The sequence below is a fragment of the Microthrixaceae bacterium genome, from assembly GCA_016702505.1.
Taxonomy (GTDB): Bacteria; Actinomycetota; Acidimicrobiia; order Acidimicrobiales; family Iamiaceae; genus Aquihabitans.
On the sequence record JADJDU010000007.1, the window covers coordinates 173015 to 230685 of the forward strand.

The window sequence follows — 57671 nt, forward strand, 5'->3', positions numbered from 1 at the left end:
CCTTTCTCTGCGATCAACTCGCGGGCGTGGTGGGAGACCGGGTGGTAGGGGTCGTCGTTGATCTCGGTTCCGGCCACGATGGGAAGCCACTCGTCGAGCAGACCGGTGAGGGAGCGGATCATGCGGGTCTTGGCCTGCCCGCGCTCCCCCAAGAAGATCACGTCGTGGCCAGCCAGGATGGCGTTCTCCAACTGGGGCATGACCGTGTGTTCGTAGCCGAGCACGGCATCCACCAGCGGCTCGCCGGCGCGGATCCGGGCCACGGCGTTGCGGCGGATCTCCTCTTTGACCGGGACCGACTCCCATCCGGAATCACGGAGCTGACCGAGGTTGGCGGGGCGACTCGACATGGCGTGGACGCTACCGCTGCCACATCGGATCCGGCCGCGCCAACCGCCCCGGAGCGGTAGGTCACCCTGAAACGAGGTTCGTTCGAGCTCCTTTGATGCGATGCTGGGGGGAGTGCAACTGACGGTGACCATCAGGGATGACCTGTACCAACAGATCCAGCGTCGAGCATGCGAGGAGCGCCGCCCGGTGGCGGATGTCGTTAACGATGTGGTCGAGGCCGGGATCGCCTCCTACACCAGACGCTGGCAGCGAACGCTCGGCGCTTTCCAAGGTCAGATCACGGTGAGCAACGATTTCGACAATGAGCTAGCCGATTTCGGCGATGCGACGGCCGAACAGGTCAGCCCTTGAGCCGGGAGGTTCGCGGCCCAAGCGAACGGTTGCTGCCCGAGTTGGCGGTATCGCAGTGGTTCAACGTGGCCAATCCACCCACGACTGCCGCCCTGCGCGGGCAGGTGGTTGTCATCGAGGCGTTCCAGATGCTGTGTCCGGGCTGTGTCACCAACGGGCTCCCCAAGCCCAGCGGGTGGCCGCCACCTTCGGCTCAGATGTCGTGGTGCTCGGCCTTCACACGGTCTTCGAGCACCACGAGCAATGACCCCGGTGTCGCTCGAAGCGTTCCTTCACGAGTACCGGATCACGTTCCCCGTCGGGTGGACCTACCCGCTACCGAGGGACAGATCCCGGTCACGATGCGCCGCCTGGGGCTGAGAGGCACACCCACCATGTTGCTCGTGGACCGGGCCGGACGTATTCGGGCCGAAGTATTCGGCCACGCCGATGACCTGGCTCTGGGAGCCCAGATCGCTCGCCTGATCGACGAACCCGTTCTGACGGACGGCGAGAAGCGGTAGCCGCCACCGGCGAGGTTCCGGTGGACGGGCAGACGCCAGACCCTGGGTCTAGGTTTCGGCTCCGTCCCCCAACGATCGCGAGGAGAGACCATGTCCGGCAAGGTTGTTCATTTCGAGGTTCCCTACGACGACGCTGATCGGGCCCGCTTCTTCTATCGAGACGTGTTCGGGTGGGACATTCAGCCCGTCCCCGAGTTTGACTACAACTTCGTCCAGACCGGACCGGTAGGCGGGGACGGGATGCCAACCGACCGCGGCTACATCGGCGGCGGCATGTTCAGCCGCCAGGAACCGGTCGGGCGACCCGTCATCACCATCGAGGTCGACGACATGAGCGCGGCGCTGGAGTCGGTCGCCGCCCATGGCGGAAGCGCCGTAGGCGTGCCAAACCAGGTGGGAGAGAAGGGAATCGCCGCCTACTTCTTGGACTCGGAAGGCAATCTCATGGGTCTCTGGCAGACACTCCGCTAACTGCTGCCGAACCCGAAACGTGCTCGACCGACCGAAGAGAATCAGCAAATGCCGACGCAACCCGACCAGGAGCGAGTGGCCGATCTCGTCCGGTTGCGCCGGGTACGTGATCGAATGGATCGGGAGTACGCCAAGCCGCTGAACGTCGAGTCGCTCGCCCGTGACGCCCTGATGTCTCCGGGGCATTTCAGTCGCCAGTTCAAGGCCGCCTATGGCGAATCGCCCTACAGCTACCTCATGACCCGTCGAATCGAGCGGGCGATGGACCTGCTCCGTCGAGATGAGATGAGCGTGACCGAAGTGTGCTTCGCCGTCGGGTGTTCATCGCTAGGCACGTTCAGTACCCGCTTCACCGAACTCGTCGGAATGACACCCAGCATCTACCGGAAGACGGCGACAACTGCGACCGAGGGGATGGTGCCCTGCGTCGCCAAGCAGGTCACCCGACCGATCAGGAATCGAGAAGCCAACGGCGACTAGTCCTCTTAGGGTCGAACCCATGGACATCACCATTCACTCCAGCATCCTCCAACACAACGACGCCGACGCGGCCCTGGCCTTCTACCGGGACGCACTCGGGTTCGAGCTTCGCAACGACGTCGGATACAACGGCATGCGCTGGCTGACCGTCGGTCCGCCCGATCAGCCCGAGACCTCGGTCGTCCTCAGCCCGGTCGACGCGTACCCCGGCCTCACCGAGGACGAGCGCCGCACCGTGGTGGAAATGATGGCCAAGGGGACCCACGGCATGCTGCTCCTGGCCACCGATGATCTCGAGGCCACCTTCGACCGCATCCAGGCCGCCGACGTCGAGATCATCGAGGAGCCGACCGACCAGCCCTACGGCATCCGGGACTGCTCGGTGCGCGACCCCGCCGGCAACATGATCAAGATCCAACAGCGGTCCTGACCACTCCGCGCCGAGGTCTCGCCGCAAGGCATCAGGCGGCATCCACCTGGGCGTGGACGACCGCTTCCCACAGGTGGGTACGAACCCGGGTGGCCTCGGCACCGGTCAGGTCGTTGGCGATCACGATGCCCTCGATCAGGTCGGCCACCACTGCCTGATGGGGCCGCCCCTTGACGACCACCGCCACCGTGGCCGAGCCATCAGCGGCGTGACGGACCGTGCGTTCCGCCCCGGGGACCCGGGGCGGAGTCCGAAACCCTGGGACCACGAGGCGGCGAGACCGGGCGGCTTGGGCGAGGGTGCGGACCGTGGTGGCGAACCGGAGTGAGGACGACTGCTCCATGCCGTCATCATCCCGATGCCCAGTGACAACAAGGCCGATCAGGTCCCGCCGCAACCAGATCACCGCCACGACGTCCCGACGTCAGGATGAGGCCGGGCCGAGGTCCTCCAACTCGTCACCGACCTGAACCGACCCGGGCGAGACCACCAGGGAGCCGACGGCCAAGGTCAGGTCCCGATCTCGACGCAGGGTTCGCAGCACCTCGAGGTCGCGGTCGATGCCATCTGGCTGATCCCGGGTGATCATCACGCATCGCCCGATCTTCTTGACCACGTCGACCTCGGCGCCACCGATCCTCAACCGTCGACCCACCAGTCCATCGGCGGTGTCCCCGCTCACCACCAGGTTTGGGCGGAAGCGGCGGACGTCCCAATCGCGCAGGTCCCCAACGGCCACGATGCTCACCTGGGTTCGGGTCGAGTCGTGGTACGACCACGTCGGACCTTCCCACGCCACCGGGTCGCTGTCGTCGTGTTCGGGGTCGCTCAGGTTCTCATAGGTCTGGGCCTCACCGGTCGGGCCCAGCAGCCGCACCGGCCGACCGATCCAAGCCGAGATAACGGCGTCGTCGGTTGTGGGACCGTGACCGGGCACATCCACGGCCGCCTCCTCGCCGTTCAGCACCCCCCAGCCATAGAGCAGCTTCGGGTCCCGTCGAGCTGTCAGCACCACTCCGGTCTCGGGATCACGAAGAGCATGGGTCCGGTCTCCCACCAACCCGAACGGGCCCACCGTTGCTGCGGTCAGGCTCTCGCCTTGGAGCGACTTCACCGGATAGCGCCATATCTGTTCCACGTGCACCCGCTCATGGTGCCAGCTCGGCCCTTAACCTCGCCTTCATGCCCCGTGCCGATGCCCCACCCCTCAGCCCGGTGCAACGCGAAACCCTGGACGTTCTCGGTTCGAGCGGTTCCCGCCCGACCTTCCCCGATGACCTGAGGGCCCGCCTGCGCTCCGATCTGGAGGACGGGCTGACCCCGCTGGTCGAGAACCTGGCCGACGACGAGGGCTTGGTCGTGTCCAAGCACCTGTTGAGCCAGGTCCACGGCTGCCAGGTTCGTCTGCTGGCCGAGGACGACGGAGACTTCACCCCGTCGGTACCGATCGCCCGAGGCACCATCTCCCACAAGGCCATCGAGTTGGGAATCCACTGGCCCCACGAGCCTTACCCGCTCGACCTGGTCGACGAGGCCATGGCCCGCGTCAGCCACGGCGACCATTGGCTAACGGACTTCCTCCAGACCTGCACCGAATCCGAACGGGCCGAACTGCGGGCCAGTGCTGGCGACCGGGTGGCCAAGTTCTTCGAGTGCTTCCCCCCGCTCCTGCCCAAGTGGCGACCGGTCACCGAGAGCAGCCAGTGGATCGACCTGGTGGCCAAGCGGGTCACCCTCAAGGGCAAGGTCGACCTGACCCTGGGAACAGCCAGGGGCAACGAGGCCGGCAAGGTCATCATCGACCTGAAGACCGGGTCCCCCCGCGTCGGACACCGTGACGACCTGCGCTTCTACGCCCTGCTCGACACGCTCCGCATCGGGGTACCGCCCCGACTGATCGCGTCCTTCTACCTGGACACCGGCATCGCCGAGGTCGAGCCCGTCACCGAGGGGTTGCTCGACGCCACGGTGGCCCGCACGGTGGACGGGGCGGTGCAGATCGCCGAGCTACGGGCCGGAACCCGCGCCCCGATCCACCGCCCCGCCCACCAGTGCCGGTGGTGTCCGGTCCTGGTCACCTGCGACATCGGCAGGCGGTGGCTGGCCGACGAGGACATCCCCGTCCCCCAACCCGACGAGGGCTGACTGCCATCAGCTCTTGTTCCTCTCCCCCGGACCGTTGGTCCAGGACCCGTGAAGGTCAGCACCCACAACGCCATGAGGGTCGCACCCATCGGCGGGCGACCAAGGCGGCGGAGCGGGACTACCGGTACTGTGTCCATCCATGGCCAGTGATGCCTCCGAGCCTTCTGACCGGCCCCCAGCAGCCGGAGCCGAGGACGCCGGCTCAATGGTGAAGACCGCCGAGCTGGTTCCGCTGCACCTGCCGCCGGTGGCCGAGGAACCTGAGCCGCTGACCGATCCCCGTACCGGCGATGTGGACGAGTGGGGTCGCTCCGAGCACATGCGCCAGATGGTGCGCAAGCTCTACGACCCGATGTACCGGCACTGGTTCCGAGCCGAGTGGGAAGGTCTGGACAAGATCCCCACCGAAGGTGGAGCCCTGTTGGTGGCCAACCACGCCGGGGCCATCCCCTCTGACGCACCGGCCATCATGCACGGCGTCGAGACCGAGCTGGGCCGCCCGGTGTACGGGTTGGCCGACCACTTCTTCAAGGCCGCTCCCGTCATCGGCACCCTGTGGGCCCGGGCCGGTGGCGTGGTGGCCCACCCCGACAACGCCTACCGACTCCTACGCCACCAACAGCAGCTGGTCTTGGTGTTCCCCGAAGGTTCCAAAGGGCCAGCCAAGACCTACAACGAGCGCTACCGGCTCCGCCGTTTCGGACGGGGCGGTTTCGTGGAGATCGCCATGCGGGCCGGGGTGCCGATCATCCCCATCGCCGTGGTCGGTGCCGAAGAGTCGATGCCCATCTTGTTCAAGCTGCCCAGCGTCGCCCGGGCCCTGGGTGCGCCGTACTTCCCGATCACCGCCAACATGGCGTTGGGTCCGCTCGGTGCCGCCGTCCACTTCCCGGCCAAGTTCAAGCTGCAGGTTCTCGACCCGGTGAGCTTCCCCGACATAGAACCGGCCCAACCTCGCTACTCGCGCAGTCGGATCATGGACGAGTCCGAGGCCATCCGCCAGAAGATCCAAGAGGCCCTGTTCGACATGTTGCGCCAACGGCGCTCGGTCTGGTTCGGCTAAGGCCATGGGACGACGGATCCTCATCACCGGTCTGGCCACCTACTGGGGTGGCCGCCTAGCCCAGGCCCTGGAGGCAGACCCCGACGTCGAGGTGATCATCGGGCTCGACACCCGTCGCCCGACCGTCCAACTCGAGCGAACCGAGTACGTCCGCAGCGACGAGAACTACTCGATCCTGTCCCGCATCGTGCGAGCCACCGGGATCGACACCATCGCCCACACGTTCCTGGTGGTCGACTCAACGCAGATGTCATCTCGGACCATGCACGAGATCAACGTCATCGGCACCATGAACCTGTTCGCGGCCGCGTCGGCCGCCGGCAGCACGGTGAGGACGGTGGCGGTGAAGAGCTCGGCCCACGTGTACGGCTCATCTCCGTCTGACCCGTACCTGTTTCGAGAGACCGACCGCCGGGCCGGCGGACCGCGCACCAAGGTGGAACGCAGCCTGCTGGAGGTCGAGACCTACGTGCGCGACTTCGCCCGGGACAACCCACATGTGTCGTTGTCTCTCCTGCGGTGCTGCAACGTGATCGGACCCGACCTGGCCACCCCGATCACCAAGGCGCTGTCCCTGCCGTTGGTGCCGAAGATGGCCGGGTTCGATCCTCGACTCCAACTCATCCACGAGGACGACGTGGTGGCGGCGATCATGTTCGCCCTCGATCATCGCTTGGCCGGCATCTTCAACGTAGCCGCCGACGGCATGATCCCGTGGAGCGAGGTGTGCGCCATCGCCGGCAAGCACGGCCTGCCCATCCCGCCGGTTGCCACGGCGCTGAGCACCGAGGTCCTGCGCCGACTCGGCCTGGTCGACCTGCCACCCGAGCTGATGCAGGTCCTGCGCTACGGGCGAGGCCTGGACAACCGCCGCCTCAAAGAAGCTGGGTTCCGGTACCAGTACACAACCGCCGGGGCGGTGGAGGCGTTCATGGAAGCAGTTCGCCTCCGATCCACCATCGGGACCAAAGACGTCGGTTACCAATACCAAGACGACGTCGAACAGTTCTTCCGCCACTCCCCCGCCGTCAACCGGACCCCGGCCAACCCGGGCGACGAGAGCCGGACGCACATCGCCCGATGACCGACATAGACGTCCAGATCGTCGACGGTGTCGCCGTGCTCACCCTCGACGCTCCTGGTCGACGCAACGCGTTCGACCTGGCCATGTGCCAGGACGTCTCCGCCGCCTTCGACGATCTGGAGGCCAACCCCGAGGTGGGCGCACTGGTGGTCACCGGTCGCGGGACTGCGTTCTGTGCTGGGGCTGACCTGTCCCACCTGGGTGCCTCCGAACGAGAGGGCCTGTTGGCCATCTACGAGGGCTTCCTCCGGGTCGCCCGATCACCACTTCCCACCATCGCCGCGGTCAACGGCGCCGCGGTGGGAGCGGGCATGAACCTGGCGTTGGCCGCCGACGTACGGCTGGCCGGTGCCTCGGCCCGATTCGACACCCGGTTCCTTCAACTGGGCATCCACCCCGGCGGGGGCCACACCTGGATGCTGCGCCGCTTGGCTGGACCTCAGGTTGCCGCGGCAATGGTGCTGTTCGGCGAGGTGCTGAACGGGCAAGAGGCGGTGGAATGCGGCCTGGCGTGGCGCTGCGTGCCCGACGACGAACTGCTCGACGTCGCCCTGGAGATGGCCGGCCGCGCCGCGGCCGCGCCCGGTGAGTTGGTGCGCCGGACCAAGGCCACTATCGCCGCTGTCGCCAACATCGACGACCACCCGAGCGCGGTCGAGCGAGAGCTCGTCGACCAGGCCTGGTCGGTGTCCCAACCCGAGTTCCAAGAGCGGCTGGCCGCCATGCGGTCGAGGATCTCGGGAACTAGCTGACGGTTGCGACCGGGGTTTCCAGCCGCGGATACGGTGCCAACCATGGCAACCAACGCTGAGCAGGCATACGAGAAGTTCCAGGCCGCCCTCGGTCAAACCGAGGGAACCGGCGAGTGGTTCGAGGTCACCCAGGACCAGATCGACCAGTTCGCCGAGCTGACCCACGACCACCAGTTCATCCACGTCGACCCCGAGATGGCGGCGCAGCTCTCACCGTGGGGGGTCACGATCGCCCACGGCTTCCTCACCTTGTCGATGCTCACCCACCTCTCGGGCTCGATACCCCAGGACATGACCCGCCTCGCCGGCATCGCCATGGGCGTCAACTACGGGTTCGACAAGATCCGATTCATCAACCCGGTGAAGGTGAACTCCAAGATCCGCGCCACCAGCGTGCTCAAGGCCGTCGAGCTGCGTGACCCCAACACCATCCAGACCACCAAGACGGTGACGGTGGAGATCGAGGGTGAGGAGAAGCCGGCCTGCGTGGCCGACTGGATCACCAGGCTCACCTACATCTGAACCCACCCCAACACCCGGCCGCCACGGCGGACGCGGCCGTCGTGGTGCGCGTCTACATTCTGACGGTCCGTCAGGACACCCCATGTTCGAACCCGACCGCCAGGGGGCAGCCGTGACCGAAACCTTCGCCGACGCCGCAACACTGTGGGACCTGGTGGAGAGGCGGGCCGCCGCCTCTCCCGACACCACCCTGCTCATCGACGAGGCCGGCCGGACCCTGACCTGTCGTGAGTTCCGGGACCGGGCCGAACGGGTGGCGGCCGGGTTCGCCGCCATCGGCATCGGCGCCGGCACCCGGGTCACCTGGCAGGCCCCCAACCGCTTCGAGACCATCCTGGCCAGCTTCGCCCTGGCTCGCCTCGGTGCCGTGCAGAACCCGATCCTGCACCTGTACCGCCACAAGGAGGTCGGCTACGCCATCAAGGCCACCGACGCCGAGGTGGTGCTGGTGGCCGGCGAGTGGAACGGCTTCGACTTCGGGGCCATGGTGCACGAGCTGACCGCAGACCTGGCCACCAAACCCCAGGTCATCGACATCTTCGCCGACCTTCCCGAAGCTGACGCCGCCACGCTCGGCCCTGCTCCCTCCAGCGGTGACGAGGTCCGGTGGATCTACTTCACGTCCGGCACCACCTCGGACCCCAAGGGCGTGCGCCACACCGACCGCACCCTCATCACCGGGGCCTGGGGCATGGCCGCGGCGTTGGACATGCAGCCCGATGACGTCGGTTCGATCGCCTTCCCCTTCGCCCACATCGCCGGGCCGGACTACTTCGGGACCATGTTGTTGAGCGGATTCGGCGCCGTGCTGATCGAGGCCTTCAACCCGGTGTCGGCGGTGGCCACCTTCGCCGCCAACGGCGCCACCATGGTCGGGGGCAGCACCGCCTTCTACCAGATGTACCTGACCGAGCAACGCAAGGACCCGGCCACCCCCATCATCCCGACGCTGCGCAAGCTGTCGGGTGGCGGCGCGCCCATGCCACCCGAGATCTACGACGAGGTGAAGCGGGAACTGGGCGTCCCGATCTGTCACGGCTACGGCATGACCGAGTGCCCGATGATCTGCCTGGGCTCTCCTCACGACACCGATGAACAACGGGCAAACACGGTGGGCAAGCCTGTCCCGGGGTTGGAACTGCGCACCGTCGATGGCGACGAGCAGGCCACCGGTGCCGGCCAGGACGGTGAGGTCCGGGTCAAGGGACCGATGGTGTTCGCCGGCTACACCGACACGGCGGCGACGGCCGAAGCCTTCGACGGCGAGGGCTGGTTCCGCACCGGCGACGTGGGCCATCTGCGAGCCGACGGTCATCTGGTGCTGACCGGTCGCCTCAAGGACATCATCATCCGCAAGGGCGAGAACATCTCGGCCAAGGAGATCGAGGACCTGCTCTACGCCCACCCCAAGGTGGCCGACGTGGCCGTGGTGGGCCTACCCGACCGTGAGCGCGGCGAACGGGTGTGCGCGGTGGTGGTGACCGCCGAAGGTCAGGAGCCGATCAGCTTCGACGAGATGGTGTCCACCCTCAAGGACGCCCAGTTGATGACCCAGAAGATCCCCGAGCAGCTCGAGGTCGTGGACGAACTACCCCGCAACCAGACCCTCGGCAAGATCCTCAAGTACAAGCTGCGAGACGACCTGGCCACCAAGCCCTGGCCGTCCTGAGCTTGGCGGCAATGATCACCATGGCTATCCGGCCCCTGCCACATTCATCGTTGTCTGATCGGTGGATCCGCGGGTGAACACCGTCTGTTTCGGGGTTCCGGCCGGAGGATGTAGGAGTTCGAATGGCGCTGGGCGAGGCGACACGGTTAGGTCAGGTTGGCACGATGTTGTCGACCGCTCCCACATCAACAGTAAGGACTCGCTCGGATAGGCGCTTGAGAACTACGAGCCGGTGACTGACAGATCCAGGTCTTGTCCGGCCACGTTGACGAAGAGGCGCGAGCCATCGCGGTCCTTGAGTTGGCCGTTCAGAGGAGCGGCTCGGGTAGCTGACCATCCACCTGCCGTTGGCGTGGCCCGGTTCTGATGGCTGGTGCGTCCCACGAACCGACGACAAGGTGGAAGTCTCCTACCTCATGAGCGCGCTCGACCCCGAGGTGTTCGATCCCGTCTGGACAGCGGTCGAGCCGGTGCTTCCACGTCCGGATCGGTCCGACCCGCTCGGCTGCGACCGGCCGCGTGTGAGTGACCGGCTGTACCTGGGGGGTATGTTCATCCGGCTCGTGACCGGGCTCGGTTGTGGGGGCCGCAGAGGCGTTGGAGGTTGGCGACGACGGTGGGACCACCTTGGGCGTAGGGCTGGATGTGGTCGTATTGGAGGAAGGTCCGGGCCCGACAGCCGGGGTGGCCGCACTCGGGGTTCGTTTCGTCGATGACCCGTTTCTGGCGGCGGGTCGGGGTGCGGCGGCGGGGGCTGGCATCGATCGGTTGCCGGTCGGTGTCGACCAGCAGCAACGAAACGAACGCCTGAGGCAACAGTTGGGCTACGACGTGGTCGTTGAGCGGGGTGCCGTCGGCCAGGGTGGTGCCGTCTCCTCGAACGTGGATCACCACTTCGACGTCGACGTTTCTGCCGCCGTTGGTGGCGATCTCGGCCAGTGCGTCGGCGCGTTGTTGGGGCAGTGACGCGCCCGCGGGCGCGGCCGATCGAGTCACGTGAGCGTCGATCACCGCGCACACCGCCCCGGCGACGGCGGGGGCGAGACGGGCGGTGATGGTCACCATCCCGTCGGGTTCGGTACGCCAGGACACGCTTCGTTCTTCGTGTTGGCGGCGGGCGATCGTTTCGGGGTCTTCGTTGCGTTGGGACCATGCCGCGATCGCAGCCCCCAGCCGCCCAGCCGGGTTGGTGACCGCCAGGTGCAACAAGACGTCAACGTTGGTTTCGGTGAGGTGAGGGACCAGCACCCTGGCTTTGGCATAGGAGACGTCACCATTAGCCATGGCCTCCGCCAAGGCCGGGTAGGTGCGTAGGGCTCGGGCTACCCGGACCTGGGTGCGGGCCGTGCACACCTCGATGTCACACACCTCGGCCAGCCACGCCGCACACGACAGGGCACCCCAACGGGCCCACAACCCCCGGGCGTCTAGCTCACCGACCAGTACCAACAGTTCGAAGGTTCCCGCCGACAGCCGCCCAGCCAGATCGACCAGCTCGGCCTCCAACCGCTCCGCCGGCACATCTGCCAGCTCCGTGGTGAACCTGTTGGTCGTGTTGTTCTCCGCCGTGGTCATCGCAACGCCTCCTCGGTCGAGCTCCGCTCGACCAGCGTAAGAAGGAGGAGTGACAACGAAGCCCGAACTGAAGGCGATCGACCGGAATGACCGACCGCCTTGCGCGGCCACGCCCGGTTCGCAACAACCTGTCAATGCGATCAGGGATGCCAGGGGACGCGCCCGCAGGCGCGCCCGACCGGGCACCGCCAACTGCTCGAGAACACCAGATGCTGAGAAGGAAGGGTGACCGGGGTGAGACGATCGCGGCACCGAAGCTGAAGAGCCGGACCGGGCCGACGTGATCCTCACAAGCCATCGGCGCCCTAGCCTCGATCCACCGATCGGACTTGGCTTGTACTCAGTTCACCCTGGTCACCCAAGCGAATTCGGCTATCTGTGTGGCCACCGATGGTGTGCGGCCTACTAACGATCTGGAGCAGGAGGACAGGGCGGGGGTTCGGGGGCAGAGCCCCCTAGTGGCGAAGCCCCTGAACTAGCGGAGATCGACTTGCCGGTCGCACCAAAGAGGTCCTGAACCCGTCAGGCCAAACCCAGGTCGGCCATGGTTGCCATGTCTCGAAGAACGGCGGCCGCGGCTCTCACCACCGGGTAGGCCAGGGCTGCGCCTGTTCCCTCGCCCAGTCGCAACTCCAGATCCAGGACCGGTTCCAAACCCAGATGGGCCAGCACCGCCGACGCGGCCGGCTCGGTCGAGCGGTGACCGGCGATCCACCAGCCCCGGGCCTGGGGACACAGGGCGTGAGCCACGGTGGCGGCCGCCAGGGCGATCACTCCGTCCACGACCACCGGCACCCGGTTGGCGGCACCTCCGAGGAAGAACCCGGCCAGCGCCGCTATCTCCAATCCACCGCACTCCGCCAACACCTCCAGGGGCGACTTCCCCGCGGTGCGAGCCACCGCATCGGCGACGATCGTGGCCTTGCGTTCCAAGGTGGCGTCGTCGATGCCGGTGCCCCGACCGGTGAGCAGTCGAGGGTCCCCACCGGTCAACGAGGCGATGAGAGCGGCGGACGGCGTGGTGTTGCCGATGCCCATGTCTCCCCCGATCAGGCACCGGTTCCCTTCCCTCACCAGTCTGGATGCCATCTCGGCACCCACATCCAATGCGGCCAGGGTCTGCGCCCTGGTCATGGCCGGTCCGACCGACAGGTCGGCACTGGCGGCAGTGACCCGACGGTTCATGACCCGGGGGTGAAGGACGGGATCGAGGGCCACACCCACATCGACGACCACCACATCCATCCCCCCCGAGGAGGCGATGGTGTTGACCGCGGCCCGACCTTGGGCAAAGGTCGCCACCATCGCCGTGGTCACCTCCCGCGGCCATGGCGATACGCCGGCGTCGAGCACGCCGTGGTCACCGGCGAACACCGCCACACACGCCGGGAACGGATCGGGCGGTAGGACCTCACCGGCCATGGCGGCCAGCTCGATCCCGATCCCTTCGAGACGACCGAGCGACCCCTGCGGCTTGGTCAGCTCGTCGTGTCGCGCCCGGGCCTCGACCCGAACGCTGGCGTCGGGGTCGGTCACGGCGGCGACCACGCCGTGGAAGGACCGGCCCACCTGTTCGGAGATCCACCGCTCAACCACCGCCCCGGGTCCTTCCAGTTCACCGGCGGGGACAGCCACGTAGTGGCAGCCAGCGGCCGCGGCCGCCTCGGCATCACAGTCGGCGTTTCCGACGAACAAGACCCGCGTCCCGTCGGTGACGCCACACCTGCCCATCGCCTCGCGTAGCGATGTCGGATCGGGCTTCGCTGCTCCCACATCGGTCGAGGTGACGATCACCGCCAGCAGATCACCGAGGCCTACCGGGTCGAGCAGGCGGCGCACGTCGGCCTCGGTCATCACCGACGTGTCGGTGGCAGCAGCCAACCTCACCTGGGTGGCGAGCAGGCCCAACTCGGCCACGGCGTCACCGATCGGCTGGGCCACCAGGTCACCCACCGCGGTGACGGCCGAAGCCTCATGCACCAGGGTCCCACCGATGTCGAAGACGATCAGGTCCAGATAGGCCGAAGCGAAGGGGTTCACGTTGCTCCCAAGGTTGGATGGACAGCCGATGCCGCCAGCAGGGCACCGACCTGTGAGGTGACGATGACCGCGCCCAGCACGTCCCCGGTGAAGCCGCCGAGTCGTCGCCGGGCCAGGGCGGTCACGGCTGTCGAACCGATCACCGCCGCCGCCACCGTGACCAGACCTCGAGGTCCTTCCGCGACCATCGCCGCCACCGTCACCGCTGCACCCACTGTCAAGGCGGCCACCACCGCCACCTGGTCCCCGCGTTCGGTTGTGAACGAACTGGCCAACCCTTCGGGTCGAGCGTATGGGACCCAGATCATGACCAGGGCCGCTGCGGAACGGGACAGCGCATACAGACCAGGCAGCAGCCACCACCGGAACTCGACCCCCGCCAGCCCGGCGATGTTCAGGGCCAGAGCCAGCACCACCGCCACCAGTCCGAAGGCGCCGACAGCAGGGTCACGCATGACGACCAGACGGCGGTCTCGGTCCATCGGTGCCAGCAAGCCGTCGCCACAGTCGGCCAGACCATCGAGATGGAGGATCCCCGTCAGCCCGGCGTCGACGGCGACCACCACGACCGCGGCTGTCAGTGGGTTCCACCACTGCGACGCCACCCACCACGTCACCGCCATGATCGTCCCGAGAACCGCTCCCACCGCACCGAACCACCGGACTGCACCCGGGTCGGGGTCGCGACCCCGGCCGATGCAGGTGAGCAGCGCCAAAGCCGAGATCATCGCGATGGAAGTTCCATGACCCGACCGGCCACCACCAACAAGACCCGGTCGGCAATCCGAGCCACCGCCTGGTTGACCGACCCGAGCGCGTCAGCGAAGCGACCCCCCATGTCGGTGGCCGGATAGCCACCCAAGCCCACCTCGTCCGACACCACCACCACGGCACCGACATGGGCCCTCAGGGCATCGACCAGGGAGTCGACCGCCGGCTGGAAGGTGGCGTGGGCGCTCACCCAGGTGGTGAGGGAATCGACCAGGACGGGGCCCGAGCTCGCCGCCACCACGACGGCCAGGTCGTCGCCGGCTTCTACGGTCACCCAATGCTGCGGGCGCCGGTGCCGGTGGGAGGCGATGCGAGCGGCGAACCCGACGTCGGCCAGGTCACGGCGACCGGTAGCCACGTAGGTGACCGCTGCGCCTTTGGCCAGGTCGGTCACCAGAGCCTCGGCGACCTCGGACTTTCCCGACCGGACACCGCCCAACACCAGCACCACGGGACCGGCGACATCGGGTTCGAGCGCAAGACCAGCGCCGGGAGCCAGACCTGGACCCGGGTCAGGAGCGGACATCTGATACCCCCGGAAGGTGGGCGACCAGGTCCCGCCCGGGGTCGAGTGCGTCGAGGTCCCCCAGCGGAACCAGTCGTGCTCGCGCGGCCCCGGCCAACGACCCCGCCAAGCCCAGGCGGGGGTAGCCGGACTCGGTATCCACGATGACCACGTCGTCGGCCACCTTGGCGAGCTGGGTCGCTGCCGTCATCGCCGCGGCCAGCGGGTCCGGACCACCCGAGGTGGCCCGGCCGTCGGTCAGGACAACCACGATGGACCGATCACCGGAACGTGCCGCGGCGCCGACCAGGTCTCGGCAGACGTCGAGCCCGGCGGCGATCGGGGTCGTGCCACCGCTCGCCATCTCCCCCAGCCGAGATGACGCGATCTCGGTGGAGGAGGTCGGGCGCAACACCACGTCGGCCTGGTCGTGGTGGAAGGCCACCAGGGAGACCCGGGCACGGCGGCGGTAGGCGTCCCCCAGAAGATGCCTGACCGCCCCCTGGGCCACGGCCAAACGACCGTCTCGACCCATCGACGACGAAGTGTCCACCGCGAACACCACCAGAGCCCGGGCGGTGTGCTCGCGGTCGACGACCCTCAGGTCACCGGGGACCGCTACGGCCTGGGGTACACCGTCCACGCTGCGTCTGGTGGCCAGGGCCAGAGCACTGGCCGGTCCGTCGGGGCGTTGGCCGGGGCGATCACCCGATTCCACCGTGCGCACCGGGCGCCCGACCGCCATGGTCGACCGCCCGGAACGACCTCTCGCTGGTGGGGTGCGGGGAGGTTGTCCGCCTCGACCCAACCCCAAGTCGACCGCCACCGACACCGACCCCCGAGGACCCGGGTCGGGGTCCTGTTCGGGCTCGGGACCGCGCTCTGACCGGGGGCGAGGTTGCGCGTCGGCGTCTACCCCGCTGCTCTTGGTCTGGTCGGCAGGGGGATGAAGCGGATCGGGATCCGGGCTCTCCGATGAGGTCGGAGGTCGGTCAGGCAGAGTCGGGGGGCGCAGCTCGTCGAACAGGTCGTCCAACTCGCCTTGGTCTATTCCGGGGGAATCAGCCGGGCCACGTCGTCGACGGTGGGCCAGCACCAACGCGGCCACCGCCTCCACGTCAGCGGTGGTGACATGGCGACGGCCGTCGAGCCGGGCCCGAGCCAGCGCGGCTCGCACCAAGGCCAGGTCGGCCCGCAGCGCCTCGGCGCCAGCCCCGACCGCCACCGAGCAGGCGAAGTTCACCACCTCGTCGGGCAGCGATGCGCTGGCGGACCTGGCCGCGGTGACCCGCCGCCGCAGCTCGGAATCAGCCTCGCTCACATGGTCTGGTTCGACCAAGCTGACGGGTCCGGCTCCCTCCTCACCCGCGGCGGCAAATGGCTGGTCGCGGTCCAGTTGGCGGCGGACGGCCTCCACGCGGTCTCTGACCTCGACCGGGCCCGCACCTCGGTGGTGAGCCCGAACCGATCGAGAAGTTGAGGGCGCAGCTCACCTTCCTCGGGGTTCATGGACGCCACCAGCACGAACCGGGCTGGGTGCTGGGCCGACAGGCCCTCGCGCTCCACCCGGTTCACACCCGAGACAGCCACGTCGAGCAAGGCATCGACCAGGTGATCGGCCAACAGGTTGATCTCGTCGACGTAGAGCACCCCGCCGTGGGCTTCGGCCAGGAGCCCCGGACGCAACCTTGGTCGACCTCGTTCCAACAGGTCGGCCAGGTCGAGGGCGCCCAGGACCCGGTCTTCGCCAGCCCCGAGGGGAAGCTCCACGAACGGAGCGTCACCGGGCATCACCGCGGCCAGTCCTCGAGCCAAGGTGGTCTTGGCCGAACCCTTGTCTCCGCGTAGGAGAACCCCTCCCAGGCGGGGCTCAACCGCGGCCAGGAGCAAAGCCTCCTTGGCCTCCTCCAAGCCCACCACCTCGGAGAAGGACAGCCGGCTCACCGTCGTTCCTCCCAGGTCTCGGCCTCGAGCACGGCGCGGGCCAACAGCGTCCGCGTTTCCGCGCCGGCGTCCCACATCCCTCGCTCGATCGCTTCCAGCAGTCGCTCGGCGATCGACGACAACGCCCCCGGGTTGGACGTCTCGAAGAACTTCCGGATGGCCGGGTCGGCCACGTAGGCCTCGACCACACGTTCGTACATCCAGTCGTCGACGACCCGGGCGGTGGCGTCGTAGCCGAACAGGAAGTCCACCGTGGCCGCCAACTCGAAGGCGCCCTTGTAACCGTGACGGGTCATGGCGTCGATCCAGCGAGGGTTGACCACCCGGGTGCGAACCACCCGTGCGGCCTCCTCCGCCAACGAGCGGACCATCGGCCGGTCGGGGTCGGCCGAGTCGCCGAACCATCCCTTGGGGTCGGCCCCGGTCAGCGCACGGACGGTGGCGATCATGCCACCGTGCTCGGACAGGTATTCGCCGTTGTCGAAGATGTCGTGCTCGCGGTTGTCCTGGTTCTTGACCGCCACCTCGATGGCGGCGAACCGGCGCCGCATGGCGTCCTCGGCGGGCATGCCGTAGCCCGCCCGGCCGTAGCTGTGCCCCGACCACGCCACATAGATCGCGGCCAAGTCGTCGTCGCTCCGCCACGAACGCTGCTCCAATGCGGCCGCCACCCCGACCCCGTAGGAACCAGGCGGCGGCCCGAAGATCCGAGGGTCATCGGCACGCGACGCTCGCAGCGGGTTCTGCTCTGGCGGTTCATCCAGCGCCGCGACCAGGGCCACCGCGTCGTCGATCAACTGAACCAGGTTGGGGAAGGCATCACGGAAGAACCCCGAGATGCGCACCGTGACGTCCACCCGTGGACGGCCCAGTTCAGACAACGAGATGACCTCGAGCCCGACCACTCGGCGGGACTCCTGCTCCCACACCGGACGGACGCCGAGCAGGGCAAGGGCTTCAGCCACATCATCGCCCTGGGTGCGCATGAGGGCGGTCCCCCACAACACCAGGCCCACCGTGGTCGGCGGTCGGCCTTCCTCGTCCATGTGGCGTGCCACCACCCCATCAGCGAGTCGAACCCCAACATCCCAGGCCAGCCGGGTAGGAAGGGACTTGGGGTCGACCGAATAGAAGTTCCGTCCGGTGGGCAAGACGTGGGCACCGCCGCGGGTCAAGGTTCCGCTGGGACCGGCAGGGACGTGGCCCCCGGCGAGGCCCACCAGGAGGTTGTCGATCTCGTCGGTGGTGCGTGCCAGGTTGGGGACCAGCCAGTCACATATCCATGCCACGGTGGGCGAATCGGCTGGTACCACCGCCCAGTCCCGACCTGCCGCCGCCTCGACCAACTCTCGGGCCCGGGCTTCGACCGCGGCCAGCGAGCGCGGTTCGTCCAGGTCCAACCCCATCTCATCGGCCACCTCCTGGCGCAGTGACGCAACCTGACCGTTGGGTAGGCGGGTGATGGCCAGCAATGCCCGAGACGGCTGATTCGTCGGCTCCCGCCCAGTGGGTGCACGTGTCCGCGGACCCCAGCGCCTCCTGGCACGATCACCGGGTCCACTGGATGGGGAACACCGATCCAGCGGCAGTCCAGACTTCACCCCATGAGCACCACACCATCATCGATGGTTGGGAACTGGGGCTGCACGTCGACGGCCGGCAACGGACCGTGACCGGCCAGACCAGGTGGGTTCCACCACCGCCGGTGGCCCCGTGGCTGGTGGTGGCCGTCGTCGCCGCTGGGATCTCCTTCCTGTCGTCGTTCGGGGTCCGCCTGTTCCCGGCGGTGGCGATCGGCGTGTGCCTGCTCGGAGCCACGACGGTGGTGGGCGTCGCGCTCACAATGTCCGATCCACCGGGCGGGGCGGCCATCGCGCTGATGCTGCCGGTCTGCCTAACGCTGTTCGGGCTGGTTAGAGCCCACTTCGGAGACCACGACTGGGCGGTGTCGTCGTGGGGGCTGGCTGGAATCGTCGCGGTGGTGAGCATCGCCTACGGCTCGTTCTTCACGCACTCCCAGTTGCCGACCGCGCTGGCCGCACCGGTTGCTCGACTGGTGCTCAGCCTGACCGTCGGGGCCGGGATCGGGGCCGCGGCCGGGATCTGGGCAACCGCGATCACGGCCCGTCGCGGCGCTGGGACCACGGCGTAACCTGCGACCATGAGCGAGTCCGAGGGGTTCGATCTCGACTTGGAGGTGGCCCGGGCCTGGACCCGGTTCCAGGGTGAGGTGGCCACGCGCCTGGCCAACATCGAAGACCTCCAGTCCTTCGTGATCGATGTGGAGACAGGGCTCAACGGCGAGGACCAGGTGACGCCCTACGTGCAGTTCGCCCTTCAAGAGCCGATGGTCCGTCTGGAGGTCTCCAGCAACGCCTACCTCGACGATGGCTTCCGACTCACCGCCGACGCCGAAGCCGAACTGGTCGCGCTCGGCCTCACACCCCCCACCTACACCCTGGACGAAGTCCCCGATGAGGGTTCGTCCAACTACTTCGCCGACGGAGCACTCGACGACGCCGACCGCTTGTCGGTGATGGCGGTGCGGGTGCTGCGCCGGGTCTTTGGCGTTCCCCACCCTGCGTTCCTGGTCGGTCACCGGCTCCAGAACCGCTCCGAGAAGGGTGACGACGCCGACGTGGTGATCCCCGGCGACCCCGACGAGCTCCGGCGTCTCGTCGATGAGGCCATCGAGGAAGCGGTGGGCCATCCACCGATCCACGACGAGGACGACGACATACCCATCGCCTGCGGCTCTGCGCTGGTGTGGGTGACGGTGCGCCAGGACATGCCTGCCGTCGAGATGGTGTCGTGGGTGGTGGTCGACGTGGCCCAGCCCGGTGATGCTCTGTTCGAGGTCAATCGCCTCAACGAGCAGACCGCCTTTGTCCGCTTCGCCCTGGTGGGCGACCGCATCTCGGCCCGGACCACCCTGTTGGCCCACCCGTTCTCGGCCACCCAGCTCCATCTTCTGCTGGTCCACCTGGCCGAGGCCGTCGACGAACTGGACGAAGGTCTGGCCCAACGAGTCGGCGGCCGGACCTGGACCAGCACCGGCCCCACCGTCGACCTCCGCGACGTCGACGGCGAAGACGACGACCTCCATCCGGCGTTGGCCACCATCATCGAACTCGACACCGACGAGGACGGTTCGGTCAGCCGTGACCTTGCCGCCCGGATCTGTGGGTGGAATCGAGACCTGGTCTTGGAACTGATCGCCGACAGCTCCCGTCAGGAGATCTCGTGGCGTGAAAGCCACGAGGAAGCCGTGTTCGAAGGCAACTCAGACGAGGCTGAAGCCTGCGCCGGGGAGCTGGAGGCGTGGGAAGCCACCACCCGGTTGTTGCGCCGCGCTCTGAGGCTCATCGTCGAGTCACCCGACCAGCCCGAAGGCCCCGATGGTTCCTAGCGAGCAGGTCCGGTCGTCCTCGCTGCGAGTTTGATCAGACCGATACCGCAGGTTCCGCCACGGGAGAAGGCTCTCGGCCCGGTTGGGCCCGGGCTCCCCCGGTGGACCAGTGCGCCGCCACCACTGCAACCACCAACGTCAGGGCACCCACCGCCTGGTGGGCGATCCCCAGACCCACCGGAACGGCATTGACGAGCGTGATGATGCCGAGCACGAACTGGGCCAGGACCACCATCTCCAAGGCGAAGGCGATTCCCCGGGCCCCGGCGAAGAACAGTCTGGCCGCCACGGCCATGGCCGACGCCGCCACCACCACCGCCAACCACCGGTGCAAGAACTGGACGGTGACCGGGTTGTCCACCGCGTTGGACCACACCGGCGAGAGCCGATCGACCTCCCTGGGAACCCATTGGCCGTTCATGGCCGGCCAGGTGTTGTAGATGCGCCCGGCATCGAGTCCGGCCACGAACGCTCCGAGCACGATCTGCACGCTGAGCAGAACGAAGAACGGCGCCACCCACCGCGACGGGCGTCCCTCGACCTTGGTGCGCCCTTGGGCCAATGCCCTCAGGTCCAGGGCCGTCCAAACCAGAGCGGCCAACAAGAGCAGGGCGGTGACCAGGTGAAGGGCAAGTCGCTCGTGGGCCACATCGGGACGATCGACCAGGCCGCTGGTCACCATCCACCAGCCGATGAAGCCTTGAAGACCTACCAGCGCCACCAACAACGCGATGCGGGGGCCGTAACCGGGAGGAATGGCCCGCCGGAACAGGTACCAGAAGAACGGGAGGGCTAGGGCCATGCCCACGATGCGACCCAGAACCCGGTGGGAGTACTCCCACCAGAAGATCCCCTTGAACTCCGAGAGGTCCATTTCCCGGTTCACGAGGCGGAACTCAGGCGTCTGGCGGTAGGCATCGAACTCGGCCTGCCAGTCGCCTTCGGACAGCGGCGGAACAGAGCCGCTCACCGGTTCCCAATGAACCATCGACAGCCCGGACTGGGTGAGGCGGGTGGCTCCACCGATCACAACCATGGCGAACACCAGCACCGCCACTCCGAACAGCCACCAGCTCAACTGGTTCGGTCGGTGCGGGCTGACGTCGGGGGCCTCGCTCAACACCCGAGCGAGCCTACCGAGACGCCCATTTCCCACCACATCGCGCCCCTCTGACACTGGCGTTCCCAGCGGTGAGGATGCGGGCCTCCTGAACCGAGACCTGTCTCTGGGCGAAGTCATGCCAAGCTCGCGGCGCCACCGACCCGAGGGAGTAGGCCGCTATGTCAGAACCGACCGTCTGGTTCAACGCCAAGTGCTCGAAATGCCGCACCACCCAGTCGATCCTGACCGAGAAGGGGGTGGACGCCACCTACCTCCGCTACCTCGATTCGCCACCCGACACCGCTGAGATCAGGCGGGTACTGGATCTGCTCGGCACCGACGATCCGCGGGACATGGCCCGCACCGGTGAGGCGCTGTGGAAGGAACTGGGACTCGACGATGCCTCGGCCGACGAAGTGATCGAGGCGCTCAGCGCCAACCCCAAGCTGATCGAACGCCCCATCGTGATCGTGGGCGACCGAGCCGTGGTGGCTCGGCCGCCCGAACGGGTCCTGGAGATCTTGGGTGACTGACCCGATGGCTACTCCTCGTGGGTCACGGTCAGCACGGCTCGGGCCAGCACGTGGTTGGACATGTAGAACCCGACCACGGCCGGGTTGACCGTGCCATCTACACCGAGCTTGTCGGTGTCGAGGGCGTGCACCGCGAACAGGTAGCGGTGAGGTCCGTGGCCCGCCGGTGGAAACGGCCCGGTGTAGAGGTTGTTGGCGGTGTCGTTGCGGCCGTGGATCGACCCGGCCGGGATGGCGGTACCGTCTCCTGACCCCGCTCCGGTAGCCAACTCGGTCACCGACGTGGGGATGTCGAACAGCACCCAGTGCCAGAACCCGCTCCCGGTGGGGGCGTCGGGGTCGAAGCAGGTGACGGCGAAGCTGGCCGTCTCGGACGGGAAACCGCTCCAGCTCAGTTGGGGTGAGACGTTGTCTCCGCCGACGCCGAAGTTGGCGTCGGCCACGAAACGCAACGCAATGGGCTGCCCGTCGACGAGGTCGGTGCTGGTCACCGTGAATTCGTCAACAGCGGCGAGGTAGTCATAGGGGCTGGGTGGGGTGGCACGGTTGGGAGCGGGCACGAGTTCCTCCAACTTCAAGACGAGGACAGACCAACCGCGGGCCGGCTGTCCAGAGACGTCCAGAACTATGCCCGCTCCCACACCCGCCTGTCGTCAGCATCAGCCCGCCGGCGGCTGGTAGGCGCAGTTGGGGTCCTCTGAGAACGGGTCGCCGGAGACGGCGAAGGCGTGGGACCGTGAGCCTCCGCACACCGTCTTCAGCTCGCAGCGACCACAGCGCCCACCGAGCCGGTCGGGGTCGCGTAGTGCGACCAAGAGGTCGGATTCCCGGTAGATGGAGGTGAAGGGACGGTGACGAACCGAGCCCGCCGACATCGGCAGGAAGCCACTGGGGTAGACCAGCCCGTGGTGGTCGATGAAGGAGAACCCCCGGCCCGCGTTGACGTCCAGCGGGGGACGGGTTCGGGCACGAGTCCCATGCAATGAACCGAGGTTGGCGACGGTACCCGCTCTCAGGGTCAGCCGGAGCGGACCGGGTGGGAAGTCGACGTCGACGTCTGCGCTACGAGATCGCTGGATCGCAACCCGACGGAAGTGCGGCGCCTCGGTGGTCTTGACCGCTACGTGATCTCCGACCTCGTTGAGCCAGTGCAGCACCTCCTCGACTTCATCGGCGGGAAGGGGTCTCAGGTTGTCTCCCCTGCCGGTGGGCACCAAGAAGAACACGCTCCACAGTCCGGCCTCGAAGGCGACGACGCTGGCCAGGACCTCAGGCAGTTCACCAACGGTATCGGCGGTGACGGTGGTGTTGATCTGAAGTCGGAGGCCGACCTCGCGAACCCACTGCGCCGCTTGCAGGGTGGCGTCGAAAACTCCTTCCACACCCCGGAACCCATCATGGGAGCTGGCCGACGCCCCATCGAGGGACAGAGAGATGGCCCGGGCTCCGGCGTCTCTCAGCTCGATCAGGACCTCACGGGTGAGACGGGGAGTGACCGACGGTGACAGGGCCATGCTCAACCCGGCGGCGGCCCCGTGGGCGACCAACTCGGCCAGGTCCGGCCGCTCGAAGGGATCACCACCGGTGAGCACCACGATGGGTCGGGGCGCTCCCAGGGCCGCCAGGTCGTCCAACAACACCTTGCCCTCATCGGTGGAGAGCTCCATGGGGTCACGATGATGCACGGCATCGGCCCGACAGTGAGCACACACCAGGGCACAGGCCCGGGTCGTCTCCCAGATCACGATGAACGGTCGATCGTCCACATCGAGGTGCAGAGATCGGAACGGGCGGGCGTCAGCGGTTGCGGTCATTTCGGAACCGAAGCGGTTGCCCCGCTGAGGACGCGGGCCACTTCCGCCGCGGCCCGTTCACCACTGGTGGTACAGGCGACAACGCCCAGCCCGTCAATCCCCGACCCGGCCACGACCACGCCAGGCCAGCGGGTCAGGGATCGTCGCAGTTCGGCAATCCGTTCGAGGTGACCGACCTCGAGCTGGGTCATCGATTCGGGCCAGCGGCGGACCAGGGCATCCACCGGTGGCACCTTCAACCCGGTGGCCGACGCCAGGTCGGTGACGAGCGCGCTCAGGAGGGCGTCGTCGTCGAGGGCCGAAATCCGGTCGTCACGAGCCCGGCCCGCCGACATGCGCACCAAGAAACGATCTCCGCGGTCCAGGTGCTGCCACTTTCGGGTGAGGAAGGTGGCGGCCTTCAAGATGGCTCCGACCCGCGACGGAACCAGCAACCCGGTGGCGTCGAAGGCGGAGATGTGGTCGACATCGCAATGGCGGAACGACACCACCACGGTGGCCACGCTGGCGACGGGGGTGGTCGTCACCGGATCGACGCCCACCCCTCCGATCAGGGGGACCAGCAGCGAACCAACGGCCGCAGGCGGAACGGCCAGCACCACCGCATCCCATTCGCCATCGACGCCAGGGAGCCGGTAACGCACAGAGCCAGGGGCAGGGTCGGTCGCCGGTTCCAGGACCGGACCTATCGCCTCGATCGGCGACCGCACACGGACGGCACCTCCGGTGTCGACAATGGCGCCGGAGAGGGTCTCGACGAGAGTGACCAGGCCATCGGGGAAGTTCCAAAAGGTCGGGGCCGAGGTTCGGCGGCGGCTTCGACCCGCCAAGACCAACGACCGATGGGTCGCGCTCTGCTGGGCCAGGTACGGGGCTACCGCTTCCAGGCTGAGTCGGCGCACGTCCCCACCGTGAAGGTTGCCGAGCAGCGGGTCGACGAAACGATCGACGACCTGGGGTCCGAACCGGCGATCCAAGAAGTCACCAACGGACTGGTCGCCCGCCACCGTCGATCTGGTGATGAGCGGTTCCATTCCGGCCCGGGCGAGACCGGCCGGCGACAAGATCCTCGACCGCAGCACGGGGCCGAGCCGTGTCGGGCCCGTGGGACCAACGCCGCTGGGCAGGGACCGAAGCCTGCGACCGTCCCAGATCTGGGCTCGCCCCGGTCGTGCCGGCACCAGATGGGGGGTGAGCCCAAGTTCGTCCAGCAGGGCCGGGAGATGCGGGCCAGCCAGGTGAAGGGCCTCGGCGCCGGTATCGACGTCATGGCCAACAAAGGTCTCGGTCCTAATCTGGCCACCCAGCCGGGCGCCCGCCTCGAACACGGTGACGGCATGGCCTTGGGTCGACAGCCGACGGGCAGCGACCAACCCGGTGATCCCACCACCGACCACCGCAACTCGATGTCGCTCCACGTTGGTTCAACCTCGCCGACCGCTGGCACGACCGGTAGGGACATAGGGCCTCGACCGGAAGGACCGACGTCACCTCACTCGCCAGCGGGCCCACTGGAACAGAACCATCTCGCCGTCGAAGATGTCGAGCCAGTCCGTCAAAGGCGGGCCAGATCCCAGGGTTTGGCCTGCTCCAACTCCAGACCCAGTTGCACCAACACCGCGTCCTGGCCGAAATCTGCCGACAGCATGGCTCCTACCGGCACCTGAGCCTTGTCGTCGAAGCCCATGGGCAAGGTGATGGCCGGGGTTCCCGAGGCGTTGGCGATCGGGGTGTAGGTCATCCACGACGCGATCCGATCCAGCAAGACCTCGAACTCGACGTCGGTCGCCAGGTACCCGAGCTCGGGGGCGACCGAGGCCAACGTGGGGCTGAGCAGGACGTCGAAGCGTCGGTACACGGCCGCAACCTGGTTCCGACTGGCCCGCAGTCGGCGGGCGGCGCCCACCACGCGCCCCGGGTCGGACCGAAACGACGCGGCCATCGACATGGTGAACGGCGTCAGCGCGTCCATTCGGAAGTGAGACCCATGGGAGACGCGCGCGGTACGGGTCGCGGCGAACACCAAGAACCGGTAGTAGTCGATGAAGTCGGCGCGGAACTGTTGGGGATGAACCGGTGGGTCTACCGGCTCTAGGTGGTGGCCGAGGTCCTCCAACAGCGTGGCGGTTTCGTCGAGTGTGGCCCGGGTCGGGGGGTCCAGCTCGGCGACCCCGGCCACCTCGCCCAAGATTCCGATGCGCAACCGGCGGGTCGGCGGCCCCGATACCTCGCCCATCGGGGGCAGGTGTCGGGGCCGGAACACCCGCTCCATCTCGGCGTAGAACCTCGCCGTGTCGCGCACCGTTCGCGTCACCACGCCGTCCACCGAGATCGACACCGGCAACATGGCTTCGTCGGTATGTCGGCGCAGCCGGCCGAGCGTTGGCTTGTGGCCGACCAACCCGGCACAGGCTGCCGGGATGCGGGTTGACCCACCACCGTCCACCGCGTGAGCCACCGGGATCACACCCGATGCCACCAGGGCCGCAGCACCACCAGAGGAGCCTCCCACCGACCGTTGCGGGTTCCACGGGTTGCGGGTGGGATCGAGGTGTGGAAACTCCGTGGAAGGGGTGAAGCCCCACTCGGGCATCGTCGACGAACCCAGGATGGTCAGGCCCATGGCCTCCATGTCTTTGGCCACACCAGCGGTGCGACGCTTGCGGGGACCGCCGGTGAGCGCCTCCGATCCCCACGTGAGTGGGAGCCCCGCTACCGGCACCATGTCCTTGATGAAGGTCGGAACTCCGTGGAACCCTCCCCGCCGGGGACGTTGCGGCGATGTACCGCCGAGCGCCACGTCGTAGCGCTCGAAAGCCACCGCGCCAAGGCGAGGACCCAGCACCCGAGCACGGTCCACGCTGGCTCGGACCACCTCGCGCACCGACAGGTCTCCCCGATCCAGCGCATCGATGGTGGCCACTGCGTCGAGGCGGGCCAGCTCATCGTCAAAACCGTTGACGACCGGCCTCCTCGGTCCGGCTCGGCGTGCCTTGACGGTTTCATCTTCCATGGCAGTGTCCGGGGCGTCGGCCGCGGCGGGATCTGAGGTCACGAGTTCACGCTATGTGAGCCGGTCCCGCCCTGCTCTGGGACAGACTGAAGGGGTGAGCTTTCCCACCAGCAGTCCATCCCGGCAGGGTGTCGACCCAGCCGGGCTCGTCGGGTTCGTCGATGCCCTCGATACCGATCCGGCTATCGAGCCCCATGGGCTCATCGTCCACCGACACGGTCACCGGGTACTCGAGACCTACTGGTCACCGCATCGGGCTGGGCAGCCCCGGCTCGGCTATTCGTTGTCCAAGACGTTCACCGGAACCGCTCTCGGCCTCGCGGTCGGCGACGGCCTGTTGTCGTTGGAGGATCGGGTGATCGACCACCTCCCCGAGTTGGCCGACCACGCCGATGAGCGGATGGGTTCCATGCGCATCCGACACCTGGCGTCGATGTCGACCGGACATGCAGACGAGACATTGCTAGATGCGCTGATGACCGACCCCACCGACCTGGTGGCCGCGTTCGTGAAGTTGCCACCCCAGAACGACCCCGGCACCTGGTTCGCATACAACCAGCCTCCGGTGCTGGTGCTGTCTGCCATCCTTCAACGCCTGACCGGGCAACGTCTGGTCGATCAGCTCCGCGGTCGGGTCTTGGATCAGATAGGGGTCGGTGACCTTCGATGGTCGCAGTACAAGCCGGGGATCGACTTGGGCTTCTCCGGGGTGTTCACCGACCTGGACGCCATCGCTCGGCTGGGCCAACTCCACCTCGACTCGGGGCGGTGGAACGGCGAGCAGGTACTTCCCCTCGGTTGGGTGGAGGAGGCTTCCTCCATCCAGATCGAAAACGCCCACCGGCCCGAACCAGATTGGGCACTCGGCTATGGAATCCAGATGTGGATGTGCCGTCACGGGTTTCGGGGCGACGGCGCCTTCGGCCAGTTCATGGTCGTGCTCCCCCAACATCGAGCGGTGGTGGCCTTCCATTCATGCACCGAAGACATGCAGGTAGTCATGGACCACATCTGGGATTCGCTGTTGCCGGCCTTCACCGACGTGGACGCCGATGAGGGCTCCGTCGACCCCGAAGGTGATGCCGCAGTGACAGCACGGGCCACCGGTCTTCACGTTCCCACCGCGGCTGATCGCATCGGGGCCCAGAGGCCGCTGGACACCGTTACCGACGCCAACTTCACACGCTCACCGGGGTTCCCGAGCCATCCATCCATCTCGTCGATCCAGACGAGCCCCGGAGAGATGACGATCACCGAGGGCGACCAGACCCTCGCCGTGACCCTGACGGACAACTGGAGCGATGTGCCCGGTCATCCCCTGTCGACCAGCGCCGCGGTGGGTGAGGACGGCCGGATCCACGTGGATGTGGCCACACTGTCGTCTCCACACCGCCTCGAGATCATCGCCGACCCCACCCGCTCGACCTTCACCGCCACCTGGCCACTACCGCCCCTGTTCGGCTTCGGTTTCGACGGCTACCTGACCAAGATGCACCCGCCCGAGAACTGATCTCGGCCGGAGCGAAGCACCTCGGAACCCGGTTAGGTTCGGCCACTCACCACCGAAGCCCCTCCGAAGCTCCTCCAGCGAGGCCCATGCCATGACCGCTACCCAGGTTGGAACCGACGGCTCCGGGTTGTTCCATCGACCCGAACGCTGGACCGACATGGAGGCCTGGCACGAGGAGGTCTCCCGGATCCGCCGCGAAACACCGGTGCTACGAGTGGAGGATCACGACTTCGGGCCGTTCTGGGCGCTCACCCGCCACGACGACGTGTTCGCGGTGTCTCGGGATCACACCCACTGGGAGAACACGGTCCTTTCGGTGCTGGGCCCGGATTCATCCAACGCCGAGATGGTGGCCAGTGGTTTCGCGCCGCGGTCGCTCGTGCACCTCGACGGCCACGAGCACACCGCCCACCGACGGGTCGCCAGCGACTGGTTCAAGCCCAGTTCCGTCGGGGCCCGCCAACCCCGGATCGACGAGATCGCCGACCACTTCATCGACCGGATGCGCGAGTTGGACGGGCAGTGCGACTTCGCCGTCGACATCGCCCAGCCGTACACGCTGCGGGTCATCATGGACATCTACGGGGTCCCCGAGTCCGACGAGGCGATGATGCTCGACCTGACCCAGGGGATATTCGGGGCCAACGATCCCGAGTTCCTGGGCGACGACACCGACCCCGGTCTGCGGGCCATGCGATCGGTGATGACGTTCATCCAGTACTTCAACGGAGTCACCGCCGACCGGCGGGCGTGCCCAGCCGACGACCTCGCCACCGTGATCGCCAACGGTGAGGTGGACGGTTGCCCCATGGGCGACCCCGAACGACTCTGGTACTACATCATCGTGGCCACGGCCGGGCATGACACGACGTCGTTCGCCTTGGCCGGGGGTCTCGAGGCCCTGCTCTCCAACCCCGATCAGTGGGAAGCACTTCGAGGCGCAGACGACGTGGCCATCGCCCGAGCCACCGACGAGATGATCCGCTGGACCTCCCCTGTGCGCCACTTCATGCGCTACGCCACCCAAGAGACGACGATCGGCACCGAGACGATCCCAGCCGGCGGCCGGGTGTTGTTGAGCTATCCGTCAGCCAACCGAGATGAGGATGTGTTCGTGAGCCCCGGCCGCTTCGATGTGGCCAGGCCCGATGCCGACCGTCTGCTGTCGTTCGGCATCGGTGCCCACTACTGCCTGGGTTCGCAGTTCGCCCGCCGGGAGCTGCGATCGTTCCTGCGTCGCCTGGTCGACCAGATCGAGGTGATCGAACCCGATGGTCCAGCCCAGTGGGCGGCCAGCCACTTCGTGAGCGGCGTCAAGCACCTGCCCATCCGCTACCGGTTCCGCTAGACCGGCTCCACAGTCCCAGCTCACGGGTTGGGTGTTCGATCTCTCACTTCGAGTATTCGGCGGCCAGTGCGGGACGGTCGATCTTGGCGTTGTGGCGCTTGTCCACTGGTAGCAGGTCGACGAACACGAACCTGTCGATGCCTCGGGTGGCGTCGTGGCGGTCGGCCAACTCCTTCAGCTCGCTCAGGATCTGGTGGGACCGGTCACGCGCCTCGGGACGAAGTTGGATGCACATGGCGGGAACCGGGCCACCTCCGGAGGCGGGGCGCAGCCCAACCAGGGCACTGCGCTCGACCTCGGGGTGGGTGTTGATCACCGGTTCGCAGCACAACGGGAAATGGGCTCGGTCCTCGGTGACCACCCGGTGGGAGCGCCGTCCACACACCCACAGCCGGCCGGTGTCGTCGAGGAAGCCGCAGTCGCCGAGCCGGTGCCAGCGCCTGTCGCCGTTCTCGATCTTGTTGGCGGCCATGTCATTGGGAGCCTCGTAGTAGCGATCGCTGACGTGGGGGCTGGTCGCCACCACCTCACCGATCTCGCCTGGCCCGAGCACCACGGCATCGTCCATGGTGGCGATGTCGCCGTCGTCGATGGCCACGATCTTCAACTCGACGCCGGGCATCGGGGCACCGACGCACAGGCCGTGACCGGTTTCGGTGAGGGGCCATGTCTCGGCCAGGACGGTGGAGCCCCCGATCTCGGTGGCGGGGAGCACCTCGGTGGCGCCGTAGTTGGAGAAGAGTTCGCCGTTGGGGATCATCTTTCCGACAGCCTCGTAGAGAGGGCCGGTGATCTCGGCGCCTCCGGCCACGATGCGTCGGATCGAGCCGAGCGTGATCCCCCGTTGGTTGCAGTAGCCCGACAGGTTGGCGAGAAGGGCCGGCGACCCGAACATGGAACGGACGTTGTGTTCGCGAATGGTGCGAACCAATACGGCGGGGTTGGCTGAACCGGGCCCCTTGGTGGCGAAGTTCATGGGTGGCACGATCACGGTTCCGCCGTGGGCCATGCCGACGATCCAAAAGATGGGGAAGGTCGGCATGTCGACCACGTCTCGCCCTTCACCCATGGACCACTGGGTGCTGATGGCCTCGACCATGGCGTTCACGTTGGCGTAGGTCATGACCGTGGGTTTGGGGTCGCCGGTGCTGCCAGTGGTGAAGGCGATGAGGGCCGCATCGGAGGGACCGACCTCTGAGTGGACCGGCTCGCCGAGCCACGGATCCTCCAACTCGGAGATGTGGGTCAGGCCTGGGATACGACCTGGGCCTACCACGAAGCTCCGTCGGATGCTGTCCTTGCCCCACCCGAAGGCAACCCGGGCCGCGTGAGCTTCGACCGTTCCGAAGAACATCTCGGGCTGTACCCGCTTGAGGCTGCGCGCCACCGATCTCAGCCCGTGGCTGTGGGGTTCTATGCCCACCATGGCCGCACCAACCCGCCACAGGGCCAGGGCCACGACCATGGCGTCCTCGCCGGGAGGAACCATGAACGAACATCGCACCCCTTCGCGAACCCCAACCCTTCGCAGTCCCACGGCCAGAGATTCGGCTCTGGCACTGAGCTGGGCGTAGGTGGTCCGCTTGTTCTTCTGCCAGCCGTAGCGGGCGGCTTCGACCACGGCGACGCGTCCTGGGTCACGGCGGGCGACGTCCAACACACGGTCGGGCAGGTCGAGCACGTCGGCATCGACGGTTGTCATCGGCGAACCTCGGCGCCGGTGAGGACATCGAGCTCGCGGATCACCGCGGTCACCTTCTCGGGGTCTTCGAGCATCGGCAGGTGCCCGCACTCGTCGACCACCTCGACCCGCGACGGTTTGACCAGCCGTTGCAGATCGGCGCCTGCGTCGCGGTCCAGGACCTTGTTCTCGGCACCCCACATGATCCAGACCGGGACGGTGATGTCGCTGGGGTCTCGGTCCAAGCTGCCGTAGGACGACATGTCGTCGAGGACGTCTACCAGCGCCGGCATCTGATCGGCACGTCGTTGGCAGGCCAGCAACTCGGGGTCGCGGTGAAGCCCCATGCGGGCACCCTTGCGCCCGAGTTGGAAGCGGAGGGTGGCCACCGCGGTCGGGTTGAGGACCGGGACCCGCCGCGACAGCGACCGTACGAGCCGGGCCGGGGCTGGGGCCACCCGTGACATCGAGTGGGTGAACCCGATTCCGCCGGACCGGAACGTGGCCTCAGTGAGCGGGTTGACGGCCAGCACCCCCCGCACCAGATCGGGTCGGGCCCGGGCGATGCTCAGCGACAGGTTGGCACCCATGCAGTTGCCGACCAGCAGGGACGGGCCTTCGCCGTGCTGGTCGAGAAGGTCGACCAGCAGGCCGATCATGGAGTCCAGGGTAGGCGGTACCTGGGGTCGGGGCGAGTCACCGAACCCGGGAAGGTCCACGGCGAGCACGCGGTGATCTCGGGACAGGTCGTCGATCTGGTTGCGCCAGATCGTCGAGGACGTTCCTCCGTTGTGGAGCATCAGCACGGTCGGGCCCGACCCGACGTCTCGGAGTGCCACCGTCATTGCGTTGCTGGTGAATCGTTCCATCCGGCTTTTCTCCGTAGTTGGTCACCGACCTATTTACGAACACAAGTGTTCACCATTGCGCCGTTCGGTGCAACCAGGGCGCAGTGGGAAGAGTCACCGCCGTGCGAGACCTTCGCCAGAGGCGGTCAACCTAGGGTGAGTCGATGGCCCAACCGAACGTGTGGGTGAACGATCAGGACCAGCCGTGACCGCTCCGCGCAGCATCTACGTCACCGCGCCCGAAGGCCGCACCGGAAAGTCCCTGGTGGCTCTCGGTCTCGTCGACATGCTCACCCGACGGGTACGGCGCGTGGGCGTCTTCCGTCCCGTCACCCACCCCGATCCGGGTCGAGATCAGGTCCTCGATCTCCTGTTGGAACGAGACGGCGTAGCTCTGGGACGCAACGAGTGCATCGGCGTGTCCTACGACGACGTCCACCGAGACCCCGAGGCGGCGCTGGCCACGATCGTGGAACGACATCGGGATCTGGCCGAGGACTGCGAGGTCGTGGTGGTGGTGGGCTCGGACTACACCGACGTGACCGCCCCCATCGAGCTCGGGTTCAACGGTCGGGTGGCCGCCAACCTGGGGGCCCCGGTCCTGTTGGTGGTGAGCGGTCTGGACCGGACCCCCGCCGACATCGCTCAACTGTCGACGTTGGCAGTGCACGAGCTCTCCGATGCTCATGCCACCACGCTCGGAGTGATGGTGAACCGCTGCGACCGGGACGCCACCGCCCACATCACCGCGGCGGTGGATGTCACCGGGTTGCCGGTGTGGGCCGTGCCGGAGGTCCCGATCCTCGGGGCACCGACTGTGGCCGAGGTGGCCGACGCCTTGGACGCGAACATGTTGCTCGGCGATCCGGCCATGCTCCGTCGAGAAGCCGAGCACATGCTGGTGTGCGCCATGACCGTCGACCACGTCCTGGACCGCCTCCTCGACGGTCACCTGTGCATCACCCCTGCCGACCGAGCCGACGTGCTGGTGGCGCTGGCGGCCGCTCACGGCACCGACGGTTTCCCATCCCTGGCCGGTGTGGTCCTGGTCGGCGGCTACCCGCCGGCCCAGTCGGCCACCCGCCTCGTCACCGGACTGGCCCGCCACCTGCCGGTCGTGCACACCGATCACGACACGTACCGAGCAGCCCGCATCGTGTCCACCACTCGGGGCCTGCTGGGACCGGGCATGCCTCGCAAGCACGAGAAGGCCCTGTCTGCCTTCGAGGAGGCCGTCGACGGCGATGCCCTGATGGCGGCGCTCGACGTACCCCCGAGCGATGTCATGACCCCGCTCATGTTCGAGTCGATGCTGGTGGAACGAGCCCGGTCCGATCGTCGCCACATCGTGCTTCCCGAGGGAGACGACGAGCGGATCCTTCGAGCCGCCCACACCTTGTTGTCCCGCCACGTCGTCGACCTCACCTTCCTCGGGGTGGAAAGCGACATCAGGCAGAAGGCGTCATCGCTAGGGCTCGACGTCGCTCGAGCCGCGGTGATCGACCCTCGCACCTCGGATCTGGCCGAAGGATTCGCCGAGGAGTACGCCCGACTCCGGGCCCACAAGGGGATGACGCTCGACGGGGCCCGAGACATGGTTCGAGACGTGTCGTTCTTCGGAACGATGCTCGTGCACATCGGCATGGTCGACGGGATGGTCTCGGGCGCCGCCCACTCCACCGCTCACACCATCACGCCCGCCTTCCAGATCATCAAGACCCGCCCGGGGACCGACATCGTGTCGTCGGTGTTCTTCATGTGCCTGTCCGATCGGGTGCTGGTCTACGGCGACTGCGCTGTCATCCCCGAACCCACCGTGGATGAGTTGGCCGACATCGCCGTGTCTTCGGCTGCAACCGCTGCCAACTTCGGGGTGGAGCCCAGGGTGGCGATGTTGTCGTACTCAACCGGAGATTCCGGGTCGGGCGTCGAGGTGGACCGGGTGCGGTCCGCTACCGCCCTGGTCCACCAGCGCTTACCCGACTTATCGGTGGATGGCCCCATCCAATACGACGCAGCCGTTGACGCATCGGTGGCTGCCGCCAAGATGCCCGACTCGGAGGTGGCCGGAAGGGCGACGGTCTTCGTCTTCCCTGACCTGAATACCGGCAACAACACCTACAAGGCGGTGCAACGCTCGGCGGGAGCCGTGGCCATCGGCCCAGTGCTCCAGGGTCTGGCCAAACCGGTCAACGACCTGTCTCGGGGGGCCACCGTCAGAGACATCGTCAACACCGTGGCGATCACCGCCATCCAGGCCCAAGACGGTTTCCGTGTGAGCCAGCCATGAGCGGAACCGTATTGGTCCTCAACTCCGGCTCGTCATCGATCCGCTACCAGGTGGTGTCTCCCCACGACGGCACCCGTCTCGTGGCCGGGCTGGTGGAACGGATCGGTGAGACGGGGACGCGTGTCCGCCACGACGTCGGGGCGAGGATCGTCGAAAGGGACCTGTCGGGGACGGACCATCGGAACGCACTTCAGTCCGTGATCGAGTTGTGCGCCGAAGTCGGCCCTGATCTGGCCACCGCCGGATTGGTGGCCATCGGTCACCGGGTGGTCATGGGTGGCAACACCTACACCCAACCCGTGCTGATCGACGATCGCGTGGTGGCCGAGGTCGAGCGGCTGGTACCGCTGGCCCCCCTGCACAACCCGGCGAACCTGGTCGGCATTGCGGTGGCCCGTGACCTGTTCTCCCACCTCCCCCACGTGGCGGTGTTCGACACCGCGTTCTTCACCTCGCTTCCCCGGGTGTCTGCCACCTACGCGCTGGACCCAGAGGTGGCGGCTCAACACGGCATACGTCGTTACGGCGCTCACGGCACCTCTCATCGCTACGTGTCCCAGAAGGCGGCCGACGTCCTCGGCCGCCCGCTCGGGGACATCCGCCAGATAGTTCTCCACCTGGGCAACGGTGCCTCGGCCTCGGCGGTGGATGGAGGTCTGCCAGTGGACACCTCCATGGGGTTCACCCCGCTGGAAGGATTGGTGATGGGAACCCGCAGCGGCGACCTCGACCCGTCGGTGGTCACCCACCTCATCCGATCAGGGACCATGACAGTCGACGAGGTCGACGACCTGCTGAACCGACGTTCGGGCCTGAAGGGACTCAGCGGCCACAACGACATGCGCGAGGTCCATCGACTGATCGCCGAAGGGGACCCGGCCGCGGTTCTGGCCCACGGGATCTACGTGCACCGGATCCGCAAGTACATCGGGGCCTACACCGCGGTCATGGGCGGGATCGATGCCGTGACCTTCACCGCCGGCGTTGGGGAGAACGACCCGATCACCCGCGCCGCGGCCATCGGCGGGCTCGACTTCTTGGGGTTGGCCGTAGATCCTGCGCTAAACGTCCGACGGTCCCGTGAAGCCCGGATCATCTCGCCCCCCGACACCAAGGCCGCGGTACTGGTCGTACCGACTGACGAAGAGCTGGCCATCGCCCGAGATGCCATCACCGTCACCGACGCGAACCATCCACATCTGCATCTGGCCGCTCCACCATCAGGGCGAACAGGCACCAGATCTCAGGCCGCTACTGACGGCGTCGAAACTCCACGGCCGTGATCCAACGCCGGTGACACACCGCCAGGACCGGCTCAGGGAACCTTCGACCCGATCTTCTCCCGGCATTCAACGTGGCCCGCCGGTCACCACGTCATGTGAACCTCTTCGGCCCATCCCAAGATCCCCTCGACTGGCACCGCGGTCCCGTCGTCGGTGACGACCGTGCCCGTCCAGTGACCGAAACACTGGTGGGTCTCGGTTCCGAGCACACCGATGGAGGCCTTGGCCCGCTTCTCGTAGAACGGCTGGAAGGTGAGATCGACACGATCCGAACGCGGTGTGGAGACCTGCCACTCACCGGTCCAGTCCGTGGGGTCATAGACCCAGATCAGTTCCTCGGAGATCTTGTGCAAGCGACCGTCGACGCACAACGCGTTCTCGGTCAGCCCGGTGCCGCTGGTCCACTTTCCACCGAACTGGAGCCCCACGACATGCCCGCCCGAAAGGCCCGATGCCGCACCCCAGTTCCACAGCACCCGATGAGGCCAGCGTCCGCGGCCGAAGTCGAGGCACCCGAACGAGTTGTTGTCGGCGCCGAAGCGGTACCCCTTGCCGCCCACCACCACCGTCCCGGAGGCTGGGCGCGTGTTGTGCTTGGAGGTGAACTGGAAGCGACGTTGGGACCATGGGATCACGACGCTGAGCGTCTCGTGCCCGTCGGGCAAGGCCACCACCACGTCGACCTCGATGCGATCTCCGCCCCGGGCGCGACCTCTGGCGACGAGCCGGGTCCCCTCGGGTTCTTCGGTTATTGCCATGGTCAGGCCCGGTCCCCGGAACGACATGTCGCCGCCGACCGAGTCGGGCAACTTCACCCCCACCGAAGCCGGGGTGGCCATCTCGATGGTCGACGCGTCGAGCGTCTCGAGGTCCAAGAACCAGACGTTGAGGATGGCAACGAAGTCGATGGAGCTATAGGTGATGGCCAGGACATGGGTGTCAGCGGTGACGCACCAGTAGTCCCATCTCTTGTTGCGTCCCCATCCGTTCAGCGTGCAGTCGTGCAGCGGGACGCGTGACCATCCGACGGCTTGAGGGTTGAGGGTGCCGTCGGCACGGCACAACGTCACCGGGTGGGTGATCTCCCGTTCGGTGCAGGCACCGGGGTCCACAGTGGAGTTCGAAGGCATCGGCGCCAACCTACCGATCGACGGGAAGCAACGCCGCCGGCCAGGCGACCCAGGGCCCTACACCCCCGATCCGGTCCGAAACGATGTCGATCACGTGGCCGTGAGTTCGGCTGTCGAATGGAGGTCGGCGGTGAGGAACGCGGTGATGAGGGGGTTGACCCGTTCGGGAGCCTCGACGTGGAGGAAGTGACCCACGCCATCGAGCGTCTCGGCCCGGGAGCCCGAGATCGGCAGATGATCCCCCGCCGATGCGGCCACGTCGGCACCGACGCAGCCGTCGTCGGCACCGTGGAGGTAGAGAACCGGGACCGAAGGCGCTGTCATCCACCCGGCCTGGGGCGCATCTAGGTCAGAGCTCTTGAGTCCGTCTCCGAGGGTGGCCCGGTAGTAGCCGAGGGCGGCGGTGAGGTTGGCCGGATCCCCGAGCGACTGCTTGACGGCGGGAAGGTCACCCGATGGATCATGACCCGGAGACCAGTCGGCCCACAGCCGGTCGATGAAGGCCAGGTCATCGGAGGCAACGACACCGTCGGCCAACGGACTCTGGAAGAAGAACATGTACCAGCTCCGCCGCAGCTGGTCATAGGAGGTGAAACCGGTGAACATCGCCCCCGCGGGCGGTACAGCCATGGCCACGGCCCGGTTCCAACGGTCCGGCTCCCAACCGACGGCGGCGTAGGTGGCCATCGCCCCCCAGTCGTGCCCGACGATCACGGCCCGGTCGTCGCCACCCAACGCTTGGTGCAGCCGGCTGGCATCACGGGCCAACGCTCCAACCTGGTAGAGCCCGTCGACGGGGACCGATGTCGGGGCGTATCCCCGCAGCCACGGGGCCACCGGCCGGAACCCGGCGTCGGTCAGGGCTGGGATGAGGTACCGCCATGTCTGAGCAGAATCGGGGAAGCCGTGGAGCAACAAGGCCAGGGGTGCCGCGGGGTCCGCCCGCGGGTCGGTGAGCCAGGCGACGTCGAGGTCGCCCAGGTCTGTCCGCTCGACGGTCAGATCGACTGAAGGGTTCGAGTTCATCGGGGCGGGACCGTAGATCGATCGGGTCCTGGCTGCCCGTCAATCATCTGTGGTTCCGGTCGCTGGGTGGTCCTCGGTCTCAGGATTGGCCCCACGACCCCGGCGATGACAGGCGAGGAGATGGGTGTCGACCATCCCGATCGCTTCGGTCAACGCGAAGGCCGATGTCGGGCCGATGAAGCGGAACCCGCGTCTCTTGAGATCTCGAGCGAGGGCTTCGGAGCCGACGGTGCGGGTGGGGACGTCTCCGGCCACCACCGGCCGCGGGGAATCCTCGGGCCGATGGGACCAGATCAGGCGATCCAGACCCCCATCGGCTCGCAACTCGAGGACGGCCTGAGCATTGGAGCGGGTGGCTTCGATCTTGGCCCGGTTGCGAATGATGTCGCCTCGGCCCAGGATCGCCTCCAGGTCAGCGTCGGAGAAGGCGGCCACTGCGTCGGGGTCGAAGTCGGCGAAGGCATCCCGAAACGCTTCACGTTTGGCCAACACGATGGCCCACGAGAGCCCGGCCTGAAATCCTTCGAGTGATACCCGCTCGAACAGGCCCTGTTCGCCACGCACGATCCGGCCCCATTCGTGGTCGTGGTAGTGGCGCAGCAGGGGTGATGCCACGGCCCACGGGCATCGGGCCAGGCCGTCGTCGCCGATGACGACCCCCCCTGCAACCCTGGTCGGATCGTTCGAATCGGCGGGGCCGCTCACGTCAGTCTCCACCGATCGAGTCCCGGCCCGCTCCCAATCCCGTCACCCGCAGGGTGATGTTGAGACGTCCCCGGTCTAGGCCGGTGGCAGGATCTCCAGTCCCGGGGATGGTCTTCAACACCCCGTGGTAGGCCAGTCGAGTGGCTCCGCCGAACACGAACGCATCGCCTCCGGCGAGCTGCACATCGACGTAGGGCTTGTTCCTGTTCTCGGTGTTGCCGAACCGAAAGACACAGGCATCACCGACGCTGAAGCTGACCACCGGAGCATCGGTGAGCTCATCGTGGTCCTGGTGCATGCCGAGCTTGGCGTGATCGTCATAGAAGTTCACCAGCGCGGCGTCGGGTCGATAGTCGTCACCACGCCCCTGCCCGTAGGCGGCGTCGACTGCTCGTCGACCCAGTCCCACCAGCCAATCGGGCATCGGTGCGACCGGCGAGCCATCGGTGTCGACGGCCATCTGGACGTAGCGGTAGGGCACCCAGTGCCACCCGAGGCTCACCGTCTCGACCGACATGGTGCCCCCGTTCGGAAGGCGTATCCGTCGCATCGGGCCCGGAGGTCGCGCCCATTGCCGAGCCTCGCTCACCACCCGGCGTTGCGTCCCCATGTCGAGCCAGTCCGGAAGGTGTACGGCACCGGGAGCGATCTCTCGCACCACCCGAGGGAACAGCCCACCCATCGTCACCTCGACGTCGTCCCGGTTGAGGCGGCGAGCATACGGGCGAGCCGACCGATGGACATGGGTTCACGGTACCGAGGGGATGCCGCCCGGAACGATCAGGTCACCGTTGCGTCGCGCCAGGTTCCCTTGCCTGCTCGTTTGGCCTTGAGCAAAGCCCGGTCAGCGGCATCGACCAGGGCATCGGCGCTGCACTCACCGGGTCGGGCCAGGGCCACGCCGATGCTCGCTCCCACCGTGGCGGCCGCGACGCCGACATCGATGGGAGCAGCCATGACCGAGACGATCTGGGTTGCCATCTCGGCCAGCTCGTCCTCGCCGTGAACTCCCTGGACCACGATCGCGAACTCGTCACCACCTAGGCGAGCGAGGGCACCCCGAACCCCGAGTACTGCCTCCGAACGACTGGCCGCCGCCACCAGGACCCGGTCTCCGGCGCCGTGGCCGTGTTCGTCGTTGACCGCCTTGAACCGGTCCAGGTCTATGTAGAGCACACCGACCGGAGCCATCGAACTCTCATCGCTGACTACAAGAGCTTGCTCGACCAACTCGAAGAACCGGGCCCGGTTGACTAGCCCGGTGAGGGGGTCGTGGGTCGCGGCATGGCGCAAACCGTCGGCCACTCGGGCCCGCTCCAACACCAGTCCGCTGAGGCGTCCGAGGCGACCGAGAGTCATGGCCACGCTTTCGTCGTGGATCGACTCTTCGTTGCGCCTCCACAGAACCACACAGCCGATCGCCTCGCGGTCTCCGCCTTGGTCGACCGCAACCGGCCAGGCCCAGCACGCGACGTGTCCTCGTTCCTGTGCCTCGCGTCTCAGGTCCTCATCGCCAAGGTCCGCGACGTCGGCGCACACCGCCTCTCGTCGGATGCGGGCCACCTCCCAGGGCATGTCCGGGGGCGAGGGGACAGCGCTTTGCCGCCCACCGAGGGCAGGCGATGCCACCACCTTGGTGAAGCCGAAGGGCCCTGGGTCGTGAAAGATGGCGCCATCGGCGTCGAGCAACCCGCGAGACATGACCTCGGTCAGCAGGGCCAGGGTCGATGCCGGCGGATCGTCCCGAGCCAGAGCCTCCAGAACCTGGTCGAGCAACCACTGCTCGTCCCAGGGACGGATGTAAGCCAACAGCCCGCCGACGTGGGGATCGTCCAAAAGGGAGTTCGCCGTCACCTCGGCGATCATCGGTGTGCCGTCGTTGGCGATCACCTTGAAGATCATCGGGTGTTTGAGCCCACCCGAGGCCATGGCCGACATCACCGACTCGACTGCGATCGGGTTCCAGTCCACATCGATGAACTCGAGGATGCTGCGTCCTCGAACTTCCTCGAAGGAGTAGCCGAACATCTCCTCGGCGACCCGGTTCGCGAAGGTAACCCGAGCCTCGCCGTCGACGATCATCAACGCGGCCGGCGTGCACTCCACCACCCGTCGATAGAACTCAAGGTCGTCACTCACAGCCGAAGAGTACTGAAACGTTCAACCCACGCCGGGTCCAGCTGGACGGGGCGGGACCTCGGAGAACTGCGTACGTTTACGGCCCATGGTTGAACCATCTTCGGCTTGCCGCGCTGCGCCCATCACCAGGATCGAGTTGTTCGAACTGAGGGTTCCGCTTTCGGCGCTCGCCCGAGGTGCCATGGCGAAAAGCGACAACGGGCTCGGCATGGCGATTCCCACCGAGGAGTCGTGGGATGTAGCCGACTTCCTGTATTGCCGTCTCGTTGACGAGGACGGGTGCGAGGGGTGGGGCGAAGCCTATGTGTGGCTACCCGAGACCGGCGTGTCCCAGACCGAGATGGCCATGGCGATCCGTGACCACCTCGGCAAGTACGTGCTTGGAGCTCGCCCCACCGACGTGCAGGCGATGGCGGCTCGCTTCGACCGCAACGTCGCCCGCAACGAGGTGGCCAAGGGCTTGGTCGACATCGCCTGCCATGAGTTGGCGGCGCGCCAGATCGGCCGGCCCGTCCACGACCTCCTCGGCGGGGCCGTGGTGGATCGCATCCCCCTGTGTGGGCTACTTCCCCTGCTCGATCCCGAGACCACCGCCGAGTACGCCCGCGGCTATCAGGGCGGTGGCTACCGGTCGCTGCGCATCAAGCTCGGGACCAGCCCTCATCGAGATCGCGATGTCATCGCCGCGGTGCGCGACGCCTGTGGGCCTGATCTTCGGATCCGAGTCGACTACAACCAAGCCTATGACGTTCCCACCGCGGTGCGGGCGTTGTCGCTGATCGAACCGTTCGATATCGATGCCGCCGAGCAACCGCTGGCGGTAAGCGATCTGTTGGGAATGGTCGAGCTCCAACGCCGCACTCCGATTCCGGTCTTCCTCCACGAGGGCTTCTTCTCCTTGGCCGACGCGGTGGCTCTGATCGATGCCGGGGGCATGGGCGTGATCGGGGTCAACGCCGAGCGACCGGGCGGTGTCACCGGCGCGCTTCGAGCCATCGACTACGCCGCCGCCCGAGGTCTGGGCACGATCCTTCACAACCAGCCGCTCGGCATCGGTACGGCCGTGCAGGCCCACATCGCCGCGGCCCGCTTCGACCGACTGGGACACGACCCCGAGATCGCCGGCGACGTCATGTTCGATCATCACCTGACCACCACCCGCTACGAGGTGCGCGACGGCGAGATGCTCCTTCCCGGTGGTCCCGGTTGGGGTGTCACCGTCGACCGAGATGAGCTCGACCGCCACCTGATCGCCGACCCCACCGTGTGCACCCCGTGACGCTTCGCTCCCATGCGTTCCCGAGGCGACCATCGGTGAGACCATGAGCGACAACACCATCCCAACATCGGTTGGGTCCGAGGCTCGTGGACGGCCCACGTTGTTCCACCGAGCCCACGTCTTCATGCCGTCGCCCGCACCCCCCGGCCATGATTCGGTCGCGGTGGCCGATGGCCGGATCGTTGCGGTGGGGACTGCCGACTCCTGTCGGGGGCTGCTGCCCAGCGACGCCGTCGAGGTCGACATGTCCGGACGTTCCCTGGTACCCGGATTCGTCGACGCCCACGTCCACCCGATGATCATGAGCGTCTTCGAGCTCCACTTGCGCTTCGACGATGCCCGGTCGCTGTCCGATGTCCTCGATGCCGTGGCCGATGCCACCCGGCTCGGTGGGGAGAACGTGATCGGCTTTCAGCTCGATGACGCTCTGCTGGCCGAACGGAGGCTGCCCACCGCCGCCGAGCTGGACGCCGCCGGATCGGGCCGACCGGTGGTGCTCGTGCGTCGTGACGGTCACCACGCGGTGGCATCGTCGTCGGCACTCGAGGCATCGGGCCTGGCATCGACCGGCCGGGTCGTTCCCGGCGGCTACGTCGAACGCGGCCCCGACGGGACGCCGACCGGGCTGGTCGGCGAGAACGCGGTGGCAGATGTGTTGGCCCTCATGCCCGAGGTCACGATGGAGACCCTCGAAGCCGGGCGGACCCGCTGGACCGCCCGGATGGTCGCCCAAGGGGTGACGGCGATCAGCGCCATCTGCCAGACATCGCCCGAGGGTCCTTCTGGACCCGCGGGCGAGTTGGAGGCCGTCGGATGGTCGGACCTGGTGAGTCGGGTTCCCTTCGACGTCCAGACCATCCTCATCGCGGCTGGTCCCGCCGTGGTCGATGACTACCGGGGGATCGCCTCGCTGCACGATCCCGTAGCCGGGCGTCGGGTCGATGCCGTCAAGCTGTTCCTGGACGGCACGCTCGGAGGGGCATCGGCCTGCATGCACGCCCCGTTCGCCGATCGTGTCCACACCTCGGGCGTACGCACGCTTGGAGACGACGACGCCTACTCCCGTATGGAAGCCGCGCACCTGGCCGGGCTTCAGGTGTGCGTCCACGCCATTGGCGACAAGGCCAACCATGACGCGGCGATTCTGTTCGACCGTCTGCTCCGTCGCCATCCCGGATCTCACCGCCACCGGGTCGAGCACGCTTCGGTCCTCGACCACCGCACCATCGAGCTGTTCGCCGAGCACCAGATCACCTGTGTGGTGCAGCCGATCAACCTGCGGAGCGAGGCACATTGGCTGGCCCGGCGGCTCGGTCCCGATCGCTTGAACCGGGCCTATCCGTACCGGTCCTTGATCGAGGCGGGGGTGCCCGTGGCCGGATCCTCCGATGCCCCGATCGAGGAGACCGATGTAATCGCGGCGATGAGCGCGGCGGTTGATCGCAGAGGTCTGGCAGATGCCGAAGCCATCAGCCCGATCGAGGCTCTGGCCATGTACACCTCGGGCGGTAGCGCGGCTCGCCACACCGAGACGGAGTTGGGGTCCCTCGTGGCCGGCCGTCGTGCCGACCTGGTCGTGTTGAACGGCGATCTGTCATCCACTCCCCTCGACCACCTGGCCGTCGAGGCCACCTACATAGGTGGCGTTCGACAGAATCCTTCGGCCGGGTAATGCTCGGCCGCGGCAAGTACACCGGCCAACCCGGCGCCACCGCCCGTCAAACACCGGGAAGCTTCATCACCCAAGTCGATCCCGCTGACAGACAAGATGTCTCGGTACAGGTTCAGGTTCGGACGTAGACGTCGGAGAACAAGCCGAACCGGCTTACCTTCTCGAATCCGAGAGGGTCCAGCGTGTCAGCCACCACCGACGCCTCGACCGGGGTCATGTGATACGTCTCCAGAACCAGGACCCGCGGATTCCACCTAGCCCAATCGATCGATGTGAACACAGGGAAGTCCCGGCCTTCGAGGTCGATGTTGACCATGTCGACCTGCTCCAAGCCCGCTCTGCCGAGCAACTCCTCGAAGGTGATCACCTCTACTTCGACCGACCGCACGTGACTCTCGAGGTCGTCTGGCCATCCTTCTCCACCGATCGGGGCTCGTGTCCCTTGGTGGTCTGGATGCACCGGAATCTCCTTCCGAAGGTTCGAGGACAATTCACGGAGGCTGGAGATGGTCTCCAACAGGTGCGACTTGTCGAGACTTCCGATCGACTGCGTGATGTACTCGAACGCGCCGCTGTCGGGAGCCAGAAACCACATCGTCTCCGTACCAGCTTGGTCCGAGATCGCTACCTGCTCGCAGCGCACGTCAGGCAGGACGCCGTAGTTGGCTACAAGTCGCTCATAGATGTAAGGCACAGGTTCTGCGGCAACACCGCGCGCTCGAAGCCGCTGAGCAAGAGGGAAGATCGGGTCGGAAGCAACCCCATCGGATGCTCCGACGTTGGCAAAGGTGAACCCAGGGTGCAGCCGATCTCCAATCGCCTCGACCATCCGCTCGACATCGTCCTCGAAGCTGTATTCCACGGATCGCAATACTCGCGCGACACCGTGGTCTTCAGCGTGAGTATCTAACCAGGGCCATATTTGACCTATCGACAGACTCCATAGGCACCAGACCTTCCGCTCCTACGCGGCCACTGTTGTGGTGGATCAGATGACCTGCAATCAGGCCTGTGGGCCCGGCCGTCAGGCCAATAACTCCTCGGCAGGAACCGGGCGGGCGAACAGGTAGCCCTGGGCCAGGTCACAACCAAGGTCCCGCAAGGCGTCGAGTTGCTCGGTGACCTCCACACCTTCGGCTACCACCGACAGCCCGAGTGAGTGGCCCAACTGGCACATGCCACCCACCAGCGCATGGTCGGGCCCGAGACCGTCATCGGCGTCGTCCGCCACCAGACCATCGATGAAGGTCTTGTCGATCTTCAAGCAGTCAACCGGGAGCCGGCGCAGGTAGGAGAACGACGAATAGCCGGTGCCGAAGTCGTCGACCGCTATCTGGATCCCGAGGTCCTTGAGCGAGCCGAGTGTCCTCACGGTGGCGTCCAGGTCGGCCATCAGAGCGCTCTCGGTAACCTCGACGTGAAGCCGCTCTCCGCTCAAGCCCGCGGTAGCGAGGGCGCCAGCAACATCGGACACCACGGCAGGGTCGGCTAGCTGGCGAACCGAGAGGTTGACGCTCACGAACGCGTCGGTCACCGCCAGACCAGACCACGCATTGCAAGCCAACCCCATCACGATCCGTCCGATCGGCACGATCAGGCCCGTGTCCTCGGCTTCTCCGATGAACTCGATCGGCGACAACAGCCCCCGGGTCGGGTGACGCCACCGGACCAGAGCCTCGGCCCCCACCATCTCGGTGCCGAGGGACGCGGTGCTGACTATCTGTTGGTAGAGGACCTCGAACTCCTGCTCATCGATCGCTCGCCGAAGCCCAACCTGTCGTTCGTGGCGGGCGACCACCGTCGACCGCAACTCGTCGTCGAAGACTTCAAGCCTTCCCCGACCACGTGCCTTTGCCTTGTACATCGCCGCGTCGGCATTTCTGATGAGGTCCTCAGGAGTCGAGACGTGAGTTGTCGAAAGGGCCACACCGATACTGGCGTCTATGTAGACCTCACCGGCACCTTCGCCCGGCTCCCCGAACTGAAGTGCGAACGGCGTGTCGAAGGCGGCCAGCACATGTTCAGCCAGGGCCCGGGCGCTCGCCTCATCCCCATGGGTGGTGCTCAAGATCACGAACTCGTCACCGCCGAACCGGGCGATCATCTCGGCGTCTGCCACGGTGGAACGGAGGCGGGAGGCGACGCTGACCAGCAAGCGATCGCCGGTGGCGTGGCCTTGGCTGTCGTTCACCACCTTGAACTGGTCGAGGTCGATGAACAACACGGCCAGACCCGAACCTGTCACGCTGGCCGATGCCAGTCCGACGTCTATGCAGTCGATCAGCAAGGTTCGGTTTGGTAGCCCGGTCAGGGGATCGTGGGTCGCCTGATGCTCAAGCCTGCGCTCGCTCTCACGCAATGCCCGGTCCGCCATCACCCGTTCGGTCATGTCACGGATGTTGGCGACGATCCCCGAAACGGCCGGGTCATCGAGGCAGTTGGTGAAGGTGCACTCGATCCAGCGGTACCCACCGTCGGCGTGGCGCATCCGTGCTTCGAAGCGAGACGACGCACCCGGGGTGATGGCCACCTTCAGGAACTGGTGCTGAACCTCGGGGAGATCGTCGGGGTGAACCAGATCGCGGCGAACCCCCTCGATGAACTCTTCGTTGGTGAGACCGAGCGGCCTCCCCCCGTTGACGCTGAACCACGTGACCTCACCGCCGGCGTCGAATACCGCGGTGGATCCGTCGGCGTTCTCGAGCAACGCATCGAGCCAGCGTTCGGAGTTGCGTAGCTCGGTCTCGGCTTTGTGTCGTTCGTCGATGTCGTGGAGGTGACACGCCATGCCCATGACGTGGGGATCGTCGACCAGGTTGTGCAGGGCGACCTTGAACCAGCGCCAACCCTCGACCTTGTGTCGCAATCGGCAGTCGACGACAGAGGACGACCCTGGCTCGACTGAAGCCTCCCGCCATGCTGACACCGCTCCGGGAAGGTCATCGGGATGGACCAGGTCGGCCGCGACCAGGGTGGCGTACTCGTCGATGTCATACCCCAACACCCATTGGGCCGCGGAGCTGACAGAGCGGATCTCGCCGTTGGTGCCGATGACGGTGAAGAACTCAGAGGAGAGACGAGCGAGACTGGCCCACATCTCGGCATCGCCAGACTGGTCCGGACCGGGAGCGTCTCGCCCGATCACTGGCACCCCCTTCCCGGATGCCCTCCCCTAGTGGCACCTAGGGGGCCAGGCTACCAATCTCCGCCTCGACGCGCATCGGATGGCACGCTCGTGATCACTGGCTGGCGCTGCCTCCCCGAAATGGTGAGCTAGTGCGGTGAGGTCGCCGGGTGCCACAAGTTCGTAGGCCTCGCCGACAGATCTGTGCATCCTGACGCGGCGCGAGGTTCTCAACTCGTCGTAGAGAGCGGCTCGCACCACCGCATGGCTGAACTGGTAGCGATCTGGCCCGGCCTCCTCGACGAGGCGCGCGTCGAGGGCTTCGTCCAGGGCGTCGAGCACCTCGACCTCAGAACGGCCGATGGCACTGACGAGAACGTCGAGACGGAAGTCACGGCCAATGACCGACGCCCAGCCAGCTACCTCGTTGGCCCCGATCGACAGCGTGGATAGTCGCCGGCCGATCACGTCGCGAACCCCTTCAGGCAGCTTGTCGGTTGCTGCTCCCTCCGTGAGCCGCCAGCGGCCACCAACTCGTCGCACTGCCCCGCTCTCAACCAAGTGCCGGAGCACCTCACCAACAAACAACGGGTTGCCAGATGTCTCGGCGTGCACAACCGCAGCCAGCTCCGGGCGGCGCAGTCGAGATCGTGCCCGGCTGTCTCGACGACGAACTCCTCGACCTCCTCCGGCACCAGACCAGCCAGAGCGAGCCGCTCCACACCCGGCTCCCGTCGGAGGTCCGCTACAAGATCGGCCAGCGGGTGCGTTCGGTCGACGTCGGTATCGCGATATGTGCCGACGATCAGGAGGGGAGCCTCCGACGTCCTGCGCAGGACATGACGCAGCAACAGCAACGTCGGCCTAGATGCCCAATGCAGGTCATCGAGCAGCAACACCGTGCCCGCGCTCCCGCCGATCGAAGTCAGCAGGGATGCCATCGCCTCGAACAGAGCGAAGCGTTCACTCCCCGGATCACTGACGATCGGAGGATCGAGACGAGGGACTACCTCGCCGAGTCGGCTGCAAAGGCGCAACAACTCCCCAGGCTGCGCGCCCAAGCGATCAGCCAGCCCCCCGGTTGCGGTCGTCGCCAGTTGATCGAGGACCTCAGCGAATGGCTGGAAAGGAACCGCGAGGTCTTCATCGCAGCGGCCGTAGAGCACGAATGCACCCTTCTCGTAGGCCGCTTGGGCTGCCTCCGCCGCGAGTCGGGTCTTACCGATGCCAGGCTCGCCAGCCACAAGTACTGCGCATCGCCGCCCGCTCGATGAGGTCTGCCACCGCTCCTCGAGCATGGTCAGCTGATCGCGGCGACCGGCAAAACCATCGGAGGCGGCATGCCCGAGCAGCCTCGGGAATGGGACCGCCAACGCCACTGCTGAGGGCACTGGATCTTCTGCTGCGAGCTGCTCGGATGGCCGCAGCTCCCAGACGTGCTCCGGGCGCGCCATACCCCTGAGCTCTTGTTCACCCCGCGACACCAACTCAACGTCGGACCCGAGGGTTCGTCAAGGGGGCCCGTCCCGATCTCCCAGCCGGTCCAGACAACAACGTCGGCGTCGGTCGAAGCCGTGGATCCTGGGTGATCATCCGACGTTCAAGTTCCTTCGACATGTCGCCCGGATCGACATCCAACTCGTCCAAGAGAAGCGAGCGGGCTCGCTGGAATGCCCTCAGAGCATCCTGAACATCAGTCGACAACGGACCTTCAGGTATTCTTACGACAAGAGGTGAGCCGGGAAGCCTGGTCGGCGTCTTGTTGACGCGCTTCCCACCAGAGGATTCACATGCCCCTCCACGCTGAGCATGATGACCTGACCGCCCCGTGGGCAGAGTCCGAGCGGCTGGTTCCCCGGGTGTTGGCACAGCCCGTCCAACAGTTCCTCCACACCGAGGCTGCGGGTGGCGTGGTGCTTTTGATAGCTGCCGTCGCGGCAGTGGCGTGGGCGAGTTCGCCGTGGGCATCGTCCTACGACCATCTGTGGTCAGCCGAGCTGACGGTCGGCACCCCGGGGGTGCACCTGACCGAGAGCCTTCGGCACTGGGTCAACGACCTGGCAATGGCGTTGTTCTTCTTCGTGGCTGGCCTCGAGATCAAACGGGAGCTGGTCCATGGCGATCTTCGAGAGGTCCGCACCGCGATCCTGCCGATCATGTGCGCCATCGGCGGAATGGTCATCCCCGCGCTGACCTTTCTTGCGTTCAACGCCGGCGGGCCTGGCGCCTCGGGGTGGGGTGTCCCCATGGCGACCGACATCGCATTCTCGATTGGCGTCCTAGCGCTCATCGGGCGGCGGACCCCGGCTTCGCTGAAGGTGTTCCTCCTCACCCTTGCCATCGTCGATGACATCGGTGCCATCGTTGTCATCGCTGTCTTCTACAGCCACGGAGTGTCTCCTCTCTGGCTGGCCGTGGCCGCCGCGATAGTGGGCGCGATCGCGGCGCTGAGCCGAGTCGGGGTCCGGTCTCTCGCCCCTTACGGAGTGCTTGCCGCCGCTCTTTGGCTCGTTACCCTCGAATCGGGGGTACACGCCACGATTGCGGGAGTCATCCTCGGGCTTCTCACACCCGCCCGTCCGTTGCAACGACCCGGTGCTGTTGCCGAAGCAGCCGCGGAACGCCTGCGAGCCCGACACCTTCTCGACCGCGTGGAGGACGAGTACGACGAGACTTCGATGCTCGAGGTTTCGTCGTTCACAGCCCAAGCCGTGTCCCCCGTCGATCGATTTCAGCGCCGTCTGCACCCCTACACCTCGTTCGTGGTCCTACCGCTTTTTGCGCTGGCCAACGCGGGCGTCGATCTCACGCCGGACGGGGCCGGGATCTCGTTGACGACCCCGGTGGCGCTCGGGATCGTCGTCGGCCTGGTCCTTGGCAAACCTCTCGGCATCCTGCTTTCGGCGCTGGTGGCGACCCGGTTCCTCAAAGCCTCGCTGCCGGCCCGTGCCGGGTGGGTCGATCTCGCCGGTGTTGGGATGCTCGCCGGGATCGGGTTCACGGTTTCACTGTTCATCACCCAACTCGCGTTCGCCCCCGACCTCCAGGCCGACGCCACCATTGCCGTCCTCGCAGCATCGGTTCTGGCTGGCGTGGCGGGCACGGTTCTCCTCGCGTTTCGAGGCAGTCGACCGCGTCCCACCGAGGCCGCCACCAGATCTGATCCGAGCAGCAACGCCACGGACACCCTGATATGACCGAGCCAGAACTGACCGTTGCCACCGTGTGGAGTCCCCCAAGGAGACGCCTGGCCAACCCGATGCCTCCAATGGCGGTGATGATGGCCGTGCAGGAGGCCATAACGTGCCCGACCATGCATTCGAGGCAGTGGCCGTCCTCTGACGCCGACGACGCGGACGCGTCGAGGTGGGTGCCTGAGGCGGTATGGACGTGGGTGTCGCTGACAGCGCCCGGGCGCTCGGCGTGAACTCGACGAGGCCCTGCGCGTCGGATGGATCGACGGGATCAAGCGCAGCTTCGACAAAACGACCTTTGCGCAGCGGTTCACACCACGTCGCCCCGAAATCGAGATCGTTCATCGGGTCACCACGATTCGGGTTGGTCCTCCTGATACGGGTTGCTCGCAGCGTCGCAGCTCCCCGATGCTGGCCTCGAGGTCGTCGAAGGCCACGGTGAAGTGCCTCGGATTCCGGCCGGTGGGCTCCAGGCGGAAGCCAGCGGCTCGCAGCACACCGACCCGCACGAGAGTCGCCACCTCGAACCGAACGAGCGGCGCCTGCTGGGGCGAGTTCGTCGACGGCCACGCCGTGGGCGGCGAACACCGAGAGACCGTATTCGCCGAGATCGAGTGGTACCGCTCGGCGTCCGCACGCAGGGCTACCGGATGGAGCTCCCCGCCTCTGACGACCACGACGTCGTCATCGTCCAAGCGATCGCCGGGTCACATGTGCCGTTGCTTGGTCGTCGCCCACGTCCGGGATCGACGATCTCGGCTCGGTGCCACGTCGGTTCCCCTGGTTCAACCGGCCGCTGAGGAGGATCAGGCCTGCTACAAGCGGTACGAGATTGATGATCACGGCGTACCAGGTCGGAGTGACGACGGAGACGACCAGGCAGAGTCCTGTCCAACGAGGCCGTCCGTCCAGAACCAGCCACGCCGCCAGTAGCGCTGCGCCGACCCCGACAGCCGTCGCACCGAACACCAACAGGCGAGCATCGTCGTTGACGGTGCCGGACCCCGCCGACGCGATCAACAGGCCAACGACGGCCCAAACTGCGCACCCGACAGCGAGGCCACGTTGCCCCATCAGCGCACCCCTGTCGAAGCGGCTGGCACTCCGGGCAAGGGCCTTGGGCTGGTGGCTCCAGCGGCGAGGAGCAGAACTGGAACGGGAAGGAAGAAGAGCCCGATCGAGAAGCCGGTGATGACGCAGAAGACGATGGCGATGTAGGCCACCACGAAGAGCGTCGAACGCGGAGGTCGTCCCATCCGGAATCCGACGATGACTGCCAGTGCCGCGACCGCGACTACTGCTGCCTGAGCTTGCCCGCTCACCTGAAGGAGAGGAGCGGTCTCTCGGGTGGCGGTCACGACGTCTGATCCCGAGGAACTGGTCGTGGACTCCTGGACGATCACCGGCACGAAGAACATGGCCAGCACCGCACCGAAGACCCACAGCAAAGCTGATGCGGCTAGTACGCCGGACAGCCGGTTGGTGCCGGCCGATTCTTGGGCAGGGAACCGGGTCGAACGGATGAGGAAGATCCCCACCACGGCACACAGGAGGGGCACGAGGATCACGTCGCGCCGCCCGCGGCGCTGCCTGACAGGCCTCCCGCGGCCAGCAGGAGGGTCAGGAACTGCGCGGCCACCGCACGGTGGTCAGGTCCGTCGGGATCGACGGCCGCTGCTATCACCACGCCGTTGACCAACGACCGGATCAGCGCCGCCATCGCCTGCGGTTCGACCCAACCCGGAAGCGCCCGGGCCTGCACCTGACGAGCGACGTCCTCGGTCAGGGCCACCCGCACGTCCGACCACAGCGTGGAGAGTCCGGTGGCCACCTGCTGCGAGTGAGGCGATGCCGCCAAGGCTGCCAGGTAGACGGGGACCTGGCTTCGGCTCCGCTCGAACAGTTCGTTCAACAGGCCAACTGCCTGTGTCGCCCGCTCGGCGGCTGGTCGATCGCTCGCCAGCATCGCAAGAACCGGAGCGACCAGCTCCCGTGTCTCACTGACGAGAGCCTCTGCCACCAGCGCATCCTTCGACCCAAAGTGGTACGGGATCGACGCCAGGTTCGCCGAGGCACGGCCAGTGATCTCGCGGGCTGTCGCCCCGCCCATCCCCACGTCTCGGATCGCATCGCGGGTCGCCTGGATCAGCTGGGATCGAGTGTCAGTCGAGGGCATGTCGGTAAGTATACATACGTATGAACACCCGGGGAGGGATTCACCGTTCTTTGTGCAGGATCACAGAGGGCCGGGCCGAGCGCGATGCCCCACCTGCCAGCCAGTGACCTTCGGGCCAGTGACCCGACGTTCGCGTCGCTTGCGGCCCCCCTTGCCCCGGTCCACGGCCTCGGCATCGATGAGCTCCGGGCGGTACGAAGTGGCTAAGCCCGGTCGCACCAGGCCGGGGTCGGCAGCGCAGGTCCGCGCCTACGCCGCCAAGGCCGAGGAGTTCGCCCAGGCCGCGGCCAGCGATCTCGACGCCGGCCGCAACATCGCCGCCACGAGCCTCGCCATCCATGCCGGCATCAACTCCGCCGACGCCGTCTGCGGCGCTCGACTCGGCAAGCGAGCCGCCGGCGAGGACCACGACCAGGTCCTCGCTCTTCTCCGTCAGGCTGGCCCCGACGGCGCCGAGGTCGGAGCGCATCTCCTCGACCTAGGCCACAGTCCCGAGGCCCTGCATCGCTGGGCTACTTGGCTGCGTACGACTACGCCTCCCGCTTCGATCTCTGACCTGCTCGATGCGGCGAGTTCCGTGGCCGAGCGAGCGGCACGGCGATGGATCGTGTTCGTGCCATTCATGGCGCTCGCGAAGCACAAGCAAGAAATGCCTGTCGAGTGGCTCGAGCCTGAGCCCGCAAGCGCGTGGCTCCTCCAGCACGCGCCTGACGCATCCGTGCGCCACAACGGCGGGTTTCTGATCCACATCGACGCACTTGACCCGTGGGCAGCGGTTGAGATCGCGAGCGACCACATCGGAAGCCTCGCTGCACGAGTTTCAGTCGGAATGCCCGGCAGCCCGAAGTTTGAACCGGCTGCCCACGCCGTGGTCGCCGGCTCACGACACCTCGTCCCGCTCGGACGACCTCGACGCCAGGTGGACGTTCACGCCTTGCATCGTCAGAACGTCCTCTTCTCGATCACGGAGCAGGGGCTCGCCGGCCGGCTGCGATCCGCCATCGACCTCGTGGCTCCTCTCGAGACTGGGGCGCCCGGTGCAGCTGTATCCGGTGGTTGGGCGGCGATCGAAGCAGTCCTCGCTCGGCCAGACGCGAACAACGTTGAAGCGGCCACCGACGTGGCGGCGCTAGTGGCTTGCAGTCTCCCGCGAGCCGAACTGACTCCCCTCGCTTACGCGTACGTCGAGGAGCACGACGACCCGCTGGCGGCGGCACTAGCTGCAGCGCCGTCGAACCACGCGAAATGCCGACGACTCGCTAACGCCATCGTGGACGGCGCCCCGGTTCACTACGGCAATTCCTCTGATGCGGCCGCGCTTGAGCGCATCCGCGAGATCCTCGCCGAACCGGGCGCCACGCTTGGCAGAATCAAGGGCTACGTCGACACGGCGCTCCGGCGCCTCTACCGACAACGTAATCTGGTGCTCCACGCAGGCAGGACAGACTCCGTGGCCATGATCTCAACTCTTCGGACTGCCCCACCGCTCGTCGGAGCAGGTCTGGATCGGCTCGTTCATGCCGCTCTGACGTCACCGAATTTCGATGAGCTGCGCCTGGTCGCCCGGGCGCACGCCGAGCTACGCATGGTGGGCAAGCCCGGGGGACCCCACGTAGCGGATCTACTCGGGCCATGACCGGGCCCATGCGGCGACAAGGACCACGCACCCGTTAGAAGATCCGTTAGAAGTCGGGCCTAGAACGAGGAGAGCCGGCCCCTGGGGACCGGCCCTGACCTGTGTTTTCGTTGGTGGCGGGGGCAGGATTTGAACCTGCGACCTTCGGGTTATGAGCGATTCTCAGCCTCTCCTGGCGTCCCGTTCTGAACCGCCCAGTACCTCTGAGATGGGGTTTCGCGCATTCGACGTGCCAGTCCGTACCACTGCGGACCAGCCAATCCCAGGCCGCGGTGTAGAAGCGAGTGTAGAAGTCGGCGGTGGCGGAGTCACGACGATTGAATTGACTGAAGATGTCGAGGATCGAGTCCTCGCTGGACTGTGGAGCCCTGGTGGAGATGGCCACCGTGGCGACCAAGGTGGCCACTCACGAACCGCCCAAGGGGCGATGGGTCGGCGGCGATCCACGGCTAGCACCCCTGCTACGAGAGAAGGTGCTCTGCCCGGATCTGAACGAAGTCAGCGAACAGGTCGGTGACGTCCTCATCCATCACGTCGTAGTACTCGCCTGTGAGCCGCTCCATCCGCTCATCCGTTTCCGGATCGAATCCGTCAAGACAGGCGTTCCGAGCATGTCGGTCGGCGAGGTCGGCGTCTCCGAACAGCAGGTTCGCTTGCGCCACCAACTGGCCCTTTCGCTTGGCACCGATCCTCGCGGCGAACTCCGGGAACCAGGGAGAGAAGTTGCCGGTGGAGTTCGAGAAGAACTGGTGGAGCCCACCGTCGTATATGTCTCCATCGGCGTACTGCAGGAGGAAGCCGGATTCGCAGTCGTCGCGCGGCTTCCGGTCGAGCGCCTCGATCAGGTCCGGTCTCGCGTTGAACAGTCGTCGCAGCCGCAGGTCCGCGCTTCCGATGAACTGCTCACGGGGAAGGCGACCGTTGGCATCGGGCTCCCGCCAGCGGTGCCGCGCGCCGCCATCCAGGCGCTCAACTCCACGGACTTGAAGTCTCACGTGGGGGATTCCGGGGATCTCCTCCGAAACGACGGACCACTCCAGATCCAACCTGACTGTGGGTGATCCGTCTGCGCAACGCAGCTTCACAACGATCCTCTCGGTCGAGTCGGCCACGGCGGCTTCGATGATGCTTCGCAGTTCATCCCGGGATGGGTCACCTACCGATGGCGCCCGACGGATCGCGTCGACTGCGGGCTCCAGATCCTCGCCGCTACATCGGAGCATCCGCGCCGCACCGGCGAGGTCGCCTTCGAGCAGCCCGAGAATGCCAAGGCCAAGGCTCATCCCCAGAGCGCGCTCGATCGCGGTGGTTCGGTCCTCGTTGCCCGCGCTGCTCATCTGGCTCATGTGATTCGGCGCCTGACCTCATCGGCAAAGGCGGGGGCGCCAGCCCGTTCGAGTGTCTCCAGGATCTGGACGAGCGTTCTCGGGGCTCGCCGGTTGGCCGCCGCTTGTTGCGACAGCTCGTCGACCACGACGCTGGGCGCGAGGTCGAGCAGGTCGAGGAGGAACGTGTCCGGGTGGATGACCTCAAGGTCGAACTCCTCGACGCTGTGGTCGGGGAAGTCGTCTGTGTTGAACGTGACTATCGCTCCCGCAGCGGACCGCACTGCGACGGCGAGTACGTGCCGGTCCTTGGGGTCACAGGTCAGCCCATCGATAAGCGGCTGGTACCCGGTGATCTCAGCGTCGGGGAACGCTGTAGCCATCAGTCCGAGCAGCCGCGCCACCGTGCCGGGGCCGATCAGCTCGCTCAGGGTCCGGTGTAGTTCCTCGACGATGTCAGCGGACCAGAGCGCTCGGTACAGGCCGCGTTCGGCCAGGCGGAGAAGCGTGTCTCGAAGGTGGGCCGGATACAGGACACAGGTGTCGAGCACCGCCGAGAACGTCACGGGCCTTCAGCGGGTGCGCTTGGGGGTGGCGGTCAGCTCGTAGAGGTCGGCCTCATCGGCGATCTCGACCATCCGGTTGAGCGCGGCACGCCGCTCGATCGATGCCCGCTCGCGATACGCAAGGACGTCTGCGAGGCGAACGCGACGGTGGCGGCCGGGCTGCTCGAAGGGGATCTCACCGGACTCGAGCAGCTTCACCACCGTGGGACGACTGACCCCGAGCAGGTCGGCCGCCTCCTGGGTGGTCAAACGCTGGTGCACCGGTGCAATCGTCACCGCCTGGCCCTGCGCCATCGCATCGACCACGTCACGCAACACCTCGAACACCTCCGGTGGGAGCACCAAGTGTTCGCCGTTCGGCCCCGACAGCGTGGTGGTCGGCTCCGCGCCGAGTCCGTCGAGCATCGCCGCCAGCGCCTGCAACGGCTCGGCCGGCGGCAGAACGGTTCGTTCGATCGTGGGTGTCGTCATCACACGCGTCCTTTCAACCCACGAGAACCTACGGCCAATTCGAAAGATTCGCAACACCGTTACCGTTAGCGAGTGTTCTACCGGCGGACGACGATCCACGGGATGCTGCTGAACTGCAGGTTTGCGGCTCAGGTTGTTAGCTCGACAGGCAAGCGAACTGGTCTAACGATCGTTCTACCGACTTCCGGACCGTCCGGAGCCGGTAGAACAAGGAGGACCTGTCATGCAAGGACATGTCGCCCGCGAGCGAGACCGCTACTACGCCGTCATCTACGAAGGCCTCGACCCTGTCACGGGCAAGGAGCGCCGCAGCTGGCACCCCGCCGGCACCGACCGGGCAGAAGCCTAAGCGCTAGTGGCGCGCCTCGCCGCCGAACGCGACGGCCGCAACGACGAGGTCCGGTCGCTCACTTTCGGCGCCTACCTCACCCACCACTGGCTTCCCGCCAAGCGACTCGAGCTGCGCGTCAGCACCCATCGCAGCTACGTCCACAAGACCCAGCGCCACATCCTGCCAACGCTTGGGCGAAGGCGGATCCGCCGTCTGCGCCCCGAGGACCTCGAAGGGCTCTACGAGTCGATGCTGCACCCCACCGACGGGACCCGACCGCTCGCGCCCAAGACGGTCTATGAGGTTACCTGATCATCCGCGGAGCTCTCGACCATGCACTGCGCCGCGGGATCGTCAGCTGCAACGTTGCGCTCGCCGCTTCTGCGCCCAAGATGCGGACCATCCCGAGAGTCGAGCAGAAGGCGTGGACCGCCGACGAGCTGCGGGTTTTCCTGCGTGCGGCCGCTGGTCACCGGCTGTTCCCCGCCCTGTGGCTCTCGGCCAACACCGGGGTCCGTCGAAGTGAACTGCTCGGCCTGCGCTGGAGCGACCTCGATGTCGACCACGCCCGTCTCTCGATCAACCGCGGACTCGTGGCCGTCGGCTACGAGGTCCACGAATCCCGCGGCAAGACCGACCACTCCCGCCGCTGCATCGACCTCGACCCGACCACCCTCGCGGTCCTCGACGGGTGGCGGGCCCTGCAGCCAGCGGAGTTCGCCGCGGTGGGCATCGACCCACCTGGGTGGTCACCACCGCGTCCGGAGACCCCGTGCACCCGCACTCGATCAGCCAGACCTTCGACCGCATCGCCCGACGAGCTCCGGTCCCGATCATCCGATTCCACGAGCTTCGCCACACGCACGGCAGCCTTCTCATCGCCTACGGCGTCGACGCCATGGTCGTCAAGGAACGCCTCGGTCACGGCGACTTCGTGTTCACCGTCCAGACGTACCAGCACACCTACCCGCCCATGCACGCCAACGCCGCCGATGTCTTCGAAACCTGCTCACACCGGGCGGGCTCGAAAACCCCGCGCTTCCCAAAGCCGGTTGAACACCCGGTAGAACACCACCCGAACCCGGTAGAACACGCCGACAACAAGCAAGGCCCAGGTCGCTGACCTGGGCCTCGACTCACAAGTTGGTGGCGGGGGCAGGATTTGAACCTGCGACCTTCGGGTTATGAGATTCCAAGCCTCTCCTGGCGTCCCGTTCCGTACCTTCTGGTACCTCTGAGCTGGGGTTTCGCGCATTCGACGTGCCAGTCCGTACCACTGCGGACCAGCCAATCCCGGCCCGCGGTGTAGAAGCGAGTGTAGAAGGAGGCGCGGCCGTGGTCACGTGGCCGGATCCGCTCGCTTGAGCTGGGCGACACCATCAAAGATGGTGTCCTCGCTGGCGAGTGGAA

54 protein-coding genes and 3 pseudogenes (2 of these 57 running past the window's edge) are annotated in these 57671 nt (G+C 66.8%); 25 read left to right on the forward strand and 32 right to left on the reverse strand.

What is annotated here, in order from left to right:
- Positions 1–350 carry the start of a magnesium chelatase gene (locus IPG97_08065; GenBank protein ID MBK6856488.1) on the reverse strand. Its footprint begins 1057 nt before the window's first position, so the window shows 350 of its 1407 coding nt (coding positions 1–350); its start codon is at positions 348–350; the stop codon falls past the left edge of the window.
- Between the two features lie 112 nt (positions 351–462).
- Between IPG97_08065 and IPG97_08070 the strand changes: the two genes are divergently transcribed.
- The 5 genes and pseudogenes from IPG97_08070 (at position 463) to IPG97_08090 (ending at position 2586) form a co-directional block, all read left to right on the forward strand.
- Positions 463–702, forward strand: coding sequence for a hypothetical protein (locus IPG97_08070; GenBank protein MBK6856489.1), 240 nt, complete (start codon positions 463–465; stop codon positions 700–702).
- A 29-nt stretch (positions 703–731) separates the two neighbouring features.
- Positions 732–1205: pseudogene (locus IPG97_08075) on the forward strand (TlpA family protein disulfide reductase).
- Positions 1206–1295: 90 nt separating this feature from the next.
- Positions 1296–1676, forward strand: coding sequence for a VOC family protein (locus IPG97_08080; GenBank protein ID MBK6856490.1), 381 nt, complete (start codon positions 1296–1298; stop codon positions 1674–1676).
- A 48-nt stretch (positions 1677–1724) separates the two neighbouring features.
- A complete protein-coding gene (locus IPG97_08085) occupies positions 1725–2156 on the forward strand; it encodes a helix-turn-helix transcriptional regulator (GenBank protein ID MBK6856491.1) in 432 nt (143 codons plus the stop codon).
- Between the two features lie 19 nt (positions 2157–2175).
- A complete protein-coding gene (locus IPG97_08090) occupies positions 2176–2586 on the forward strand; it encodes a VOC family protein (GenBank protein ID MBK6856492.1) in 411 nt (136 codons plus the stop codon).
- Between the two features lie 31 nt (positions 2587–2617).
- On the opposite strand, the gene IPG97_08095 is transcribed toward IPG97_08090, so the two are convergent.
- Positions 2618–2929 (reverse strand): hypothetical protein, encoded by a 312-nt coding sequence (locus IPG97_08095; GenBank protein MBK6856493.1) that lies wholly within the window; start codon positions 2927–2929, stop codon positions 2618–2620.
- An 81-nt stretch (positions 2930–3010) separates the two neighbouring features.
- Complete coding sequence (locus IPG97_08100; GenBank protein MBK6856494.1) at positions 3011–3730, reverse strand: MOSC N-terminal beta barrel domain-containing protein; 720 nt, start codon at positions 3728–3730, stop codon at positions 3011–3013.
- A gap of 38 nt (positions 3731–3768) precedes the next feature.
- On the opposite strand from IPG97_08100, the gene IPG97_08105 reads away from it, so the two are divergent.
- From IPG97_08105 to IPG97_08130, 6 genes are all read left to right on the forward strand, one after another.
- Positions 3769–4731 carry a PD-(D/E)XK nuclease family protein gene (locus IPG97_08105; protein ID MBK6856495.1) on the forward strand — a complete coding sequence of 321 codons (963 nt, stop codon included), beginning with the start codon at positions 3769–3771 and terminating at the stop codon, positions 4729–4731.
- A gap of 139 nt (positions 4732–4870) precedes the next feature.
- A complete protein-coding gene (locus tag IPG97_08110; GenBank protein ID MBK6856496.1) occupies positions 4871–5794 on the forward strand; it encodes an acyltransferase family protein in 924 nt (307 codons plus the stop codon).
- 4 nt (positions 5795–5798) lie between these two features.
- Positions 5799–6878 carry an NAD-dependent epimerase/dehydratase family protein gene (locus tag IPG97_08115; protein MBK6856497.1) on the forward strand — a complete coding sequence of 360 codons (1080 nt, stop codon included), beginning with the start codon at positions 5799–5801 and terminating at the stop codon, positions 6876–6878.
- Complete coding sequence (locus tag IPG97_08120; GenBank protein MBK6856498.1) at positions 6875–7630, forward strand: enoyl-CoA hydratase; 756 nt, start codon at positions 6875–6877, stop codon at positions 7628–7630. Before IPG97_08115 ends, IPG97_08120 begins: the two co-directional genes overlap by 4 nt.
- A gap of 42 nt (positions 7631–7672) precedes the next feature.
- Positions 7673–8152: a MaoC family dehydratase gene (locus tag IPG97_08125; GenBank protein ID MBK6856499.1), complete on the forward strand. Its 480-nt coding sequence runs from the start codon at positions 7673–7675 to the stop codon at positions 8150–8152.
- An 82-nt stretch (positions 8153–8234) separates the two neighbouring features.
- Entirely contained in the window at positions 8235–9821 is a 1587-nt protein-coding gene (locus IPG97_08130) for an AMP-binding protein (GenBank protein ID MBK6856500.1), read from the forward strand.
- Positions 9822–10373: 552 nt separating this feature from the next.
- Here the strand turns inward: IPG97_08130 and IPG97_08135 are convergent.
- The 7 genes and pseudogenes from IPG97_08135 to IPG97_08165 all read right to left on the reverse strand — a co-directional run bounded on the left by IPG97_08135 (position 10374) and on the right by IPG97_08165 (position 18257).
- Complete coding sequence (locus IPG97_08135; GenBank protein ID MBK6856501.1) at positions 10374–11396, reverse strand: DUF222 domain-containing protein; 1023 nt, start codon at positions 11394–11396, stop codon at positions 10374–10376.
- Positions 11397–11918: 522 nt separating this feature from the next.
- The gene (cobT, locus tag IPG97_08140) at positions 11919–13127 is read right to left on the reverse strand and encodes a nicotinate-nucleotide--dimethylbenzimidazole phosphoribosyltransferase (GenBank protein MBK6856502.1); all 1209 of its coding nucleotides are present in this window, start codon (positions 13125–13127) and stop codon (positions 11919–11921) included.
- Between the two features lie 305 nt (positions 13128–13432).
- A complete protein-coding gene (gene cobS, locus IPG97_08145; protein ID MBK6856503.1) occupies positions 13433–14164 on the reverse strand; it encodes an adenosylcobinamide-GDP ribazoletransferase in 732 nt (243 codons plus the stop codon).
- Positions 14161–14733 (reverse strand): bifunctional adenosylcobinamide kinase/adenosylcobinamide-phosphate guanylyltransferase, encoded by a 573-nt coding sequence (locus IPG97_08150; GenBank protein MBK6856504.1) that lies wholly within the window; start codon positions 14731–14733, stop codon positions 14161–14163. Before IPG97_08150 ends, cobS begins: the two co-directional genes overlap by 4 nt.
- Positions 14720–15457, reverse strand: a complete 738-nt coding sequence (locus IPG97_08155; GenBank protein MBK6856505.1) for a VWA domain-containing protein — start codon at positions 15455–15457, stop codon at positions 14720–14722. The genes IPG97_08150 and IPG97_08155 overlap by 14 nt, the downstream gene beginning before the upstream one ends.
- 575 nt (positions 15458–16032) lie before the next feature.
- A pseudogene (locus IPG97_08160) lies at positions 16033–16656 on the reverse strand (ATP-binding protein).
- The gene (locus IPG97_08165) at positions 16653–18257 is read right to left on the reverse strand and encodes a cobaltochelatase subunit CobN (protein MBK6856506.1); all 1605 of its coding nucleotides are present in this window, start codon (positions 18255–18257) and stop codon (positions 16653–16655) included. The pseudogene IPG97_08160 and the gene IPG97_08165 overlap by 4 nt, the downstream one beginning before the upstream one ends.
- Between IPG97_08165 and IPG97_08170 the strand changes: the two genes are divergently transcribed.
- Together IPG97_08170 and IPG97_08175 are read left to right on the forward strand one after the other, a co-directional pair.
- Positions 18221–18808, forward strand: a complete 588-nt coding sequence (locus IPG97_08170) for a hypothetical protein (protein MBK6856507.1) — start codon at positions 18221–18223, stop codon at positions 18806–18808. The two genes, IPG97_08165 and IPG97_08170, sit on opposite strands and share 37 nt — an antisense overlap.
- 9 nt (positions 18809–18817) lie before the next feature.
- Positions 18818–20065: a hypothetical protein gene (locus IPG97_08175; GenBank protein ID MBK6856508.1), complete on the forward strand. Its 1248-nt coding sequence runs from the start codon at positions 18818–18820 to the stop codon at positions 20063–20065.
- Between the two features lie 34 nt (positions 20066–20099).
- Here IPG97_08175 and IPG97_08180 read toward each other — a convergent pair whose 3' ends face one another.
- Entirely contained in the window at positions 20100–21305 is a 1206-nt protein-coding gene (locus IPG97_08180) for a COX15/CtaA family protein (GenBank protein ID MBK6856509.1), read from the reverse strand.
- Positions 21306–21346: 41 nt separating this feature from the next.
- Here IPG97_08180 and arsC point away from each other — a divergent pair, with 41 nt between their 5' ends.
- Positions 21347–21700 (forward strand): arsenate reductase (glutaredoxin), encoded by a 354-nt coding sequence (arsC, locus tag IPG97_08185; protein MBK6856510.1) that lies wholly within the window; start codon positions 21347–21349, stop codon positions 21698–21700.
- Between the two features lie 8 nt (positions 21701–21708).
- Here the strand turns inward: arsC and IPG97_08190 are convergent, their stop codons facing one another.
- The 4 genes from IPG97_08190 to IPG97_08205 all read right to left on the reverse strand — a co-directional run bounded on the left by IPG97_08190 (position 21709) and on the right by IPG97_08205 (position 26569).
- A complete protein-coding gene (locus tag IPG97_08190) occupies positions 21709–22260 on the reverse strand; it encodes a YbhB/YbcL family Raf kinase inhibitor-like protein (GenBank protein ID MBK6856511.1) in 552 nt (183 codons plus the stop codon).
- A gap of 99 nt (positions 22261–22359) precedes the next feature.
- A complete protein-coding gene (locus IPG97_08195; GenBank protein ID MBK6856512.1) occupies positions 22360–23514 on the reverse strand; it encodes a TIGR04053 family radical SAM/SPASM domain-containing protein in 1155 nt (384 codons plus the stop codon).
- Positions 23511–24932 carry a protoporphyrinogen oxidase gene (hemG, locus tag IPG97_08200; protein ID MBK6856513.1) on the reverse strand — a complete coding sequence of 474 codons (1422 nt, stop codon included), beginning with the start codon at positions 24930–24932 and terminating at the stop codon, positions 23511–23513. Before hemG ends, IPG97_08195 begins: the two co-directional genes overlap by 4 nt.
- Positions 24933–25069: 137 nt before the next feature.
- Positions 25070–26569 (reverse strand): amidase, encoded by a 1500-nt coding sequence (locus tag IPG97_08205; GenBank protein ID MBK6856514.1) that lies wholly within the window; start codon positions 26567–26569, stop codon positions 25070–25072.
- Positions 26570–26621: 52 nt separating this feature from the next.
- Between IPG97_08205 and IPG97_08210 the strand changes: the two genes are divergently transcribed.
- Both IPG97_08210 and IPG97_08215 read left to right on the forward strand, forming a co-directional pair.
- Positions 26622–28037, forward strand: a complete 1416-nt coding sequence (locus IPG97_08210) for a beta-lactamase family protein (protein ID MBK6856515.1) — start codon at positions 26622–26624, stop codon at positions 28035–28037.
- A gap of 91 nt (positions 28038–28128) precedes the next feature.
- Entirely contained in the window at positions 28129–29385 is a 1257-nt protein-coding gene (locus IPG97_08215) for a cytochrome P450 (protein ID MBK6856516.1), read from the forward strand.
- 43 nt (positions 29386–29428) lie between these two features.
- Here the strand turns inward: IPG97_08215 and IPG97_08220 are convergent, their stop codons facing one another.
- Together IPG97_08220 and IPG97_08225 are read right to left on the reverse strand one after the other, a co-directional pair.
- Complete coding sequence (locus IPG97_08220; GenBank protein MBK6856517.1) at positions 29429–31087, reverse strand: AMP-binding protein; 1659 nt, start codon at positions 31085–31087, stop codon at positions 29429–29431.
- Positions 31084–31935: an alpha/beta hydrolase gene (locus IPG97_08225; protein ID MBK6856518.1), complete on the reverse strand. Its 852-nt coding sequence runs from the start codon at positions 31933–31935 to the stop codon at positions 31084–31086. Before IPG97_08225 ends, IPG97_08220 begins: the two co-directional genes overlap by 4 nt.
- A 160-nt stretch (positions 31936–32095) precedes the next feature.
- Between IPG97_08225 and pta the strand changes: the two genes are divergently transcribed.
- Together pta and IPG97_08235 are read left to right on the forward strand one after the other, a co-directional pair.
- Entirely contained in the window at positions 32096–34204 is a 2109-nt protein-coding gene (pta, locus tag IPG97_08230; GenBank protein ID MBK6856519.1) for a phosphate acetyltransferase, read from the forward strand.
- On the forward strand, positions 34201–35487 hold the full coding sequence (locus IPG97_08235) for an acetate kinase (protein MBK6856520.1): 1287 nt from the start codon (positions 34201–34203) through the stop codon (positions 35485–35487). The genes pta and IPG97_08235 overlap by 4 nt, the downstream gene beginning before the upstream one ends.
- Positions 35488–35570: 83 nt before the next feature.
- Here the strand turns inward: IPG97_08235 and IPG97_08240 are convergent, their stop codons facing one another.
- The 5 genes from IPG97_08240 to IPG97_08260 all read right to left on the reverse strand — a co-directional run bounded on the left by IPG97_08240 (position 35571) and on the right by IPG97_08260 (position 40487).
- Complete coding sequence (locus IPG97_08240; GenBank protein ID MBK6856521.1) at positions 35571–36617, reverse strand: DUF2804 domain-containing protein; 1047 nt, start codon at positions 36615–36617, stop codon at positions 35571–35573.
- 90 nt (positions 36618–36707) lie between these two features.
- Positions 36708–37643, reverse strand: a complete 936-nt coding sequence (locus IPG97_08245) for an alpha/beta hydrolase (protein MBK6856522.1) — start codon at positions 37641–37643, stop codon at positions 36708–36710.
- Positions 37644–37682: 39 nt separating this feature from the next.
- On the reverse strand, positions 37683–38348 hold the full coding sequence (locus IPG97_08250; GenBank protein MBK6856523.1) for a DNA-3-methyladenine glycosylase I: 666 nt from the start codon (positions 38346–38348) through the stop codon (positions 37683–37685).
- A gap of 1 nt (position 38349) precedes the next feature.
- On the reverse strand, positions 38350–39030 hold the full coding sequence (locus tag IPG97_08255; protein ID MBK6856524.1) for an alpha-ketoglutarate-dependent dioxygenase AlkB: 681 nt from the start codon (positions 39028–39030) through the stop codon (positions 38350–38352).
- Between the two features lie 98 nt (positions 39031–39128).
- Positions 39129–40487, reverse strand: a complete 1359-nt coding sequence (locus IPG97_08260; GenBank protein MBK6856525.1) for a diguanylate cyclase — start codon at positions 40485–40487, stop codon at positions 39129–39131.
- Between the two features lie 85 nt (positions 40488–40572).
- On the opposite strand from IPG97_08260, the gene IPG97_08265 reads away from it, so the two are divergent.
- Positions 40573–41766: a mandelate racemase/muconate lactonizing enzyme family protein gene (locus IPG97_08265; protein MBK6856526.1), complete on the forward strand. Its 1194-nt coding sequence runs from the start codon at positions 40573–40575 to the stop codon at positions 41764–41766.
- A gap of 43 nt (positions 41767–41809) precedes the next feature.
- The gene (locus IPG97_08270) at positions 41810–43438 is read left to right on the forward strand and encodes an amidohydrolase (GenBank protein ID MBK6856527.1); all 1629 of its coding nucleotides are present in this window, start codon (positions 41810–41812) and stop codon (positions 43436–43438) included.
- A 112-nt stretch (positions 43439–43550) separates the two neighbouring features.
- Here IPG97_08270 and IPG97_08275 read toward each other — a convergent pair whose 3' ends face one another.
- The 4 genes from IPG97_08275 to IPG97_08290 form a co-directional block, all read right to left on the reverse strand.
- Positions 43551–44300, reverse strand: coding sequence for an FkbM family methyltransferase (locus IPG97_08275; GenBank protein MBK6856528.1), 750 nt, complete (start codon positions 44298–44300; stop codon positions 43551–43553).
- Positions 44301–44462: 162 nt separating this feature from the next.
- On the reverse strand, positions 44463–46583 hold the full coding sequence (locus tag IPG97_08280) for an EAL domain-containing protein (GenBank protein MBK6856529.1): 2121 nt from the start codon (positions 46581–46583) through the stop codon (positions 44463–44465).
- Between the two features lie 27 nt (positions 46584–46610).
- Positions 46611–47030 (reverse strand): hypothetical protein, encoded by a 420-nt coding sequence (locus IPG97_08285; protein MBK6856530.1) that lies wholly within the window; start codon positions 47028–47030, stop codon positions 46611–46613.
- Positions 47027–48016 carry an ATP-binding protein gene (locus IPG97_08290; GenBank protein ID MBK6856531.1) on the reverse strand — a complete coding sequence of 330 codons (990 nt, stop codon included), beginning with the start codon at positions 48014–48016 and terminating at the stop codon, positions 47027–47029. Before IPG97_08290 ends, IPG97_08285 begins: the two co-directional genes overlap by 4 nt.
- Before the next feature lie 336 nt (positions 48017–48352).
- Here IPG97_08290 and nhaA point away from each other — a divergent pair, with 336 nt between their 5' ends.
- Entirely contained in the window at positions 48353–49759 is a 1407-nt protein-coding gene (gene nhaA, locus IPG97_08295; GenBank protein ID MBK6856532.1) for a Na+/H+ antiporter NhaA, read from the forward strand.
- 1070 nt (positions 49760–50829) lie between these two features.
- On the opposite strand, the gene IPG97_08300 is transcribed toward nhaA, so the two are convergent.
- Positions 50830–51315: a hypothetical protein gene (locus tag IPG97_08300; protein ID MBK6856533.1), complete on the reverse strand. Its 486-nt coding sequence runs from the start codon at positions 51313–51315 to the stop codon at positions 50830–50832.
- Positions 51316–51320: 5 nt separating this feature from the next.
- Positions 51321–51932: a TetR family transcriptional regulator C-terminal domain-containing protein gene (locus IPG97_08305; protein ID MBK6856534.1), complete on the reverse strand. Its 612-nt coding sequence runs from the start codon at positions 51930–51932 to the stop codon at positions 51321–51323.
- A 199-nt stretch (positions 51933–52131) separates the two neighbouring features.
- Here IPG97_08305 and IPG97_08310 point away from each other — a divergent pair, with 199 nt between their 5' ends.
- Entirely contained in the window at positions 52132–53568 is a 1437-nt protein-coding gene (locus tag IPG97_08310; GenBank protein ID MBK6856535.1) for a hypothetical protein, read from the forward strand.
- A gap of 461 nt (positions 53569–54029) precedes the next feature.
- Here IPG97_08310 and IPG97_08315 read toward each other — a convergent pair whose 3' ends face one another.
- Genes IPG97_08315 through IPG97_08325 form a run of 3 tightly spaced genes read right to left on the reverse strand, consistent with a single transcriptional unit; the run spans position 54030 to position 55930 of the window.
- Positions 54030–54905: a DUF4375 domain-containing protein gene (locus IPG97_08315; GenBank protein ID MBK6856536.1), complete on the reverse strand. Its 876-nt coding sequence runs from the start codon at positions 54903–54905 to the stop codon at positions 54030–54032.
- 5 nt (positions 54906–54910) lie between these two features.
- Entirely contained in the window at positions 54911–55459 is a 549-nt protein-coding gene (locus tag IPG97_08320; protein ID MBK6856537.1) for a PIN domain-containing protein, read from the reverse strand.
- 6 nt (positions 55460–55465) lie between these two features.
- Positions 55466–55930: a helix-turn-helix domain-containing protein gene (locus IPG97_08325; GenBank protein MBK6856538.1), complete on the reverse strand. Its 465-nt coding sequence runs from the start codon at positions 55928–55930 to the stop codon at positions 55466–55468.
- 355 nt (positions 55931–56285) lie between these two features.
- Here IPG97_08325 and IPG97_08330 point away from each other — a divergent pair, with 355 nt between their 5' ends.
- From IPG97_08330 to IPG97_08340, 3 genes and pseudogenes are all read left to right on the forward strand, one after another.
- Complete coding sequence (locus tag IPG97_08330; GenBank protein MBK6856539.1) at positions 56286–56573, forward strand: hypothetical protein; 288 nt, start codon at positions 56286–56288, stop codon at positions 56571–56573.
- Between the two features lie 80 nt (positions 56574–56653).
- Positions 56654–56908: pseudogene (locus tag IPG97_08335) on the forward strand (tyrosine-type recombinase/integrase).
- A gap of 98 nt (positions 56909–57006) precedes the next feature.
- Complete coding sequence (locus tag IPG97_08340) at positions 57007–57384, forward strand: tyrosine-type recombinase/integrase (protein ID MBK6856540.1); 378 nt, start codon at positions 57007–57009, stop codon at positions 57382–57384.
- Positions 57385–57600: 216 nt separating this feature from the next.
- Here the strand turns inward: IPG97_08340 and IPG97_08345 are convergent, their stop codons facing one another.
- Positions 57601–57671 carry the end of a hypothetical protein gene (locus tag IPG97_08345; protein ID MBK6856541.1) on the reverse strand. 322 nt of this gene lie beyond the right edge of the window, so only the last 71 of its 393 coding nucleotides appear in the window; its start codon lies beyond the right edge, outside the window — the gene reads right to left on this strand; its stop codon occupies positions 57601–57603.

Bases quoted from the DNA above. Each gene is read 5' to 3' on its own strand.
- IPG97_08080 (MBK6856490.1), top strand. From the start codon at position 1,296: ATGTCCGGCAAGGTTGTTCATTTCGAGGTTCCCTACGACGACGCTGAT.
- IPG97_08085 (MBK6856491.1), top strand. From the start codon at position 1,725: ATGCCGACGCAACCCGACCAGGAGCGAGTGGCCGATCTCGTCCGGTTG.
- IPG97_08090 (MBK6856492.1), top strand. From the start codon at position 2,176: ATGGACATCACCATTCACTCCAGCATCCTCCAACACAACGACGCCGAC.
- IPG97_08095 (MBK6856493.1), bottom strand. From the start codon at position 2,929: ATGGAGCAGTCGTCCTCACTCCGGTTCGCCACCACGGTCCGCACCCTC.
- IPG97_08105 (MBK6856495.1), top strand. From the start codon at position 3,769: ATGCCCCGTGCCGATGCCCCACCCCTCAGCCCGGTGCAACGCGAAACC.
- IPG97_08110 (MBK6856496.1), top strand. From the start codon at position 4,871: ATGGCCAGTGATGCCTCCGAGCCTTCTGACCGGCCCCCAGCAGCCGGA.
- IPG97_08115 (MBK6856497.1), top strand. From the start codon at position 5,799: ATGGGACGACGGATCCTCATCACCGGTCTGGCCACCTACTGGGGTGGC.
- IPG97_08120 (MBK6856498.1), top strand. From the start codon at position 6,875: ATGACCGACATAGACGTCCAGATCGTCGACGGTGTCGCCGTGCTCACC.
- IPG97_08125 (MBK6856499.1), top strand. From the start codon at position 7,673: ATGGCAACCAACGCTGAGCAGGCATACGAGAAGTTCCAGGCCGCCCTC.
- IPG97_08130 (MBK6856500.1), top strand. From the start codon at position 8,235: ATGTTCGAACCCGACCGCCAGGGGGCAGCCGTGACCGAAACCTTCGCC.
- IPG97_08135 (MBK6856501.1), bottom strand. From the start codon at position 11,396: ATGACCACGGCGGAGAACAACACGACCAACAGGTTCACCACGGAGCTG.
- cobT (MBK6856502.1), bottom strand. From the start codon at position 13,127: ATGGGCAGGTGTGGCGTCACCGACGGGACGCGGGTCTTGTTCGTCGGA.
- cobS (MBK6856503.1), bottom strand. From the start codon at position 14,164: ATGATCTCGGCTTTGGCGCTGCTCACCTGCATCGGCCGGGGTCGCGAC.
- IPG97_08150 (MBK6856504.1), bottom strand. From the start codon at position 14,733: ATGTCCGCTCCTGACCCGGGTCCAGGTCTGGCTCCCGGCGCTGGTCTT.
- IPG97_08155 (MBK6856505.1), bottom strand. From the start codon at position 15,457: ATGGCGGTCGGGCGCCCGGTGCGCACGGTGGAATCGGGTGATCGCCCC.
- IPG97_08170 (MBK6856507.1), top strand. From the start codon at position 18,221: ATGGGGAACACCGATCCAGCGGCAGTCCAGACTTCACCCCATGAGCAC.
- IPG97_08175 (MBK6856508.1), top strand. From the start codon at position 18,818: ATGAGCGAGTCCGAGGGGTTCGATCTCGACTTGGAGGTGGCCCGGGCC.
- IPG97_08180 (MBK6856509.1), bottom strand. From the start codon at position 21,305: ATGACTTCGCCCAGAGACAGGTCTCGGTTCAGGAGGCCCGCATCCTCA.
- arsC (MBK6856510.1), top strand. From the start codon at position 21,347: ATGTCAGAACCGACCGTCTGGTTCAACGCCAAGTGCTCGAAATGCCGC.
- IPG97_08195 (MBK6856512.1), bottom strand. From the start codon at position 23,514: ATGACCGCAACCGCTGACGCCCGCCCGTTCCGATCTCTGCACCTCGAT.
- IPG97_08215 (MBK6856516.1), top strand. From the start codon at position 28,129: ATGACCGCTACCCAGGTTGGAACCGACGGCTCCGGGTTGTTCCATCGA.
- IPG97_08220 (MBK6856517.1), bottom strand. From the start codon at position 31,087: ATGACAACCGTCGATGCCGACGTGCTCGACCTGCCCGACCGTGTGTTG.
- IPG97_08225 (MBK6856518.1), bottom strand. From the start codon at position 31,935: ATGGAACGATTCACCAGCAACGCAATGACGGTGGCACTCCGAGACGTC.
- IPG97_08235 (MBK6856520.1), top strand. From the start codon at position 34,201: ATGAGCGGAACCGTATTGGTCCTCAACTCCGGCTCGTCATCGATCCGC.
- IPG97_08240 (MBK6856521.1), bottom strand. From the start codon at position 36,617: ATGCCTTCGAACTCCACTGTGGACCCCGGTGCCTGCACCGAACGGGAG.
- IPG97_08245 (MBK6856522.1), bottom strand. From the start codon at position 37,643: ATGAACTCGAACCCTTCAGTCGATCTGACCGTCGAGCGGACAGACCTG.
- IPG97_08255 (MBK6856524.1), bottom strand. From the start codon at position 39,030: ATGGGTGGGCTGTTCCCTCGGGTGGTGCGAGAGATCGCTCCCGGTGCC.
- IPG97_08265 (MBK6856526.1), top strand. From the start codon at position 40,573: ATGGTTGAACCATCTTCGGCTTGCCGCGCTGCGCCCATCACCAGGATC.
- IPG97_08270 (MBK6856527.1), top strand. From the start codon at position 41,810: ATGAGCGACAACACCATCCCAACATCGGTTGGGTCCGAGGCTCGTGGA.
- IPG97_08290 (MBK6856531.1), bottom strand. From the start codon at position 48,016: ATGGCGCGCCCGGAGCACGTCTGGGAGCTGCGGCCATCCGAGCAGCTC.
- nhaA (MBK6856532.1), top strand. From the start codon at position 48,353: ATGCCCCTCCACGCTGAGCATGATGACCTGACCGCCCCGTGGGCAGAG.
- IPG97_08305 (MBK6856534.1), bottom strand. From the start codon at position 51,932: ATGCCCTCGACTGACACTCGATCCCAGCTGATCCAGGCGACCCGCGAT.
- IPG97_08315 (MBK6856536.1), bottom strand. From the start codon at position 54,905: ATGAGCAGCGCGGGCAACGAGGACCGAACCACCGCGATCGAGCGCGCT.
- IPG97_08325 (MBK6856538.1), bottom strand. From the start codon at position 55,930: ATGACGACACCCACGATCGAACGAACCGTTCTGCCGCCGGCCGAGCCG.